This window comes from Burkholderia sp. AU4i, assembly GCF_000466765.1.
Lineage (GTDB): Bacteria > Pseudomonadota > Gammaproteobacteria > Burkholderiales > Burkholderiaceae > Burkholderia > Burkholderia cepacia.
The window spans coordinates 1-57,671 of record NZ_ASSI01000152.1; the positions used below are offsets into that span (position 1 = coordinate 1).

Consider the following 57,671-nt stretch of genomic DNA (forward strand, 5'->3'; position numbering starts at 1 on the left):
GGCATCGGTGAAGGCGCCGGTGCTGCCGGCGGCGGTGTGCGGATTGCGCCGTTCCAGCCGCCGCGTGCAGCCGACGGCCGCGCGTCGTGCACGGGCGGCGGGCCGCCCGGCGCAACCTGCATCGGCCCGCCCGGTTGCGGACGGCCTTGTCCCGGCGGCATGCCTCCGGGGCCGAGCCGCGGTTCCGGACGATGCGCCCAGCGATCGCGGTCGTGATACCACGGACGGTGCCGGTAATAACGATCCCAGTACGCGGCGATCGCGAACCCCGTCACCGGAACCCCGATGATCGCGCCGTATTCGAGCAACGGCACGTAGCTGCCCTGGTACGGATACTCGAGCAACTGCGCATCGATCCAGCCGCGCACGCCCGGCAGCGCGACGTCGCACCACGAGTAGTCGCTCAGGCAGCCGAAGACGTCCAGCGCCGTGTCGGGCGGAATCTGCGCCACCACCGGATAGTCGGGCGCCGGCCCCGCAAACAGTTCGGCCGGCGAGTTCGTGTAGGCGCTGCTCTGCGCATCGGCGACGCCCGGCGCGGCCGCGAGGCCGAGCAGGACGGCGTACAGACTTCGGACAATCGAATTCGTCATGATGCTCTCCCGCGCGGTGCCGCCGCGCGCCGGTCAGTGCCGATGCCCGCCCCAGCCGCCACCCCAGTGGCCGCCGCCCCACGGACGATGCCAGTCCCCGCCGCGTCCGCGCCAGTGGCCACCACCCCAGCCGCCCCAGAAGCCGACCGAGATCGCCGGCGCTCCCCAGCCGTACCAGCCCGGGTAATACGCGGGGGCATAGTACGGATACGGATAGGGATACGGCGGCGGATAGGCCGGCGCGACGTAGACGGGAGCCGGGTCGGCCACGGGTGGCGCGACCGCCGTCGAGCCCTGGCTCGGTGCGGCGGTACCCGGTGCAGCCGGCGTGACGGGTATCTCGCGCTGCGTCAGCGTGGCCGGCGCCGGCGCGTAATACGGCGCATAACCGTACGGACTCGTGTAATAACAGCCGCCGAGGGCCAGCGTGGTCAACGCGAGTACCGCACACCTCGCGGCAGGAATCGGGGTCATTTCTTGCTCCGGCGGAATCTGCGCTGCGCAGCCAGGCTGCGCGCCTGACTCTAGCTTACGTCCCCTGCAGATTTCCGCCCGGTATGATCGGTTACTTTTTGTTTCCGGCACCCTATGCGCGCGCAGGCACGCCGCGTGCTGGCAGGTCTGCCGCGCCCGCGTTGAAGTTCGCGCAAATGCCCTCAACTTGAACGATGTCAGGCTGGCCGGCGCGGACGGGGTTCGCGAGCAACCGGCGGCCCGAAACCGGCGGACTTCGGCCCGCCCAGACAGGAGCGCGGCTCACGCCGCCATCGACATGACTACGCCACGCCCCACTCCCCGGGCGGACACGCCGCTCGATCCGATCATCCAGTTGCTGGCGCTCGCCGGCGAACAGGGTTATCTGACCCACGCCGACCTCGTCGACGCGCTGCCGCCCGAAAGCGACAGCCCCGACGCGCTCGACGTCGTGCGCGCCGCACTCGCCGACATCGGCATCGCCGTGCTCGACGAGCCGGCCGCGCCAGCGCCGTTCGCCGGTTCGTCGCCGGTCGACGTCGATCGCGATGCGCTCGACGAAGGCCGCGCGATGCTCGGCGACCTCGCACGCGGCACGAGCGCGTCGACCGACCCGCTCGCGCTCTACATGCGGCGCATGCAGGCGGTGCCGCTGCTCACGCGCGAAGGCGAGATCGTGCTTGCCCGCGAACTCGAGACGGGCCGTCACCAGATCCTGCATGCGATCGCCGGCTATCCGGCGGCGGTCGACTCGCTGCTTGCGCGTCACCGCGCGACGGCGACGACCGGCGCCGCCGGGTCTTCCGACGGCGACGGCGACGCCCCCGACACGCCCGCCCCGGCCAGCTACGACGCACTGCAGGCGGCCGTCGCGGCCCTGCGCGGCGCGTTGCACGCGCATGGCGTCCGTTCGGACGAATACCGCGACGCGCGTAACCGCATGGCGGCCCTGCTCGGCTCGATCGCGTGGCTCGCACCGGCGGTCGACGACGCGAGCCGCGTCGTGGGCACGCTCGCGTCCGCGCCGCACGGCACCGAAGCAGGCGAAGCCGCCTGCTTCGACGCGGTCGCGCGGCGGGCACTCGCCGCAGCGCTCGCCGACGGCCAGCAGAAAGTGCGCGACGCCACGCGTGCGATGCTCGAGGCGAACCTGCGGCTCGTGCTGTCGATCGCGCGCAAGTACATGAACCGCGGCGTCGACCTGCCCGATCTCGTGCAGGACGGCAGCCTCGGCCTGATGCGCGCGATCGAGAAATTCGAATACCGCCGCGGGTTCAAGTTCTCGACCTATGCGACCTGGTGGATCCGCCAGGCGATCGCGCGCGCGGTCGCGGATCGCGCTCGCACGATCCGCGTGCCCGTGCACGTGGGCGACCAGTACCAGCGTGTGCGACGGCATGCACTGCGTTTTCACCAGCGCACGGGCCGCCGGGCGACACCGGCCGAACTCGCGGCCGAAACCGGCCTCGACGAGGACAAGCTGCGCGCGGTGCTCGCGCTGCCTGCCGAGCCCGTGTCGCTCGATGCGCCGCTGCCCGACGCGGACACCGGCCTCGTGGAGCTGATCGAGGACCAGGCTTCGGCCAGCCCGTTCGAGCAACTGGCCGACACGCGCATGCGCGAGTGTGTGCGGTCGCTGCTCCGGTCGGTCACGCCGGCCGAGGCCGACGTGCTGCGCCGGCGGTTCGGCCTCGGCGGCGCCGAGCCCGATACCTACGATGCGATCGCGCACGATGCCGGCATGTCGCGCGAACGCGTGCGCCAGATCGAGAAACGGGCGCTCGCCGCGTTGCGCACGGCTGCCGAGGCCGAGAACGCGCAGTCGTTTCTCGACGCGTGACCGCATCACGCGACGCACGGTCGTGCCCCGATCGGCACGACCGTGCGCCTCGCACCTGTGCTACGTTTGCTATTGACGTGCGTCAAGTTTTCTTCAACGCGTGTCGCGACAATGATGAAACGCCGACCGGCGCATCGTTCGCCGTGTCCATTCCGTTTGTGCTTCCCCGGGTCCCTCGCGATGCAGACGAGCGCCAGCCAAACGTACGAGGAAAACCGGCATATCGCGGCCTGCCTGCGCGAGGCGGCGCAGCGGCTGGCTGACCAGGGTGCGAATCCTTACCGGGTCGCCGCGTACCGCGCGTCGGCCGGGACGGTCGAAGCGCTCGACCTCGACATCCGCACGCTGTTCGAGTCCGGCGGCGTCGATGCGCTCGGTACGTTGCCCGAGATCGGCACGGGCGTCGCCCAGGCGATTGCCGAGCTGCTGGTGACCGGGCGCTGGCGGCAGCTCGACCGGCTGTGCGGCGACGCCGTACGCACTTCCGCATTCGAAGCGGTACCGGGTATCGGCCACGCGCTCGCGTTACGCATTCACGACCTGCTTCACATCGATACGCTCGAGGAGCTCGAACGCGCGGCCCGCAACGGCCAGCTCGAAACGATCTCGGGCGTCGGCCCGCGGCGCGCAGCCGGCATCCGCACCGCGCTCGACGATGTGCTGAGCCGCCGCCGGCGCTGGCAGGGCCACGTGCAGGACGCCGGCCCCGGCACCGAGCCCCCCGTCGAACTGCTGCTCTACATCGACCGCCTGTACCGCAACAAGGCCGCCGCCGGCGTGTTGCCGACGCTCGCGCACCGGCGCCTGAACGTGGACGGTTACGTGCCGTCGCCCGTGATGCACATGACCAAGGGCGGCTGGCATTTCACGGCGCTGTGCCTGCTTGCCGCGATGCGCACGCCGGAGGCCTCCCGCCCGACCGACTGGGTCTCGCTCTATTTCTACGACGCCGGGCAGCGCGAACACCAGCGCACCGTCTTCACCGAAACGGTCGGCTCGCTCGTCGGCAAGCGCATCGTGCGCGGGCGCGAGCAGGAATGCCGCGTGTACTACGCGGGCTGAGTCAGTCAGTCGTCGGAGGTCTCGTCGACGTCGAACGCCACGCCGAGCACGGACGCGATCTCGCGACAGGCATGAGTGAGCGCGCGTGTGCGGCGACCGGAATATTCCACCTCGAGATCGAACCAGGTCGAATACGACACGTAATCGGCACCGCTTTTCCGGTTCGGCACGTCGAACCACAACGTCACCGTGTAGCCGCCCTTCCAGCGTATCGGTATCACCCGCGTGAGCCGCAATCTCGTGATCGCGCCGTGACGGAAGCGGAAGCTGTCGTCGCCCACGCGGAACCCCGACCATGCGCCGTCGTTCGACACGAACACGGTCAGCGTTTGGTCAGGTGGCGCGGCCGGCACGCGATCCTCGACGGCAAGTTCGGCCATCGACACCATCGACGCGCCCGAATCGCCGTGCCCCGTCTCGACGTCCACATACGATTCGATCGTCCGCTTCGCGTTGTCGTAGAAATAGCGCGCGACGTCGGGCCGCGTGTTGCCAGCCATCGGAACCACTTGCTTGAATCGTGCATGCTCGCCGTATCGAAGCGGTACGTCGGGCGCGTCGCCGGCATCGTCGGCGTCTTCGGCGCCGTCAGCCGGTTCCTCGTCCGGACTGTCGGCCGGAACGGCCTGCGCGACCGTCTCGGGCTGCCCGATGCCGCCGCGCCGTCGCTTCACCCAGGCAGTTCCCCAGGTCAGCAGGACAGTCTGCGCCGCCAGCACGGCCGCCATCGTCGCGCACCCCGCGAGAAATCCGTAGTGCGGCCCGACCTTCGATGCCGCATATGCGGCCGGAAGCACATAAAGCACCAGCAATGGCGCAAGCAATAACGACACGCGTCAACCCCGTTGTTCCTGCTTTCGTTTTCGAATTCCGGCCGGGCATGGCGGCGCCGCCACCCTGCCGCCGGACTGCTGATGCCACCCGCACATCGCGAGGGCGCGCTACACCTATGCGCCGTCCGCCTTCGCGCGACGCGCCGGATTGCGATGCGCGGCAATGCGCAGCAGCTTCTGGAACGACGGGCATTCGAGATGGTTCGCCGCCGGGCACACGGCCGCGTGCCGCAGCGCATCGCGCACGGCGCCGAGACGGCGGATCGTGCGGTCGAGTTCGTCGGCCTTGCTGTCGAGCTTCGCGCGATCGATCGCAGGCAGGCCGTCCGTGTCCACCATCGCGAGGATGTCGTCGAGCGAAAAACCGGCCTCGCGGCCCAGCGCGATCAGGGCCAGCCGCTCCAGCACCGACTCGTCGTATTGCCGCCGCAGCCCGTGGCGGCCGATCGGGACGATCAGCCCCTTTTCCTCGTAGTAGCGCAGCGTCGACGCGGGCAATCCCGAGCGCCGCGCCACATCCGCAATGTCCAGCCGACTCATGCTTGACCTCAAGTGAACTTGAAGTTGCAAGATAGGTGCTCGACTCCACAAAGACAAGCCCTGACTGCCATGAAACAGCCGAAACCACGCTGTATCCCGCTGCGCCGCGCGGCCGTCACCCTCCGCGCCGGTGGTCCGCGATGAGCCTGCCCGACGTCCTGCTCAACCTGTTGCCGATCGGCACGGGCGCCACGCTCGTGATGGATCTGTGGGCGCTGTTTCGCCGGCGTGCATTCGGCATTCCGTCGCTCGACCATGCGCTGGTCGGCCGCTGGATCGGTCACATGACGCAAGGCCGGTTCCGGCACGCGTCGATCGCCGCCGCGCCGCCCGTGCCGGGTGAACGCACGCTCGGCTGGATCGCGCATTACGCGATCGGCATCGCGTTCGCGGCGCTGCCCGTCGCGATCGCGGGCACCGCATGGATCGGCACTCCGACACCGCTCCCCGCGCTCGTCGCCGGCCTCGCCAGCGTGGTCGCGCCGTTCTTCGTGATGCAGCCCGCGTTCGGCCTCGGCATCGCGGCGTCGCGCACGCCGCACCCGGGCGTCGCGCGCCGGCGCAGTGTCATCGCGCATCTGTCGTACGGCGTGGGACTTTATCTGGCGGCGTTCACGCTGGCAGCACTGCCCCGTTGAGCACGCCGTCTTGCCGAAGCCGTGACGGGTAGCGTCGGCTCCACGGAGCCGACGTCGACGCCCGCACAAGCGCTTCGTCGAAGTTTGCCGGGCGCTTTGTCCCGCGCGAGCCGAGCGATGGCCGCGTCGGGCCGCCGTACGGGCGCAACGGCGAGGCAATGTCCACGCCCATGCCGTCATACGGGCCAACGTGGCACGCCTGCGCGCGGCCACCCGGTCTTCCCGTTGCGGTCAACGCGTGCATCCGGCCGGCCCGGATGACGCCACCCATCACTCCCCGCCGCAGTCGATCAGGTTGTGGCGCACGCGCCCGAGCAGCCGCACCAGCGTATCTCGCTCGTCGGGCGTGAAGCCGCGCAAACCGTCGTCGACGACGGTGTCACCCACTTCGAGCATCTGCGGAAAGATCTCGCGCGACTTGTCGGTCAGCCGGATCACGAATGCACGGCGATCGTCGTCGTTCGCGACGCGCTCGATCCAGCCATAACTTTCCATCCGGTCGAGCAACCGGGTCAGCGAGATCGGCGCGATCTCGAGCCATTCGGCGAGCCGCGCCTGATTCATCTCGCCCTTCCACGTCAGGTATGCGATCACGCGGCTTTGCGCGCGCGTCAGCCCGATGCGCTTCGCGCGCCGGTCGAACAGGCGCCCGTTCAGGCGGGCCACGTCGGAAATCAGGTAGCCGATCCGGTTCTCGTAGGTCTTGTCCATGCGGAGATTATAGGGTCAAGCCGACAGCCGCCCATCGCTCGCGGCCCAGCGATAAGCGGATCTATAATAAGCGTGCTTATAATTCCAGCGATACCGGATCGCCGCCCACGGCGACCGCCCCACGGAGACACCCGCTTGAACCCCGCCGCCGACGCCCCCGCCTCGCCCGCCCTGAACCGGCCGATGCTGACCCTGTCGATCATGCTCGCCACGCTGATCCAGACCCTCGACAGCACGATCGCGAACGTCGCGCTGCCGCACATGCAAGGCACGCTGTCCGCGTCGCAGGACGAGATCACGTGGGTGCTGACCTCCTACATCGTCGCGGCGGCGATCGCGACACCGCTCACCGGCTGGTTGTCCGACCGGCTCAGCGTGAAGCGGCTGCTGATCGTGTCGATCGCGGGCTTCACGGTCGCATCCGCGCTGTGCGGGCTGTCCGAGACACTCGTGCAGATCGTCGGCGCCCGCCTGCTGCAGGGTGTGTTCGGCGCCGCGCTGGTGCCGCTGTCGCAGTCGATCCTGCTCGACATCAACCCGCGCGAGAAGCAAGGCCAGGCGATGGCGATCTGGGGGATGGGCGTGATGGTCGGCCCGATCCTCGGCCCGACGCTCGGCGGCTGGCTCACCGACAGCTACAACTGGCGCTGGGTGTTCTTCATCAACGTGCCGATCGGCGCATTTGCGCTGGCCGGCGTGATGACCTTCCTGCCCGCCCGCGCGCCGCGCCCGCACGTGAAATTCGACGCGTTCGGCTTCGCGACGCTGGCGCTCGCGATCGGCGCGTTCCAGGCGATGCTCGACCGCGGCGAACAGCTCGACTGGTTCGGCTCGTACGAGATCCGCATCGAGGCGATCGTCGCGGCGCTCAGCTTCGCGTTCTTCCTCGTGCATACCGCGACCGTCGGCAAGGCGTCGTTCTTCAAGTCGGAACTGCTGCGCGACCCGAACTTCGCGACGGGCACGCTGTTCATCTTCGTGGTCGGCGCGGTGCTGTACGCGACGCGCGCGCTGCTGCCGCCGATGCTGCAGAACCTGATGGGCTACCCGGTCGCGACGACGGGCCTCGTCACCGCGCCGAGCGGCGCCGGCACGATGATCGCGATGCTGTTCGTCGGCAGGCTGCTGAAATACGTGGATGCGCGGATGCTGCTGCTCGCGGGGCTGTCGATTTCCGCGCTCGCGCTATGGCAGATGATGCAGTACACGGTTGTGCTGTCCGAAGCGGACATCGTGTGGCCGGGCGTGGTGCAGGGCTTCGGGCTGGGGCTCGTGTTCGTGCCGCTCAGCGCGCTGTCGTTCTCGACGTTGCCGCCCGACCTGCGTGCGGACGGCACGGCCACCTACAGCCTGATGCGCAACATCGGCAGCAGTATCGGCATCTCGATCGTGCAGACGCTGATGACGCGCAACACGCAGGTGTCGCACGCCGATCTCGCCGCGCAGATCACGCCGTTCAACCCGGCCGTGCAGGCGATGGCCGGCAGCCGTCTCGACATCGCGCTGCTCGACCGCACGATCAACCAGCAGGCATCGATGATCGCCTACCTGAACGACTTCAAGCTGATGTTCGTCGCGACGCTGCTGATGATTCCGCTGTTGCTGCTGATCCGCCCGCCGCAGAAAACGGCGAGCGTGGAGATCGCGCACGCGGCGATGGATTGACGATGCGACAGGCGCGCGCCCGTCGCAGGCCGAACCGTCAGGCCTTCATCGTCCCGGTACGCACGTAACGCTCGTGCCAAGACAGCGCCTCGGCGAGCAGGTGCGGCGTGTGCTTGCCGAAGCTCTCGCGCGACGCACGCTCGAAGTAATCCTCGAGCATCGGCCGGTAGTCGGGATGCGCGCAGGTCGCGATGACCTTGCGTGCACGCTGCTTCGGCGACAGGCCGCGCAGGTCGGCGAGGCCCTGCTCGGTGACGACCACCGCGACGTCGTGCTCGGTATGGTCGACGTGGCTCGCCATCGGCACGATCCGCGAGATCGCGCCGCCCTTCGCGGTACTCGCCGACATGAAGCACGACAGGTAGCCGTTGCGCGCGAAGTCGCCCGAGCCGCCGATGCCGTTCTGGATCTTCGTGCCCATCACGTGCGTCGAGTTCACGTTGCCGTAGATGTCGGCCTCGATCATCCCGTTCATCGCGATGCAGCCGAGACGGCGCACGAGTTCCGGATGGTTGCTGATCTCCTGCGGGCGCAGCACGATCTTCTCGCGGAACGTCGCGATTTCGTCGGCGAAGCGCTGCACGGCGGCCGGGCTCAGCGACAGCGCGGTGGCCGACGCGAAGCTCAGCGTGCCGTCCTGGAGCAGGTCGAGCATGCCGTCCTGGATCACCTCGGTGTACGCGGTCAGGTTCGAGAAGCCGGCCGAGCTGAGCTCCGCGAGCACCGCGTTCGTGATGTTGCCGACGCCCGACTGCAGCGGCAGCAGGTTTTCCGGCAGGCGGCCGCGCTTCACTTCGTGGCGCAGGAAATCGATCAGCTGGTGCGCGATCTGCTTCGACGTCGCGTCCGGCGCGGAGAACGCGTTGCTGCGATCCGGTGCGTCGGTCTCGACGATCGCGACGATCTTCTCGGCCGGGCAGCGCAGATACGGCTCGCCGATCCGGTCGTCGCTCTTCGTCAGCGGAATCGGCTTGCGGTGCGGCGGCAGCGCGGTGCCGTAATAGACGTCGTGCATCCCGTCGAGGCCGAGCGGCTGGCGCGAGTTGACTTCGAGGATCACGTGCTTCGCGCGTTCGAGCCACGTCTTGTTGTTGCCGATCGAGGCGGACGGAATCAGCAGGCCGTCCTCGCGGATGCCCGCGACTTCGACGATCGCGACATCGAGATCGCCGTACAGCCCGAACCATGCGTATTGCGCGACGTGGCTCAGGTGGACGTCCTGGTAGTCGACTTCGCCGCCGTTGATCTTGTCGCGCAGCGTCGGGTCGGACTGGTACGGCAGGCGCATCGAGATGCCGTTGGTGCGGGCAAGCGCGCCGTCGAGTTCCGGTGCGGTCGACGCGCCCGTCAGCACGTTGATCCGGAAGTCCTCGCCGCGCGCGTGGGCCGCGTCGATGTGGGCGGCGAGCGCGGCCGGAACGGCCTTCGGATAGCCCGACCCCGTGAAGCCGCTCATGGCGACGGTCATGCCGGGACGGATCAGCGCGGCGGCTTCGTCGGCGGTGCGGACGAGCGAACGCAGGGCGGGAGCGAGGATGCGTGATGAAGACATGGCTGGATTTCTGATGCTCTGGTCTGTCGTTGACGTCGCTGGGGGTGTCTCCTGAGCGACATGAAGCCCTTGTGGCCGCGACGGGCGGCCGGCACCACAGGCATGGTCGGAGTATCTCAGAGGCGGTCGCCGCGAAATGTCCACCGTATGAAAAAGATCGTTGCCGGATTTGCCGCGTATCGAACGGCCGTTCTGTGACAGGCGCCCCGTTCAATTCGAATGCACATGAAAGGTGCACGAAAGCATCGGACATAACGACCGGTCGACGATCAACAATCCGCACACGTCAATCGACGGATTTCCGTTGCGATTCATCGCCTGTCGATCGGCAATGGTCGATGCCGTATCCGGCGCGGCCAATTGTCACCCGATGCCGGTTGTGCCGGACTGACGCACGTCAAGCCCGCACGCGCCGCGCATCCCCCGCCGGGATGTGCGAAAAACACCGCCGCACCGGCCTCCGAGGCCCGTCCGTCCTTGACAGGCACGCCATGCGAACCACACTGGAATACGGATCCCGCAGCCCCGTTCGGCCGCCCTTTCGCGCACGCGTTTTTCGGTCGGCCGATCGTCGCAAGACGCGGTAACACTCCCTCATGTCAGGACATTGATCGAATAAAAAGCAACAAATTACAATTCCGTATATATTTCGCCGATGGACCAAAGAAAAACCGCCACACGTTCCGAACCGCCCCTGCCACGCACCTGGGATGCGCGGCTCGCGCGCTCGCTTGTCCGACCGCTCGTCGACACGCCCGTCACCCCGAATCACCTCACCACCGTTCGTCTGCTGATCGGCCTCGCCGGCGCCTGGTGCCTCGCGCACGGCGGCTTCGGCTGGAGCAACGCAGGCGCGTTCCTGATCGTGTTGTCGAACTTCGTCGACCACACCGACGGCGAGCTCGCCCGCATCAGCGGGAAATCCAGCAAGATCGGTCATTTTTACGACCTCGCGGCGGACGCGCTCGTCACGATCGCGCTGTTCGTCAGCATGGGCCTCGGCATCGTCGCCCAGGGCGGCCAGATGGCCGCGTCGCCGGTGCTGCTCGGCGCGGTGGCCGGCGCCGCCGTCGCACTGATCTTCTTCCTGCGCATGCGGATCGAATCGATCGCCGGCAAGGCCGGCACCAAGCAGGCGTTCGCCGGCGGCTTCGAAACCGAAGACGTGCTGTACCTGCTGCCGCTCGTGACGCTCTTCGACGGCGTCGAGCCGTTCCTGCTCGCGGCGTCGATCGGCGCCCCGCTCTTCGCCGCATGGGTCGTGATCGACTGGTGGCGCATCGTCCGGCGCGGCAACGTCGCGCAGAATCCAACTGAAATCCAGGCTTCCAAATGACTCCTAGCACGCGCGACGACTCCGTGCTGAGCCCGGCACGCCCCGCGCCTGCGCGCGCGGCCGCCGCCGATCCCGATCGCACCGTGGCCGACTGCGTCGGTTCGCTCGACCTCGACCGCCTGCGCGGCGACTACACGCGCCAGGGCTCGTTCCTGTACCTCGACACCTTCCTGCCGGCCGACGCGCACGCGAAGCTGGCGCACGCCGCCCGCGCGATGCAGGCCGGCCTGAACCGCAATTACCTGCCCGGCCACAAGCAGGGCGGCAGCGTGAGCCGCCATACGATCGACGAGCAGGCACCGTACATCGCCGAGCTGTATCGCTCGAAGGCACTCATCTCCTTCCTGGAGAAGGTCACGGGCGACAAGCTGATGCTGTCGCCGGACGACGATCCGCACGCGTATGCGCTGTATTACTACACGAAGCCCGGCGACCACATCGGCTGGCACTACGACACGTCGTACTACGACGGCCGCCGCTATACGCTGCTGATCGGCGTGATCGACGAATCGTCGTGCCGGCTCGACTACGAACTGCACACGCGCAATCCGGACGTGGCCGACGAACCGGGCTCCGTCCAGATCGCCGACGGCGGCATCGTGCTGTTCGACGGCGACAAGCTGCGCCACCGCATCACGCCGCTGGGCCAGAACGAGATGCGTGTGTCGCTCACCTTCGAATACGTCACGAACCCCGGCATGCGCCCGTGGAAGCGCTTCATCTCGAACATGAAGGACGCGATCGCGTATTTCGGCTTCCGCCAGGTGTTCAAGCAACTGGCGACGCGACGCCCGACCGGGTCATGACACGCGCCGGCCTGATCCTGCTGTCCCTCGGGACCGCACTCTTCGTCGCGCTCCTGGCCTGGCAGGGCGTCGGCGCGGTCGCGTCCACGTTCCTCGCGGCCGGCTGGGGGCTCGCGCTCGTCGCGGCGTTCCACGTCGTGCCGCTCGTGATCGACGCGATGGCGATCTCCGTGATGTTCCGCCACGGCCAGCCCGGCGCCGAACTCGGCAATGCGCTGCGCGCGCGCTGGGTCGGCGAATCGGTGAACAGCCTGCTGCCCGCCGGGCAGATCGGCGGCCCCGTGCTGATGGTGCGCCACCTCGCGCAGCGCGGCACGCGGATGGCCGACGCGGCGGCCGCCGTCACCGTCAGCACGACGATGCAGGCGCTCTCGCAAATGGCGTTCGCGCTGATCGGCATCGCCGCGTTCAGCCTGTACGCCACGCACGAATCGGTCGCGCACCTGCGCACACCCGCGCTGATCGCCACCGGCGTGCTCGGCGCCCTCGCCGCGCTGTTCTACGTCGCGCAGCGGCGCGGGCTGTTCGGCCGCGGCCTGCGCCTCGCGTCGAAGCTGCTCGGCCCGCGCGACTGGTCGTCGCTGGCGACCCGCGCCGATGCGATCGACGACGCGGTCGGCGCGCTGTACCGCGATCGTGCGAAGGTCGCGAAGACGTTCGCATTGAGTCTCGTCGGCTGGATCGTCGGCACCGCGGAAGTGTGGCTCGCGCTGCACTTCCTCGGGCATCCGGTGAGCTGGCTCGACGCGCTGCTGCTCGAGAGCGTCGGCCAGGCCATTCGTGGCGCGGCCTTCGCGATCCCGGGCTCGCTCGGCGCGCAGGAAGGCGGCTACCTGCTGCTCGCGCCGCTGGTCGGACTGCCGCCCGACGCGGCGCTCGCGCTGTCGCTCGCGAAGCGCGCGCGCGAACTCGCGCTCGGCCTGCCCGGCCTGCTCTATCTGCATTTCAGTGAAAGAAACTGGCAGCGGCGCCGTGCGCCGCAGCCGCTCGCCGACTGATCGTTCAGATCCGCCGGCTTTTTGGTTGGAGAACCCATGCGAGCCATCATTCTTGCGGCAGGCCTCGGCTTGCGCCTGCAACAACCGCCCGAGGCACAGTTCCCGAAGTGCCTGCTGCGCTTCGACGACGTGTCGCTGCTCGAGCGCCATCTGCGCGTGCTCGATGCCGCGGGCGTCGACGAAATCGTGCTCGGGCTCGGCTTCCAGGCCGAGAAGGTCGAGCAGGAATTGAAGCGCCTCGGCCGCCAGGCCGAGATCGTGGTCAACGAACGCTACGACCTCGGCAGCGTGCTGACCGTGCATACCGTCGCCGACGCGATGACGCGCGGCGGCGACGTGCTGCTGATGGACGCCGACGTGCTGTATGACGAGAACATCCTGCACGCGCTGGTGGCCGATGCCGACAAGGCGGTCGATCGCCTGCTGATCGACCGCGACTTCGAGGCCGGCGACGAACCCGTCAAGCTGTGCCTGAAGAACGGCGTGCCGGTCGAGCTGCGCAAGCAGCTCGCAGTCGACCTCGAATACGACACGATCGGCGAATCGGTCGGCTTCTTCCGCTTCACCGAAGGCACCGCGCGCCGCCTCGCGACGATCGTCGCGGGCTACGTCGACAGCGGCCGCGCGAACATGCCGCACGAGGAAGCCGTGCGCGACCTGCTGCTCGAAGGCGGTCATTCGTTCGACGTCGCCGACGTCACCGGCTCGCCGTGGATCGAGATCGACTTCCCGAACGACGTCGCCCGCGCCACCCAAGAAATCCTCCCCCTGATTCAACGCACCACCGCAGGAGTCGCACGATGAACGCACGCGAACCCAACTTCACCGAATCGCGCAGCGCCCGCCTGCGCCGAATGCTCGTCAGCAGCGATCTCGAGTTCCTGATGGAAGCGCACAACGGCCTGTCCGCGCGGATCGTCCGCGAGGCCGGCTTCAAGGGCATCTGGGCATCGGGCCTCGCGATCTCCGCCCAGTTCGGCGTGCGCGACAACAACGAAGCGAGCTGGACGCAGGTCGTCGACGTGCTCGAATTCATGGCCGATGCAAGCGACCTGCCGATCCTGCTCGACGGCGACACCGGCTACGGCAACTTCAACAACGTGCGCCGCCTCGTGAAGAAGCTCGAGCAGCGCGGCATCGCCGGCGTCTGTATCGAGGACAAGCAGTTCCCGAAGACCAACAGCTTCATCGGCGGCGAGCGCCAGCCGCTCGCGGAAATCGACGAATTCTGCGGCAAGATCAAGGCCGGCAAGGATTCGCAGACCGATCCCGACTTCTCGATCGTCGCGCGTGTCGAAGCGCTGATCGCAGGCTGGGGGATGGACGAGGCACTGCGTCGCGCGAACGCGTACGCGGAAGCCGGCGCCGACGCGATCCTGATCCACAGCAAGCTGTCGCGCCCGGACGAGATCCTGCAGTTCGCGCGCGAATGGAGCGGCAAGGCGCCGCTCGTGATCGTGCCGACCAAGTACTACAGCACGCCGACCGACGTGTTCCGCCAGGCCGGCATCAGCACCGTGATCTGGGCGAACCACCTGATCCGCGCGTCGGCATCCGCGATGCAGGCGACCGCGCGCGAGATCCACGAGAGCGAAACGCTGATCAACGTCGAGGACCGCGTGGCATCGGTCAACGAGATCTTCCGCCTGCAGGATGCCGACGAATACTCGGCGGCCGAGCGCATCTACCTGTCGTCGTCGTCGCGCGCGTCGAACGCGGCGATCGTGCTCGCCGCGAGCCGCGGCAAGGGCCTCGAAGCGGTGACCGAAGACAAGCCGAAGGTCATGCTGCCGGTCGCCGGCAAGCCGCTGCTGCGCTGGCTCGTCGACGGCTTCAAGACGCACGGCGTGAACGACATCACCGTGGTCGGCGGTTATCGCGCCGACGCGATCGACACGTCGGGCATCAAGCTCGTCGTCAACGAGCGCCATGCGCAGACGGGCGAACTCGCGTCGCTCGCATGTGCGGCCGAACGCCTGACCGGCGACACCGTGATCTCGTACGGCGACCTGCTGTTCCGCAGCTACATCGTGCGCGACCTCGCGGAGAGCGAGGCCGAGTTCAGCGTGGTGGTCGATTCGTCGCTGACGGAAACCAACCAGAGCGTGCGCGATTTCGCGCTGTGCTCGGCGGCCGACGATCGCGGCCTGTTCGGCCAGAAGACCTACCTGCAACGCGTATCGAGCGACGTCGCCACGGGCACGCCGCACGGCCGCTGGATCGGCCTGCTGAACGTGCGCGGTGCCGGTGTCGAGCGCCTGAAGGCGATGCTCGCGACGCTGCAGGCGCGCGACGATTTCGACACGCTCGACATCCCGTCGCTGCTCAACGAACTGATCGCCGCCGGCGAGAAGATCGAAGTGCAGTACGTGCACGGCCACTGGCGCGGTGTGAACGACCTCGAAGACTTCCGCCGCGCGGGTGACTTCGCGCACGGCCAGACGCCGCTGTCCGAACCGGGCACCGGCAACGGGGGCGCGCAATGATCGAAGCGGCACAGTTCGTCGAGGCCGCGCGCGAGCGCGGTTTCGACTGGTACGCGGGTGTGCCCTGCTCGTACCTGACGCCGTTCATCAATTACGTGCTGCAGGACCCGACGCTGAATTACGTGTCGGCCGCGAACGAAGGCGACGCGGTCGCGCTGATCGCGGGCGCGACGCTCGGCGGCAAGCGCGGCATCGCGATGATGCAGAACTCGGGGCTCGGCAACGCGGTGAGCCCGCTCACGTCGCTGACCTGGACGTTCCGCCTGCCGCAGTTGCTGATCGTCACGTGGCGCGGCCAGCCGGGCGTATCCGACGAGCCGCAGCACGCGCTGATGGGCCCGATCACGCCCGCGATGCTCGACACGATGGAGATCCCGTGGGAGACGTTCCCGACCGACCCCGAACAGGTCGGCCCGGCACTCGACCGCGCGATCGCGCACATGGACGCGACAGGCCGCCCGTACGCGCTCGTGATGCAGAAAGGCAGCGTCGCGCCGTATGAGCTGAAGGCAAACCCGGCGGCCAGGCCGCGCGCGCATGTCGCCGCGCAAGCGTCGTCGCGCGCCGCGTCGGCCGAAGCGTGGCCGACCCGCCAGGACGCGCTGCAGCGCGTGATCGCGCACACGCCGGTCGATTCGACCGTCGTGCTCGCATCGACCGGCTTCTGCGGCCGCGAACTCTACGCAATCGACGATCGCCCGAACCAGTTGTACATGGTCGGTTCGATGGGCTGCGTGACGCCGCTCGCGCTCGGCCTCGCGCTCGCACGCCCCGACCTGAAGGTCGTTGCGGTCGACGGCGACGGTGCCGCGCTGATGCGCATGGGCGCGTTCGCGACGCTCGGCACCTACGGCCCGGCGAACCTCACGCACGTGCTGCTCGACAACGGCGCGCACGAATCGACGGGCGGCCAGGCAACGGTGTCGCAGCACGTGTCGTTCGCGAGTGTCGCGGCGGCATGCGGCTACGCGTCGGCGGTCGAAGGCGACACGCTCGACGTGCTCGATACGGCGCTGGCCGGGTCGAGCGACGGTGCGCAGTTCGTGCGCCTGGCGATCCGCACCGGCGTGCCCGACGGCCTGCCCCGCCCGACCGTCACGCCGGTCGAGGTCAAGACCCGTCTGATGCGGCACATCGGCGCCGCGCAGACCGAAGCCCACGTTGAAGGAGCCCATTGATGCTGCTGCTGAACCCCGGCCCGGTCACGCTCACCGAACGCGTGCGCCGCAGCCTGCTGCAACCTGACCTGTGCCATCGCGAAAGCGAATTCTTCGATCTGCAGGACGAAGCACGTGCGCGCCTCGTTGCCGCGTACGAGCTCGATCCGGCCGAATGGGCCGCCGTGCTGATGACGGGTTCGGGCACGGCCGCCGTGGAAAGCATGATCGCGGCACTCGTGCCGCAGGACGGCAAGCTGCTGGTGATCGAGAACGGCGTGTACGGCGAGCGGATCACGCAGATCGCGACGCAGTACGGGATCGCGCACGAGGTGCTGAAGCATGAGTGGATGCAGGCGCCCGATCTCGCGCAGATCGCCGCACGGCTCGATGCGGGTGGGTACTCGCATGTCGCCGTGATTCATCACGAGACGACGACGGGCCGGCTGAACGATCTCGGCGCGATTGCCGAGGTGTGCCGTTCGCGCGGCGTGAAGATGCTCGTCGATGGCGTCAGCAGCTTCGGCGCGGAAGCGATCGACTTCGCCGGCGGCGACATCGACGCGGTGGCCGCGACCGCGAACAAGTGCCTGCACGGCGTGCCGGGCGCGGCGTTCGTGATCGTGCGCCGCAGCGCGCTCGCGAAGGCTGCAAGCCGCACTTACTACCTCGATCTCGGTCGCCTGGCAAAGCTGCAGGATCAGCGCAATACGCCGTTCACGCCTTCCGTGCACGCGTATTACGCGCTCGTCGAGGCGCTGCGCGAGTTCGATGAGGCTGGCGGCTGGCGTGCGCGTCATGCGCATTACAAGGCGCTCGCCGATCAGGCTCAGGCCGGGCTGGCGGCGCGCGGGATGCCGCTCGTGCTGCCGGAAGGTGAATCGTCGGTCGTGCTGCGCGCGTATCGGTTGCCGCAGGGTGTGACGTACGAGACGTTGCATGACGGCTTGAAGGCGCGTGGTTTCGTGATCTACGCGGGGCAAGGCGGGCTGTCGAAGGAACTGTTCCGGATTTCGACGATGGGCGCGATTCAGGCGGCTGATGTCGAGCGGTTGCTGGAAGGGTTTACGGCGCTGACGCGGTAAGCGTTGCTTCTAGCTTCGTCTATGAAAGGCCCGCAAGGGCCTTTTTTATTTTCTGTGGATTTCTCGGGAGCTTTGGGCGAAGTGTAAGTATTCGGCCATGAGGGGACGGTCGACGGCACGGCTAACATTGTCCACAATTTCTTATCCCATATAAGACAGAGTCGCCTTTCTAAGGATCAGTCATCGTGACCGAAGATATAGGTAGAGTATTTCGACTTCAAATGGCCTCAGACGTCCTGCGTGATGGACTTGGACTCGAGCTCGTCAACGACCACGAAGAGGTTGTTGCCGAAGTATTTCGCAGCGATGTCAATAATTCGGTGGAGGTCTCCCTTTTTGAGAGGGATTTACCTTTCGTCGAAATCGAGCGCCTATTAAAAAAAGCGCGCACGCTTCTTGGAACATTCGAGGACGGAAGTCCGCTACCGCCCCCGGTGACGTAGTCCGGGGAGCACTCGGTCAATGCGGCCTGCGACATACCGTGCGATGTCAGTTTGATGTGCTCTGAACGACTGTTCTCGAGAACACTGAAGGTCCGCTACGGGTCGGAAGCGGACCTCCACGTGAGTCTGCTACCGTCGCGAAGCGCTGTTCGCCGAAGGGCAGGAGTAGGCCAAAACTGGCTATTCGACATCAATAGCTAAATCGTCGATGATCACGCGTATTACACCGAGCGGAACTGCAACAGCATGGGAATCCTTTGGACTGTTTGGCCACTTGATTCTGAAATGAAGACCTGGCTACAGGAACTCGGGGTTCCACACCCTGACGTCTCGTCTCGCTTTCCGACCGGATGCGAGATCAAGGCTGTCCTTCTCCAACTTCATGGTTTCAACGTGGAAATTCAAGACAATGGAATCGGCTGCAACTGGCAAGCGTCGATTGTCTCCACACTCGGTGGTGACAAGGGCGGATGGACGCTACTCAACATCAGCGAATATTCTGGAGATCAGGAGCGGCAGCAACTCTGGTTTGAGAAGGGCTGGGAGTCGCTGATAAAGACCATTCTCGGTCACCTCGTACAGGTTACAGGTCCCCTTGTGTTAATCGATGACTCCAGTAGCCAGCCTCAGGTCATAGTTTGATTCGGTGCAGCGCACTGCCGGAACCTTGGAGATAAGTGTCCGCTTTTGGCAGGAGCGACGGTCCGCAGCGGGTCGGTAAGCGACATCGGCAGCATCAATGAAGAACCTATTTCCATCGGGACTATGAGAATCCTTCGTTTCACCCCATTTCTGGCGCTCGTCACCGCCCCCGCCGTTCAGGCTGCCGACACTCAGGCTTGCGATGACGCGACCGTCGTTTCGATCGCCCGCTGGGCCGGCATCGCAAACGCGCGCCTCGCCGCGCGCGACACCAACCGGCTGGTCGTCGCATCCGCATGCAAGGTCATGCCGAATGCGCCCGGAACGACGATCGCGGCCGTCGCGTTCGACTCGCTGCCGAAGAGCAGGAACCCGGACGAAAGCAGGAAGTTGCAGGTCGTCGCGCTCGTTGAGGGCGGCAAGGTTGCGGCGGCCGAGCGGTCGGTGGTCGAAGAGGATGCAGTCACCACGGTCGACCCAAACAGCTATCGCATCGACACTGCACCATACCGGCTGTCGCCCGATGTCCGCGCATTCGGCGTCGTGTTCACGAGCGGCGCAAATGTACCGCACTGCGCCGAGGCTTATGCGGAAAACGAGCTGACGCTGTGGGTTCGAGAAGGCAATCGTATTCGTCCCGTGTTCGGAACGAACCTGAACGGCTGGACCATCGTCAAAGGCAGTCCCTGCGGCCCCGAAATCGGCGACACGCTCACGGAATCGGCGCACATGACGATCGCCGTCGAAAAGACCTCGAGCCACGGATTCGCCGACCTGTCGATCACCGCACGTGTCGATCCGCCGCGGAACAAGGACAAGCGCCAGATCCGCACGACCGTCCGCTACGACGGCAAGTCGTACGGCATCGACATGTTCCGGACCTTCTGGTATCCACCTTCCGTAATGAAATAACGTGGCACGTCAGCGCGCGTCCGACAGGTCGTTGTATGCATCCATCACGCGCCAGGAAAACGCCAGCGCCGCACCGGCGTTCATCGCCACGGCTACGCCCAGTGCTTCCGTCAGCTCCGCTTTCGATACGCCGAGTTCGATCGCCGGCGTCGCCTTGCAGGCGGCGGCATCCGGCGATGCCAGAAATTGGCATCCGGATCATGGCCGATCCACGCGGCGACGTTGGTTCGATCGAGCGGCCGGGCACTGCCTTATTTGACGACCGCATTCGTCTCGATGCACTCCGGCGACGCCGGCCTGAGCAGCACATCCTCCTGCCCCCGCCCCATCTCACGCGCCGTATACCGATCCTTCAACCGCAGGAACGGCTTCTCGACGAGAAAGTAACTAGCCGTCGCCGCCATCAGCGCCCACACGATCCCAAGCGGAAACGCGTGCGCAACCGGCAAATCCGGATTCGCGAACGGCTGCTGCCACAGATAGAGGCTGAACGAGATCGTGCCGACGAACACGACAGGCTGCGTACGCAACCATCGCGCACACCAGAATTCGCTGCGGAAATTCAGCACGACGATCACGATCGCGATCAGCGCGGCCTCGAGCGTCACGCCGTACGTCGCATTCCAGAAGCCACCGAACCGATGTTCGGCGAGCGGGCCGCCGATCAGCACGACCACGATGATCGCCGTCACGATACGCGTCTCGCCGCGCCACGAGCGGATCCACGCTTCGAGCCGTTCGCGGTTGAGCGACGCATAACAACCGATCAGGATCGGATCGACGCCCGTGTGAAGCATCATCCCGAGTTGCCCGCGCAGCGCGGGCGCCACGAAGTACGTGACGGCGCGCACCAGCGGCACGACCAGGATCAGCGCAGCCAGCCAGCGCGTGCCGGCGCGCCGCATGCCGTACACGAACAGCAGCGGCCAGAACCAGTAGAACTGTTCCTCGAGCGCGAGCGACCAGAAATGGCCGAGATACCACGCACCGTCCGGATGCAACGCGTTGTCGCCGGTCAGCCCGAACCACGCCGAGTAGTTCCACAGGTGCAGCGCCGCATACAGCCACTGCCGGCGATCGACGTCGAACCAGCCGGCGAAGGCCACGATCGCGACCGCCGCGAGATAGACATAGCAGGCCGGCCAGATCCGCAGCGCGCGACGCACGTAGAACGACGTCAGCGCGATGCCGCCCGTGCGCGCGAACTCGGCGCGCAGCACGTTGGTGATCAGGAAGCCGCTGAGGACGAAGAAGATCAGCACGCCGAGCCGGCCGTCGGCGATCAGCCGCAACGGCGCGTACCAGCCCGTGTAGCCGCCGGGCAGCACGTGCTCGGCGTGTCCGACCACGACCATCGCCACCGCGACGGCGCGCAATCCGGTCAACTGCGTGACGCGATGGTTCATCGGCTGGTTTCCGTCGGCACGGTGGATGGGCAGCAGACCAGCGCCGCCCTCGCTTCGGCACGCCGATATGCCGCCGGGATTTTGTATGAAAAATATCGGAATGAAATTGCTTCAAAAATCCGGGGGCACCACGCTGCCTGAACGCCGTTCCATCACCCGGCCGCCCACCGCCCGAAAACCGGGCGGTTGAACGTTCTGCTCCAGCAATGGCTGCGCAACCTCGAAATGCCGCTTCTCTCCCCAAAGCACACGATCACCGACGACATAAAGGTATTTCTTCGCGCGCGTAACGGCGACGTTCAACAAGTTCGCCTCCGCCGATGCCCAGTTCATCGCACCTTCGTGCCGCGAATCGCAACCGAGCACGAAAAAGACCACTTCGCTTTCCTTCCCCTGAAACGTGTGTACCGTTCCCACACACTTCCTGATCCATTCCGCCAGGTCGGTCGGCACGGGTTTTCTGGTGCCTGCCAGCGCACGCTCCCAACGTTCGCGGTCGCTCAATAGATCAACGAGCCCGTGCTTGACCTGCCTGAACGGGGTGATGATGAACACGTCGGGCATCGTAATTGCACCCGCTTCATCCATCGCTTGCCGGTAAAGTCGCGTCAGCGCGTCGAATACCCGCTCGCCCTGTTCCGCGACGTACTTCGATCCCGCCTCCGCCGCGCCACGCACGTCCCACCAGGCGCTGGCGCCCAGTATGGGATGCGGCGCAGGCAGATACGCATCGGTCGACCACGTCTTCTGCTCATGCAACATGCGCCCGCCATATGCGATCGCATTCGCGATGTTGAACATAGGATCGTGGCAGCGCCGATGGATAATCAACGGCACACCGATGAACTGTTCGGGTATCGTCGGATTTCTCACGCCGAATGCACACACACGGTCCGCCAGTGTCTGAACGGAATGATGGTCAACCGCGTAGCGCGCGCGGCGCGTGCCGAGCCAGTGGTCGCCGAGGTTCGCGAGTAATTGCGTCGACTGCGTGACGACCGGCGGAATTTGCTGCGGATCGCCAACGACCACGACCCGTTGCGCGCGCATCAACGCCCCTACGGCAGCCTGTGGCACCGCTTGCCCGGCCTCGTCGATCACCAGCCAGCCCAGCCCTTCAGGCCCGACACCGGCAAATTGCTTGCGAATCGACGCGAACGTGCTTGACACGACTGGCGTCAGCATGAAAAACCACTGCCATAGTGTGCTCGCACCGCTTATTGGCGGACGCGACAGCAGGTTCGACAATGCGTAAACGAGTTCATTGAAGCGTGGCTGTTCCGCGTGAACGGTCAGGAAAAACGCCTCGTGCAATGCCATCGCCGAAGCAAATAGTTCGTTTCTCAGTGCATTGAGGGCTTCCGTTTGCCAGAACGCACGTTTCTGACTACGGGCCCGCTCGATTTCCGCGCCGAATGCGAGGTCTTCACCGCTCCAGAGCGGAACATCGTATTTCGCTTGTATCTGCTCGGCTTCCCTGAAATCGTCGCTGACCCTGCGCAATACGGTCGCGGCTTGAGTCGCCGCGATCCAGCCGCGATACGCATCGCGCCGGAGCCATTTTGACGCCCAGCGCAGCCACGACGGGCCAAGTCGACGCTCGAACTGCCGCGCATCCTCGTGGAACCGATCGATGTGCGCGTCGAGCATCCGGCGCTGCCGCTCCAGCCCGCACCGGCTAAACGGCGCGATGGCCGGGCAGCATTCAACGACCTGCGGCCACGCCTCTTCAATCGCGTTCAGATACGCATCAAGCTGATCGAGCTCATGCTGTGCGAACTCGAATTGTTTCAGCGCAGCGTCGAAATTGCGCTGGGCAGTCTGGAACGGAACGCGTTCGACGCCCCCCTTGCGCCAGTGATGCAAGTAGCGCCAGTAAGTCGTCGCACCGACCGCATCCCAACTCGAAAAATCGACGTCGCTGTTGGAAAGGAACAAGTCGCCAGGCTTGTCGTCGGGCGTTGCCGCATAGTTGTTGAAGATGTTGCTGAACAACCAGCGATTGGCGCGCTTGCCGAGCGCAGCCGCAACCAGCCCCCACACCGGCTCCTTGAGCTTCCACGGCTTCAACGTGTGACTGCCCGCGTATTTCGTCGCAACCGGGCCGAAGTAGGACAGCCGGCTTCGCAAGCCCGCATCGACGTGACGGCTCTGTGGCAATTCGAGCGACAGATTCTCGACCGCCCCGTTGTTGGTAGATGCAACGACGATTTCAAAGCCCGTCAACGCGGGCAAAAGCGCAGGAACCTGATAGCCTTTCCCGCCGAAATCGACTGTGACGCTTTCCCCCGACAGGCCGGCCCGCCAATCCGGCAATGCGGCCAGCGCGGACGCGCGCTCAACGACCAGATGCGCGATCAGATCGCGCAACAGCGTTGTCTTGCCGGTTCCAGGCGGACCGTTGACGGCAAGGATGTCGCCGACGCGCAGCATCTTCATCTTGTTCAGCGAATATTGCTGCATCAGCGACTGCACGTGTGCGGGCACCGACGGCCAGCGCCCGGCGATACCATGCATTGGACGCAGCGAATCGGCGATTTCCCGCTGGCCGGCCGGATACGCATCGAGGTCCGTCTTCGATGAATCTCGAGCGGCCAAATAAGCAAGCAATGCGCGCGGCGGCGATTCGGAATCGAGCGTTCGCCGCGCGTCTGCCAGATCCCGCACGTAAAAACTGTTCAGGATAGGCAGGACGTCGCCCGGGTCGTCCTCTTGCGCATCGCCCTCTGCCGCATCCGGCTCGTCGGGCACGGCTTGCGGTACCGCGCAGTCAGTGCGAGGCACCGCAAGCCGCTCTCGCACCGGCCTGCCGTGGTTGCCAGCCTTGATCGCGATCCATGCGACCAGCCCGTCGCCCGGCTCCAAGCCGGCCCATCTTTGCAGACGCCGCGCCATCTCGATCAGCATGTCGCAGTCGATCTCGGTCATACCGCCACCGAGCAGCATGTCGAACTCCCGCTTGAGCATTGCGGCGTCCGCGTCGAATGCGACCGCGGTGAGATCCGTCAATTCGCCCTCACGCAGCCGTCCGAGGGCCCACGGCAACGCGGAAACGCTCAACGCGTCGCCGCTCGATCGCCCGCCTGCTCCGATCGATAATTTGGCGAAGCATGTCAGCCCCTCGGGCGCCATCTCTTCGTCGCGGATCCGTTCGATGACAGTCCGCGCCGTCGCGCGCTCGGCCACATGCGCTTCGATCAGACGTGTCGCGAGCGATACGTCGAACGGCACGAGGTACAGTTCGCCTGGTTGTCCGATCGCGGCGTCCCAGCACTCGCGCGCGGTCTCGTCGGCATGTATGCAGATCGTATCCTGGCGACGCCTGCGTGCCTGTTCAAGTTGATCGTCGAGATCGTAGCTATTGAAAAATTCGACGCTATGCCAGTAGTCGAGCACCGCCTCCATTTCGCGAATCATTTCGGCCCTGTTATGTATTTTTTTGACAGAACCCGCAGATTAGCGCAAACGCTCGGATCCACGCACGGCGCCGGCCAGCATGCAATCCGGCGCCAGCGCATCGCCCCGCCTGTCGCCGCGGCACCGCATCAAAACGACAAAACGACCGGTATGCCGCATCACCCGCAGAATATTTCGCGCATAATTCCTGCCACCCTTCCTTACGGTCCCCTCCCATGTACCCACCGATCGAACCCTACGCCCACGGCCATCTCGACACCGGCGACGGCCACCGCATCTACTGGGAGCGCTGCGGCAACCCCGCCGGCAAGCCCGCCGTGTTCCTGCACGGCGGCCCCGGCGCCGGCTGCAGCGCCGACCATCGCCGCCTGTTCGATCCGGAGCGCTACGACATCCTGCTGTTCGACCAGCGCGGCTGCGGGCGCTCGACGCCGCATGCGAGCCTCGAGAACAACACGACATGGCATCTGGTTGCCGACATCGAGCGCCTGCGCGAGATGGTCGGCGCGGAAAAATGGCTCGTGTTCGGCGGCTCGTGGGGCAGCGCGCTGTCGATCGCGTATGCGGAAACGCACCCGGAGCGCGTGAGTGCGCTGGTCGTGCGCGGCATCTTCACGATGCGTCGCGCGGAAGTGCTGTGGTACTACCAGGAAGGCGCGTCGTGGCTGTTCCCCGACCTGTGGGAAGCCTTCCTTGCACCGATTCCGGAAGCGGAGCGCGGCGACCTGATGGCCGCCTACCATCGCCGGCTGACCGGCAACGACGAGGCCGCGAAGCTCGAAGCCGCGCGCGCGTGGAGCATCTGGGAAGGCCGCACGATCACGCTGCTGCCCGACCCCGCACTCGCCGCGCACTTCGCGGACGGCCACTACGCACTCGCGTTCGCGCGCATCGAGAATCATTACTTCGTGAACCAGGGTTTCGTCGAGGAAGGCCAGTTGCTGCGTGACGCGCATCGCCTCGCCGGCATTCCGGGCGTGATCGTGCAGGGCCGCTATGACGTCGCGACGCCTGCCCGCACCGCATGGGAACTGTCGAAGGCGTGGCCGGATGCGACGTTCGAGATCGTGCCCGGTGCCGGGCATGCGTACAACGAACCTGGGATCCTGGAGGCGCTGATCGCGGCCACGGACCGGTTCGCGGCGTAACCGACACGACGGGATGCGATGCGGCGTGTGCGGCCATGCCTGCCGGCACACGCTGCGCTGCGCCGCATCGTGCGATCAAAGCGCGGTTTCGACGATCGCCCTGCCGCTGATCGCCCGCTCGACGAGCTGCTCGTCGCCGACCTTGCGGATCGCGTCGTCGAGCAGCCCCTCCGGCGCTTCGGTCGCCACCTTCAGCAAGCCCGACAGGCCGCGCGCGTCGAGCACCACCAGCGTCTCCATCGAATCCGCACGGCTCACGAGCACGCGGCGCCACGCCGGCCCCGCGCCGAAGCTCGCACAAAGCGCAATCGTCTCGCTGCCGAGCGTGTAGTCGAAAGTCTTGATCATGATCCGCCGCCGTTGCAAGGGAATGGCGCTGCGCGACGGTGCGGCGCCGTGACGCCGACGCACCCGCGCGTGCCGCCGGCGCCCGAATCAACCAAGATCCGTTCGCCGGCATGGCCATGCTAGGCGTGCAGTATTAACGAAGACTTAAACCGCCATGCGCGCGGGCACGCGGCATCGGGCGACATTACGGCGTGTCGAGCGGCTCCACCGTCACACCGACCTTCAGCTCCTGATCCGCACCGCCGCCGCGGATCACACCGCGCAGCGGCGTCACGTCCGCGTAGTCGCGGCCGATCGACAGCATCACGTAGTCGTCGCCCGGCGCGCGATCGTTGGTCGGATCGAGCTGCAGCCAGCCGTTGTCCTCGGGCCATGCCGGGTCGTACACCTCGACCCACGCATGCGACGCATCGGCGCCGATCAGCCGCGGCTGCCCGGGCGGCGGCTGCGTCAGCAGGTAGCCGCTCACGTAACGTGCGGCCAGCCCGAGCGAGCGCAGCGCGCCGATCATCACGTGCGCGAAATCCTGGCACACGCCCTTGCGCAAGCGCAGCGCATCGAGCGCCGATGTCGTGATGTCGGTGCTGTTCGGCGTATAGGCGAAATCGGCATGCACGCGCCGCATCAGGTCCCAGGCAGCCTGCACGAGCGGCCGTTGCGGCGTGAAGCTCGCGGCCGCATACGCGGCGAGTTCGGCGTCGCACGCGACATGCGGCGACGTGAACACGAATTCGCTCGCCGCATCGTAAGGCTGCCCTGCGCGAAACCGCAGGCGATCGCGCACGGCTTCCCACGCAGTCGCCTGTTTCGCGTCGGGATGCGCGATGGCGGGCGGCGGCGCGCCGCGCGCACCGCGCGACCACACGGGCGGCGTCACGCGTACCGTGCTGCGGCTGCGCACGAGCAGCGCGTCATGTGGCAGGTTCAACGCGAACGATGCGCGCGCGTTGCCGAATGCGTCGATCTCGGTACAGACCGATTCCGGCGCGGGATCGATGTCGAGCGCGAACGACAGCACTTGCTGGCGCGGCGTCGCGAGCGGTTGCAGCCGTGCCTGGTGCTGCGCCGATTCGACGCGCGCCGCGTAACGGTATTCGGTGTCGTGCGTGACGCGCAGCAACCGGCCCGGCGCGACCTCGGCGGTCGTTGCTTTCGCGGCCGATGCCGATGCCGATGCGTTCCGTGCATCGCCGGAACCCGGTGGGGCTTTCCCCGCGCCCTTCGTCGTCACCATAACGTCCTGCCCGCCTCGCGTACGTGGCTGAAATAGCGCTCGCCGATCCGGTTCGACAGTTCCCAGACCGCCTTCGCCGTCGTGTCGAGCGCTTCGAGCAGCTTGCCGTGCCGGCCCCCGTCGGTGGTTTCGCACAGCTCGTGCAGCGACCACGCGGGCACGTCCGGAACCGTCTCGGCCAGTTCGGACAACGCATAACCTTCGCTGCGCTCGACCTTCGTCAGCCGGCCCCGCAGCGCCTGCACGACCCAGCCGAGCGAGCGCGGATTGTCGGTATCGAGCACGACGAGCGACAGCAGCGGCGCGACATCGAAGCCGCGCTGGAAACGCGAACGGAACGTGATCGTGCTGTCGAACAACTCCAGCACGAGCTCGAAGCCGTCCTGCCGGTGCACGGCGCCTTCGTCGAACGCGCACTTCAGCACGCTGCACAGGAAGTCCAGCCGGTCGATCTGCCGGCCGATCGACAGCAGCCGCCAGCCGTCGTCGCGCGTCATGTTGTCGGTCTGCGCGCCCGTGATCGCGCCGAGCAGCAGGCCGAGGCGCTCCAGCAACTGCAGCGCGTCGTTGCCGATCTGTTCCTCGGCTTCCGGCTGGCCCGCGCTGTCCGCGAACAGCTGGGTCGCGTCGTCGATCAGGCGCCACTGGTCGCTCGACAGCCGTTCGCGGATCGCGGCAGCCGCGCCACGCATCCCGAACAGGCACGACGCGATGCCCGACGTGCGATCCGCGCCGCGCGTGAGCGACGTCGCGAGCGCGTGCTGGAACGCACGCGGCGCATCGACGGCATTCGGTGCATCGGCCGCGATCAGGCCGGTGTCGCGGCACAGCGTGTCGAGCAGCTCCAGGTGCGCGGGGCTGTCGACGTCGTCCTCGCCACGCAGCCGTTCGAGCGCCGCGCGCGCGAGCCGCATCAGGTTGGTCGCGCGCTCGGTGTAACGGCCCAGCCAGAACAGGTTCTCGGCCGCACGGCTCGCGATCGCGCGCGGCCGTTCGACGAGGTCGTCGGGGCCGAGATGCGTCTGCAGCAGCGTCGTCGAATCGACGATGCCTTCGGTCATCACCCATGTATCGACGGTGCTGCCGCCGCGCGGCATCGGCGCATTGAACAGCGTGTCGCGTGTACCGACCCGTGACAGCCCGCCCGGCAGGAGCCGCCAGCGCTGCGCACCGTCGGCGAGCGCGAAGACGCGCAACAGCACCGGCTTCGGCACGATACGCGCGCCGCCGTGGCCGTCGGGCGCGTCCTGACGCGGCCAGGTCGGCGCCTGCGACAGCGGCAGGTCGGCCTGCACCGTGTAGTGTTCGGGCCGCGCGAGGATCCGCGCGCGCCACTCGGCCAGCTGCGCCTGCGTGAGCCGCGCGCCGATCACCGGCTCGAACGCGCCGCCAGCCTGCACCTCGGGTGGATAGGATGCCTTCACGATGGCGCGCGCGAGTTGCGGCAGCGCGTCGTCGCAGGCCGCCGCCTCGCCGCACCACCACGAATGCACGGCCGGCAGCGTCAGCGTTTCGCCGAGCAGCCCTTCCGCGAGACGCGGCATGAAGCCGAGCATCGCTGGCGATTCGAGGAAGCCCGAGCCCGGCGCGTTCGCGAGCAGCACATTGCCCGCGCGCACGGCCTGCAGCAGCCCCGGCACGCCGAGCATCGAATCAGGCCGCAGTTCGAGCGGATCGAGCCACGCGTCGTCGACGCGCCGCAGGATGCCGTGCACGGGTTCGAGGCCGCTCAGCGTCTTCAGGAATACGCGGTTGTCGCGCGCGGTCAGGTCGCCGCCCTCGACGAGCGTGAGGCCGAGATAGCGCGCGAGATACGCGTGCTCGAAATACGTCGCGCTGTGCGGCCCCGGCGTCAGCAGCACGATCCGCGAGTTCTTGCGGGCCGGGCTGAGCGCCTGCATGCTCTGCAGCAGCGCGCGGTACGCGGACGCGAGCCGCTGCACGCGCAGCCCGCGAAACCCGCGCGGAAAGAGCCGCGACACGATCAGCCGGTTTTCGAGCAGGTAGCCGAGGCCGGCCGCGCCCTGCGTGTGCTGCGCGACGATCCGCCACTGCCCGTCCGGGCCACGCGCGAGATCGAACGCGACCACGTGCAGCCAGGTGTCGCCCGGCACGCTCGCGCCGCGCATCGCGCGCAGGTAGCCGGGGTGCCCGGTGACGAGCGCGGGCGGCAGCAGCCCGCGCTCGAGGATCGTCTGCGGCCCGTACAGGTCGGCCAGCGTCGCGTTGAGCAGCCGCACGCGCTGCAGCACGCCGCGCTCGATCGCGACCCAGTCCTCGGGCGTGACGATCAGCGGCAGCAGGTCGAGCGACCACGGGCCGGCCGCGCCGTCGCCGGCGCGCTGCTCGTGCAGCTGGTAGAACAGGCCGTTCTCGCGCATGCGCCGGTGCAGCGCATCGGCGCGGCGATCGAGGTCGGCCACGCCGTCGCTGCCGATCGATGTGAAGAAACTGCGCCACGCGGGCGCGAGCGCAGGCGCGTTCAGGCCGGCCGCGCTGCCACGCAGTTCGTCGTAGCGGCCGGCGGCCGCCGGCGCCGCGAGCGCGGCGGCCAGTTCCGCGGCATCCGGCTGCGCGCCGGTATCGAAAAGCGTGGGCATCGCGTCGAGGGCGGCGAGATGGTCGGTGTTTATGGGCGGCACGGTGTCGTTCCGTCTTCAGGGTGCAACCGTGCATGCGCACGGCCGCACCAGCGGCAGGCTGCTGCGGCGCGCGGCCGCGATCTGCCCGCATCCTAGCATTCCGGCGGGGCGGCCATCACCCCGTTCGCCGGGAGACCGCCCACCGCGCCTCGTCGTCCGCCTCGTCATCGTCCGGTCACGGCCGCCGCAAATCGAGCGTGAACGGGAACTCGCGGCTCGGCGCGGCGGGCGCGACCTCCATCCGCCCCGGCGTATGCCCCATCTCGACGAAGCGTGCGAGCCGGCGGCTCTCCGCTTCATAGGCATTGACCGGGAACGTCGCGTAGTTCCGTCCGCCCGGATGCGCGACGTGGTAGCGGCAGCCGCCGAGCGAGCGCTGCAGCCACGTGTCGACGATGTCGAACGTGAGCGGCGCGTGCACGCCGATGGTCGGATGCAGCGCGGACGGCGGCGACCACGCCTTGTAGCGCACCCCCGCGACGTATTCGCCGACGGTGCCGGTCGGCTGCAGCGGCAACGCGCGGCCGTTGACGGTCACGACGTGGCGGTTGTCGTTCAGCCCCGTCACGCGCACTTCGAGCCGTTCGACCGACGAATCGACGTAGCGCACCGTGCCGCCGGGCGCACCCTCCTCGCCCATCACGTGCCACGGTTCCAGCGCGCCGCGCAGCGACAGCTGCATGCCGTTCACCGCGATCTGGCCGAACAGCGGGAAGCGGAATTCGAAGTGCGGCGCGAACCACGCCGGATCGAACGCGAAACCGGCGTCGCGCAGTTCGGCCAGCACGTCGTCGAAATCCATCTGAAGAAACTCGGGCAGCATGAAGCGGTCGTGCAGCGCGGTGCCCCAGCGCGTGAGCGGCGTCGTGTACGGCGCGGCCCAGAAACGCGCGACCAGCGCGCGCAGCAGCAATTGCTGCACGATGCTCATCCGTGCATGGGGCGGCATCTCGAACGCGCGTAGTTCGAGCAGGCCGAGCCGGCCGGTCGACGAGTCGGGCGAATACAGCTTGTCGATACAGAATTCGCTGCGGTGCGTGTTACCCGTCACGTCGATCAGCAGGTTGCGCAGCACGCGGTCGACCAGCCACGGCGGCATGTCCTGCCCGAACAGCAGCTTGTTGCGCTGGATCTCGGCGAACGCGATGTCGAGCTCGTAGAGCTGGTCGTTGCGCGCCTCGTCGACGCGCGGCGCCTGACTGGTCGGCCCGATGAACAGCCCCGAGAACAGGTAGGACAGCGACGGATGGTTGTGCCAGTACGCGATCAGGCTCGCGAGCAGGTCCGGGCGACGCAGGAACGGGCTGTCGGCCGGCGTCGCGCCGCCGAGCACGAAGTGGTTGCCGCCGCCGGTGCCGACGTGGCGGCCGTCGACCATGAATTTCTCGCTGCACAGCCGCGACTGCCACGCGGCGTCGTACAGGAATTCGGTGTGGTCGACGAGCTCGTCGAAGTTGGCGGCCGGATGGATGTTCACCTCGATCACGCCGGGATCGGGCGTGACCTGCAGCAGCTTCAGCCGCGCGTCGCGCGGCGGCGGATAGCCTTCGAGCACGAGCTTCACGCCCAGCGCGTGCGCGGTCAGCTCGATCGCGCCGAGCAGGTCGAGATAATCCTCGAGCGCGGCAAGCGGCGGCATGAACAGGTACAGGATGCCGTTGCGCACTTCGACGCACAGCGCGGTGCGCGTGATCCATGCGGCCGATTCGAAGCGCTCGGGTACGCGACCCGGGTCGCGCGCGGCAGGCCGACCGTTCCCGGCCGTACCGTCGTCGCGCCACTGCATCACGGTCTGCGCGGACGCCTCGCGATGCACGCCGGACAGGTAGCGCGGCGCATCGGCGGGCCCCGCGTAGCGCGCGCGGATCGCGGCGGCTTCCGGCAGCGCGTCGCGCGGCGCGAACGGATCGCGCTCGACGAGATACGGATAGTCGGCGCGGCTGGCCCACGGCAGCGAATCGAGCGGCAGCCGATAACCCATCGGCGAATCGCCGGGCACGAGGTACATCCGCTCGTCGCGGAAGAACCACGGCCCCGTCTGCCAGCGCGGCCCGTCGAGGCCCGGCGCCGTGTCCACGCGCTTGACCGGCAGCACGTAGCCGACCACGCTGTCGAGCTGCTGCTCGAACACCTTGCGCAGCCGCGCGCGTTCGAGCTCGTCGTCGAGGCGCGAGTCGAACGGGTCGACGTTGACCGGCAGCCGGCGCTCGCGCCACAGGTAGTACCACACGTCCTCGTAGCCGGGCCGGATGAATTCGCCGGTCAGGTTCAGCCGCGCGGCGAGCGCATCGATGAAGCGCTTCGCGTCGTCGGTCGTATACGCGGACGGCTCGCGCTCGTCGGCGAACAGCGACGGGTCGTGCCACACGGGCTGGCCGTCGGCACGCCAGAAGATCGACAGCGCCCAGCGCGGCAGCTGCTCGCCCGGATACCACTTGCCCTGCCCGAAATGCAGGAAGCCGCCGTCGCCGTACTCGGCGCGCAGCCGCTGCACGAGTTCGGTCGCGTAACCACGCTTGGTCGGGCCGAGCGCGTCGGTGTTCCACTCGGCACCGTCGCGATCGTCGATCGACACGAAGGTCGGCTCGCCGCCCTGCGTGAGCCGCACGTCGCCGGCCGCAAGTGCGCCGTCGACCTGCGAGCCGAGCGCCAGTACGGCGTCCCATTGCGAATCCGTATACGGCTTCGTCACGCGCGGCGATTCGTACACGCGCGTCACGGTCATCTCGTGCTCGAACGACACCTCGCACTCGTCGATCAGCCCCTCGACCGGCGCGGCGCTCGTCGGCTGCGGCGTGCAGGCCAGCGGAATGTGGCCCTCGCCCGCGAGCAGGCCCGAGGTCGGGTCGAAGCCGATCCAGCCGGCGCCCGGCAGGTACACCTCGCACCATGCGTGGAGGTCGGTGAAGTCGACCGACGTGCCGCTCGGGCCGTCGAGCGACTTCACGTCGGGCGTGAGCTGGATCAGGTAGCCCGACACGAAACGCGCGGCGATGCCGAGATGGCGGCACAGCTGCACGAGCAGCCATGCGCTGTCGCGGCACGAGCCGGACGCCAGCTCGAGCGTCTGCTCGGGCGTCTGCACGCCCGGCTCCATCCGCACGAGATAGCCGATGTCGCGCTGCAGCTGCTGGTTCAGCGCGACGAGGAAGTTCACGGTGCCGGCCGGCGTGCGATCGACGCCTTCGACGTACGCGCGGAACAGCGGCGCCGCGCTCGTCTGCGGGTCGCATGCGAGATACGGCGCGAGTTCGGTCTTCAGCGCATCGTCATAGCTGAACGGGTATTGCTCCGCGCTCGCCTCCAGAAAGAAGTCGAACGGGTTGTACACCGACATCTCGGCGACGAGATCGATCGTGATCTCGAAGTGCTCGGTGCGCTCCGGAAACACGAGCCGCGCGAGATAGTTCGAGAACGGGTCCTGCTGCCAGTTGATGAAGTGCTGCGCGGGCTCGACCGTCATCGAATACGCGAGGATCGGCGTCCGGCAGTGCGGCGCGGGCCGCAGCCGCACGACCTGCGGGCCGAGGTTGACGAGCCGGTCGTAGCGATAGCGGGTGGTGTGATGCAGCGCGACGTGGATGGACATGGGAGCTCGGTTCGGGTTGGGCCGGCCGCGCGCCGCGTCGCGTTCAACGCGACGCGGCGGCCCGGCCTGGCGGATTCGGCGAAAGCGCGCGTCGGGTCAGACGAGCTCGGGTGTCTGCACGACGCTGATCTCGACGCCGACCGCCGTCGCGCCGAGCCCCGTCACCGGCTGCGCGTCGCGATAGTCGAGGCCGACCGCGATGCGCACGTAGCGCTCGTCCGGGCAGCGATTCATGAACGGATCGAACCCGACCCAGCCGAGCCCTTCGACATAGGCCTCGGCCCACGCATGGCCGGCCGGCTGCTGCATCAGCCCGGTCGCTTGCGGCTGCGCACCGAGCGACGGCTGCGGCAGCCCCTGCGATTGCGCGGCGTGCGACGCGCCGAGCACCTGCTGCATGCCCTCGCCGCTCTGCAGCGCGAGCGCTTCTTCCGCCTCGTCGTCACCCAGGTTCTGCTTCGCGTCGGCGATGCGCTGCATCGCGCTGTCCGCCAGCACGTAGCCCGAGATATAGCGGGCGGGAATCTTCAGCACGCGTGCGGCCGCGATGAACGCATGCGCGTGGTCGCGGCTCGTGCCCTCGCCGCTTTGCAGCGCGGTTTCCGCGTCGACGGGCGCGTCGGCGGCCAGGTTCGGCGCATACGCGATGCGGTCATGCACTTCCGTCATCAGCCAGTGCAATGCGTCGAGGCCGCGCGGGTCGATGGGCAGCGCTTCCGTGAGCTCGCGCACGGAGTCGCCGGCCTTCGTGAGCGCGGTCTCGCGTTCGAAGATCCACGGCGGCGCATAGCCTTCAGGATTGCCGAGAATGCCGGCGCGGTCCTGCGTCTCGACGACGCCGGCCGCGACGACGACGATCTCGGCCTTCGCGCCGCGCTCGTGCCGCACGAGGTCGATGCGGTTGCCGAGCCCGTCGGCGTACGACAGCGACGGCTCGACGCCGTCGATCGTGACCTGCCACGCGCGCACCGTCTGCCCGGGGCCCGATTGCGGGCGCAGCCGCAGCCGTTGCAGCGCATGGGTGGCTTGATCGTCGAACTGATAACGCGAGATGTGTCGAATGGCGAGTCGCATGGCAAGTCTCAGTCGAAGTTGTAAGCCTGGGCGATTTCGATCCCGAGGCTGTTGTTGCGGCCGATGAAGTCGGTCAGGAATTCGTGCAGGCCGCTCTTGAAGATCCGCTCGACCGACGTATCGGACAGCATCTGCAGGATCTTCGTGGCCGTGTCGTGACACGGGTGTGTCACGCCGTAATCCTTTGCGAGCAGGTTCAGGCTCGACACGACGCGCCCGTAGCAATAGCGCAGCGAACGCGGCATGCGGCCGTTCAGGATCAGGTAGTCGGCGATGTTCATCGGCTTGTACTGCACGTCGTACACCCAGCGGTACGAACGGTGCGCGGCGACGCAGCGCAGGATCGTCTCCCACTGGTAGTTGTCGAGGATCGTGCCGACGTGCGACACCGACGGCAGCAGCAGGTGGTATTTCACGTCGATGATGCGCGCGGTGTTGTCGGCGCGCTCGACGAACGCGCCGATCTGCGCGAAATCGAAGATCTCGTTGCGCAGCATCGTGCTGTAGAAGCTGCCGAGGATCAGCGCGGTTTCGCGCTTCACCTGGTCGAGCACGGCCGGCAGCTCGCTTTCCGGCACCGGCTGCGCGAGCGCGCGGCGCAGCGCGAGCCAAGCGCCGTTAACGCTCTCCCACGCCTCGCGCGTAAGCGCCGTGCGCACCATCCGCGCATTCGAGCGCGCCGCCTCGATGCACGACAGCACGCTCGACGGGTTGTCTCGGTCGCGCAACAGGTAGTCGGTCACGGTATCGGCCGCATACGCGTCGTATTTCTGCCGGTAACCTTCATCCGTGCCCGAGCTGACGAGCACCGACGACCATTCGGCCGGCGCGTCGGACGTGCGCGTGAGCGCCATCCGCAGCCCGGCATCGACGATGCGCGCGATGTTCTCCGCGCGCTCGATATAGCGGTACATCCAGTAGAGACCGCTTGCAGTACGTCCCAGAAGCATCTCGTGTCCACTCCGTCTTCGTTCGGTTCGCGCGCCGGCTCCGGCGCGCGCGGTAGCATCCGGCTCAGTCGGCCAGCACCCAGGTGTCCTTGGTGCCGCCGCCCTGGCTCGAGTTGACGACGAGCGATCCCTCCTTCAGCGCGACCCGCGTGAGCCCGCCCGGGGTGATGCGGATCCGGTCCGACACCAGCACGAACGGCCGCAGGTCGACGTGGCGCGGCGCAAGGCCGGCGTCGGTCAGGATCGGCGTCGTGGACAGCGCGAGCGTCGGCTGCGCGATGTAGTTCGCGGGGCGCGCGCGCAGCTTCGCGGCGAAGGCCTCGATCTCCGCTTTCGACGCGGCCGGCCCGACCAGCATCCCGTAGCCGCCCGAGCCGTGCACTTCCTTCACGACCAGTTCGTCGAGATGGTCGAGCACGTACTTCAGGCTGTCGGCCTCGCCGCAGCGCCAGGTCGGCACGTTCTCCAGCAGCGCCTTGCGGCCCGTGTAGAACTCGACGATCTCCGGCATGTACGAGTAGATCGCCTTGTCGTCGGCGATGCCCGTGCCGGGCGCGTTCGCGATCGTGATGTTGCCCGCGCGGTAGACGTCCATGATCCCCGCGACGCCGAGCACCGAATCGGGGCGGAACGTGAGCGGATCGAGGAACGCGTCGTCGACGCGGCGGTACAGCACGTCGATCGGCTGGAAACCTTCGGTCGTGCGCATCGCGACGCGGCCGTCGATCACCTGCAGGTCGCTGCCTTCGACGAGATGCACGCCCATCTGGTCGGCGAGGAACGAATGTTCGTAGTACGCGGAGTTGTGGATGCCCGGCGTGAGCACGGCGACGGTCGGGTTGTCGGCGTTGCCGCCCGGCGGGCATACGGCCGCGAGCGACTGGCGCAGCATCTGCGGATAGGTTTCGACCGGGCGCACCTTCACCTGCTGGAACAGCTCCGGGAAGAGCTGCATCATCGTTTCGCGGTTTTCCAGCATGTACGACACGCCGGACGGCGTGCGCGCGTTGTCTTCCAGCACGTAGAACTCGTTTTCGCCGGTGCGCACGATGTCGACGCCGATGATGTGCGTGTAAACGTTGCCGGGCGGCCGGAAGTCGATCATCTCCGGGATGAACGCTTCGTTGTGCGCGATCAGGTGCTTCGGCACGATGCCGGCGCGCACGATTTCCTGACGATGGTAGATGTCGTCGAGGAAGGCGTTGAGCGCCATCACGCGCTGCTCGATGCCGAGCGACAGCCGGCTCCATTCCGTGCCCGAGATGATGCGCGGGACGATGTCGAACGGAATCAGCCGCTCGGCGGCCTCCGCGTCGCCGTAGACGGCGAACGTGATGCCCGTCTTGCGGAACACGCCTTCCGCGTCGTGGGCTTTCTGGGCGAGGCTCGCGGGATTCTGCGTGTCGAGCCACTGCTTCAGGCGCGCGTAAGGCGCCCTTACCATGTCGCCGGATTGCAGCATTTCATCGAATGGCTTCATCGATCTTTTTCTCCATCGATCGTTTCCCCGGCATTGCGCATGCCGGACCGGCGTAACGACTGCGTTGCAAGGAACGTGCCTTGCGGGCTCCCTCGATAATCCCCCCTTTTTGCGCCGTGCCAGGCACGCCCGGCCGACATTGCGCACCACGGTGGTGCAGCGCCCGGCGCGACGTGCAACGACGGTGCGTCGCAGGCGCGCACGGCCGATGCTGCGCCGCGACTTCCGAACATAGTTCCCCCGCGTGTCACGAATGTGCAATCTGCACTGCACAAAAAACGGCGCGACCCGGCACCGGGCCGCCACAATGGAGGCGGGCCGGCACGCACACGGCGCAACCGGCCCTGGGGGAAGTACCGTCTGCGGCGCGCCGGCAGTTCGATGCTGTGAACTGTCCGGTTAGCCGGATCCGGCACCTCAACGCTATGCAGCCGTAATCCCGCCGACAACGCCCATGCATATTTCGACTGACACCGATCGAAAAAAAACATCGGGCCGACCCACGCGAGGCGCGGTACGCTAGAAAATTGGTGCAGCACGGGGTGCCGCCCTTCAGGCGCCCGACTATAAAAAGCGAAGATCGAAATGGAAGCAAAGTGGCTGGAAGATTTCCTGAGCCTTGCGGATACCAAGAGTTTTTCCCGGGCCGCACGTCACCGGCACCTCACGCAGTCGGCATTCAGCAGACGAATTGCCGCACTCGAAACCTGGATGGACGCGAAGCTGGTCGACCGGAGCATCAACCCGATCACGCTGACGCCGGCCGGCCAGATGTTCCGCGGGCTCGCCGCGGACATCCTGCGCAGCATGTATGCGGCGCGCAATCTCGTGAACGGCTACGACCAGTTCGCGGCCAGCGATCAGGTCGTGCGTTTCGCGGTCGCCCATACGCTCGTCTTCACGCTGTTCCCCGAATGGCTCAAGCAGCTCAACGGCGAGGTCGGCCACGTGACCGCGCGCGTGAACGCGGTGAACGTACCGGAGGGCGTGCAGCAGCTCGTCGAAGGTGAATGCGACCTGCTGCTCGGCTATCACCATCCGCAGTTGCCGATCGTGCTCGACCCGAACCACTTCCCGTTCGTCAGCCTCGGCGTCGAACGGATCCTGCCCGTATCGACGCCCGATGCACGCGGCAAGCCCGTGTTCCAGCTGCCGGGCACACCCGACGCACCGCTGCCGCTGCTCGCGTATTCGTCGGGCGCGTTCCTCGGCAACATCGTCGAGATGCTGCTGCTGAACGCAACCGAGCCGTACGTGGTGCACCGGTGCTTCGAGACGCACATGTCCGAGGCGTTGAAGGGCATGGTCGTGGCCGGGCACGGGATCGGCTGGCTGCCGGAAAGCTGCGTTGCGAAGGAGCTCGCGGAAGGCACGCTCGTATGCGCGGGTTCCGGCGACTGGATCACCGAACTCGAGATCCGCCTGTATCGGTCGGCCCGCAAGCGCGGGCTCGCGGCCGAGCAACTGTGGACGTACATCATGAACCGGCCGCGCGCGGCGGTCGAAGGTGCACTCGGCGCGGACGAACAGGCATCCGCGCCGGCGATGCGCATCGCGCGGCGCAGCGCGGGCGCCAACCGCTGATCTTCGCGATTGTGATCTTGATTGCGTTCGCGTTCGCGTCGTGTCCGGCAACGACGCGAACGCAACCGCGAATTTCAGCCATGCGGTATGCGCATGCATCCGCGCCGCTTCCCGGCGAACGCGACCCGCTTTTCCGCCAGCAAATAGCGATCCCGTCGCAACCCGAAAAATAACGCGACAGACCGGTAATCGTTATCAGTGGAATCGCAAACGTTTGCATTTCGTGACTCGATTCTTTTACATCCGGCACGATGCACCGGAATATTCCATCTGATTATCAGAACAGAAACACCCTGTTACAGAACAAATTAAAAGTTTCGATTCACCCGCAACACTCTAAAATACTAACAACGTCACGCCGCCCTTTTCATTTCGCTCGACCTGTACCCGAACCGACATCGATCCGCCGCACACACAGCCGCAAACATTTCTTTTATCAGTCGTTATTTTTCGGCACGAATGTCGATACGACAGACGTGATTCAATGCGTGCGGGATCATCGCTACCGAATAGCAATATTCATATTCGGCAATATCGACTTTCTTCAGTATTAAGAGAGTCAAACAAATCCGTCCTTATCCTGTGTAAATAGGATATTTCACCGCCGTCCCATTCGGGCCACACGCGATTGTTGGTTCGCAATCCATCGTGTATCAATAGCGTGTCGCAAAAAGAACGCTGGCAGATTTGACTCGGAATAAATACTCGTCATTGATTCCGGAACGGAGGTTGCAATGCCTTCCTCGATTCGACAGCACGCTCGCCCTTTCCTGAGCGCCGCCCTCTCCGCGCTCTGCATGAATGCAACGGCCCAGACGCCTGCGTCGGGGCCGGGCGACGGGCGCTACGTGATCTCGTATATCTGCGGCGACGCGCGGATCGACGGCACGGCGCCGCTGCCTCCCGACGGCCGGCCGTACAACCTGGGCGTGTCGTTTGCTTCGGCCAGCACCGGGCAGCCGCTTGCCAATGTGCAGGTGCGGCTGCGCCGCCATGGACGCGTGCTCGTCGAGTTCAACGCGTCCGGGTCGCGCTGCCTGTTCAGCGTGCCCGACGCAAGTTACCGGGTGGAGGGAACGTACCAGGGAGCCACCCAGTTCGCGATCGTGGAAACCGGCGCACTCACCACGCAGTTGCGATGGTAAGTCCCGCCTGACCCCGCCCCGATCACGCCATTCACCGCCGCGCATCGAATCGAGGAGCATTGCATGCCTCCTGCCGAACGACCGGACCGCTCGCCCGCCCCCCAGCCGAAACCCTCCTGGGGCCCGGGAAAGAATGCAGCACTCAGCTTCGTCGCGTTTGCCACGATCTTCGGCCTCTTCGCGTATGCCGAGCGAGACACGACAGTCGGCCACCCGAGCGTGGCGCACGACATTTCCGGCGCAATCGGCACTGCGGTCGGAAAGTATCGCAACGCGATCGTGACCCTGGCCTCCCGCGCGAGCGCGTCGTCCGGCACATCCGTCGCGCCCGTGCCGGCGTCGACACGCGCGCAGGCCACACCGCCCGCGCCGCCATGGCAGGCCGCGTCGGCGTCGGCAGCACCCGAGGTATCGACCGTGCCGCCCGTCACGCTCACGGTCGCACCGGAACCCGCGCCGCACCCCGCTTCCCGCGCCGTCGCGACGCACCGGCGGCCGCCGCATGCGCCACCGGTGGCACTCGCGGCCGGTACGCAGCAGGCAACCGCCTCCGGTCGCGCCGCCACGCGGCACGGCGCCACGCATCGGCCGCCGCATGCGGACACGCTGGCAGGCACGGACAAGCGGATGGACTTCGCGCCCAAACCCCGGACATACCGCACAGACGCCACGCGCATGCAGACGGCGAGTGTCACGCACGCGGAACTGGAAAGCGCGCGTGCGCTGGCGAAGGCGCGCTCGTGTGCGGTGATCGACGAATGGAACTGTGTCGAGCAAAACGCGAGCCGCGCGCTCGCGATCGACCCGACGAACAGCGAATCGCGTGCGTTGCTCGGCCAGGCGATCCGTAACCGGCTGTGAGCCGGCGCCGCATTGCCGGGCACTCGCAGCCCGGCCGCGCGACACGCGACGACGTGCGTCGTCACGCGTGTCACCGATGTGATCGTTTCGAAAGGAGGACACCTCGTGGCCAACAATCATCAACAATCCTGCACGGCCGTCGCTCCGTCCAACCGGCGGATCCTCCTGCATGCGCCACTGGTATTGCTGCTCGTCGCGTCCGGCCCCTGCTTCTCCGCCGAAGGCGATACGGAGTCGGGCGGCCGCATCAGTGAAATCGCCGGGTCTGCCGGCGCACCGGATCGGGGGCCGCCCGACGCGTCGGCACAAGGTTCGCCCGCGCCGGATGCACAACCGCCGAATGCGCGGACGCTGATCGCGCAGGCATCGAGTGCGCAGATGCCCGACGCGTCAACGCCCGCCGCTTCACAGTCCGCTCCACAGTCCGGTCAGCCGCCCGGTCCGCAAACGCCGGGAGCGCCGACGTCGAGTTCGTCGACACCCGGCATGCCGGCGCCGAATGCACAGACCCCCGGCGCGCAGCCGCCTGCCTCCCAGGTACCCGAAGCCCAGGCGCCGAACGCGCAGATACCCGACCTCCGCACCGCCGATCCGGCCACGGTCCGCAACGACGTGTTCGGTCTCGCGTCGAGCGGCGGCGCGATCAAGGCGCTGGAGGAAGCGAAAGCGCGCCCCGACGTGTTCTCCGCGGTCGATCTCGCGCGGCTCGAGGAACTGTCGATCCGCCAGCAGGTGCGCGGCGGACGCGACAAGTCGCGCTCGATGACGAGCCCCGACCGCTTCGACGGGATCGACAGCGCGCTCGCCGCCGCGAACGACCTCGACAAGCGGATGCCGTCCACGCCCGAGTATTCGCCGGTCAGGACGGCGCTCGCCGGCGACCGGACGGTAGCGCTGGCGGCACGCGGCGAGATGAAGCAGGCCGTCGCGACATTCGAGACGATTCCGCCGGACGCGGAGATCTCGATCGACGCACTGGCGGCCGTCGGCGATGCGTACCTGTACCTGAGCGAACCGGGCAAGGCAAACGCGGTATACCAGCGCGCGCTGAAGCAGGCGACCGCGCCGCAGGCCGACATCGCGACGCGCGGCTTCCAGTACGGCGCACGCACGCGCCCGATCGAATTGCGCGAGGGGCTGTTCTGGTCGTACGTCGACCAGGGACGCGCGGCCGATGCGAACCAGGTGCTCGAGGACATGGGCAAATCGCTGCCGCCGGCCAAGGACGTGCGCACCTGGGGGCCGGAAAACGACGACTACCTGCGCTACTACCGGCTGCGCGCGCAATACCTGATCTATACGGGCCGGGTGGACGAAGGGATCGCCTCGCTGGAAAAGCTCGAGAAGGAAGTGCCGTTCAACGCTGAAGTCCGCGCCGCGCATGCCGACGCCGTCTCGGGCCAGTCGCATCCGCGCCAGGCGATCGCGATGTATCGTGCGTCGCTGACCGACCACCCGGACAGCGTCGAGATGCTCGCGGGGCTCGGCCGCGCATCGCTTACGGCGGACGATTACGCGAGCGCGAGGAACGTCGACCAGACCCTGGGCAACACGTTCCCGGACAGCGGCGCCGTGCGCGGGTTCAAGCGCGACTACAAGGCGTACCGCAGCCCCGTGTTCACGACCGACCTGAGCTTCGAGCACGGCAACAGCGCACTGGCCGACAACAGCTTCACGTCGGACAGCTATGTGTATTCCCAACCGTTCGGCGACAACTGGCGTGTCTTCTCGCATACGTTCTTCGGCCATGCCCAGACCGACGGCGGCAGCGTCAGCCGCACGCGCACGGGCGTCGGCAGCGACTACCGGCACGGGCCGCTCACCGTGCTGGGCGAAGTCACGCGCTCGTTCGGCTCGGACGGCCGAACCGGCGGCCGCGGGTCGATCGCGTACGCGCTGAACGACTACTGGACGGTCGGCGCCGGGCTCGACACCAACGACAACTCGCTGCCGTGGAAGGCGTATGCCGCGCACATCTGGGGCCGCTCCGCGAACGTCTCGATCGTGTATCGGCAGAGCGACCGCCGCGAAGTCAAGCTGAGCTACGGCGTGAGCCGCTACAGCGATTCGAACCTGCACCAGGAGATTTCCGCGACGGGCACGCAGCGCGTGTACACGTCCGCGAACCAGCTCGTCAACGTGTCGCTGGACCTCGGCACCGACAGCAACACGCGCCAGGACGCCCCCTACTTCAACCCGGGCCGCGACTATGCGGCCGCGGCGACCGTCATGCACCAGCTGACGCTGTGGAAGAAGGGCGACATGTCGCTGCAGCAGCGCCTGTCGGCGTCAGGCGGTGTGTACAACGAGCGCGGCTTCGGCACGAGCCCGCTGTGGACCGCGCGCCTCGAGCACGCGTGGACGTTCAAGCACGACATCACGCTGACCTACGGCGTCGAAATCAGCAGTCATGCGTACGACGGCCAGCGCGAGCGCTCCGAAACCGGCTTCCTGTCGGTCAACCTGCCGTTCTAGCAAGGAGATCGCACAATGCAATCCAGACGGACCTTCATGTGCGGATGCCTCGGTACGTTTGCGGCCTGTTCGTTGTTCCCCGGCGTGGCGAACGCCAGGATGATCGACCTGCTGCCGCCGTCCGATCCGGTCGACGGCAAGACGTTCCGCGTGATCTGCCTGCATGACGTGCGCGACAACCTGCTCGCGACGTTCTCGTCGTCGACGATGGTCGATCCGTACGCGGTCGACACCGGCACGCTGACGGCCATCTTCTCGTGGCTGCAGACCAACAACTATCACACCATCACGGTCAAGCAGATCGAAGCGTCGCGGCACGGCGGCAAGCCGCTGCCGCCGCGCGCGGTGTTGCTCACGTTCGACGACGGCTACAGCAGCCACTACACGAAAGTCCTGCCGCTGCTCGAGCGCTTCAAGTATCCGGCCGTGATGGGCATCGTCACCGCCTGGATCGACGCGCCGCTGGATACGCCGATCAAGATCAGCGACAAGATCCAGATGCCGCGCGACTACTTCATGACGTGGGACCAGGTGAAGAAGGTCGGCCAGTCGGAATTCGTCGAGCTCGGCTGCCACACCCACAACCTTCATCACGGCGCGGTCGCGAATCCGCAGGGCAACGAACTGCCGGCGACCACGTCGCACCTTTACCTGCAGGACCAGAAACGCTATGAAACCGACGCCGAATTCGAAGCGCGCGTGCACGACGACCTGCAGACGTGCGTGCGGCAGATCCGTGAACGCACCGGCATCGTCGCACGCTCGATGGTCTGGCCATACGGCGCGGAAAACCAGCCCGTGCGCAAGATCTCGACGTCGCTCGGCATGGATATCCAGTTCAGCCTCGACGCCGGCCCGAATACGCCGGACGTGCCGCTCGACCGGTTGCGGCGGATCCTGATGATGTACGACGTCGACATCGGCGGGTTCGAGCGGTCGATGCGCGAGCCGGCCTCCAACCGCGGCGACGTCGACATTCCCGAGCGCGTCGTGCAGGTCGATCTCGACCAGGTCTACGATCCCGATCCGGCGCGCCAGGAAGCGAATCTCGGCAAGCTGATCGAGCGCATCTACCGGATGCAGCCGAAATCGGTGTACCTGCAGGCATTCGCCGACCCGAAGGGCACGGGTGTCGCGGAATCGCTGTATTTCCCGAACCGGCACCTGCCGATGCGCGGCGACCTGTTCTCGCGCGCCGCCTGGCAGCTCAGCACGCGCTCGAACGTGCAGGTGTACGCGTGGATGCCGGTGCTCGCGTTCCGGCCGCGGGCGGACCAGCATCGCGGCCTCGAGGCCGTCAGCGCATACGGCGGCGCGCCGGCGCGCGAGAACGGCTCGCGCGTGTACCGCCTGAGCCCGTTCGACCCCGAAGCGCGGCTGTTCATCGAGCAGATCTACGAGGATCTCGGCAAGTACGCGTCGTTCAGCGGCATCCTGTTCAGCGACGACGCCGTGCTCGACGATTACGAAGACGCCGGCCGGCACGCGCTGAGCACGTATGCGCAATGGGGCCTGCCGGCCGACATCGGCAAGATCCGCGCGACACCCGACCTGATGAAGCGCTGGACGCGGCAGAAGAGCCGCTACCTGATCGACCTGACGCGCCAGCTAGAACAGATCGTGCTCGCGAACCAGAACGCGGGCGACGTGCTGACGGCGCGCAACATCTTCGCGCTGCCGGTGCTGAAGCCGGAATCGGAAGCGTGGTTCGCGCAGAACTACGACGATTTCCTCGCCACCTACGACTTCGTCGCGCTGATGGCGATGCCGTACATGGAACAGGCGCAGGACCCCGAACGCTGGATGGACCAGCTCGTCGACGCCGTCCGCGCGAAACAGCTCGGCACCAGGCGCACCGTGTTCGAGCTGCAGTCGTACGACTGGCACGCGCGCAAGGACATCGGCGGCACCGCGCTGCTCGCGCAGATGCGGCGCCTGCGCAGCAAGGGCGCGGTGAACTTCGGCTACTACCCGGACAACTTCCTGAACAACCAGCCGGATCTCGACACGATGCGCGACGTGATGTCGCTGAAGTCGCGCCTCGATCCGACCTCGATCAACGCGCTGATGCAGATGCAGAAGACACAGGGGACGAAGACGCCATGACCAGCCACAGCATCATCCAGCGCCTGCAGGATTTCGTCTTCTACTACCCGTTCTTCATGTCGTATCTGTGGATGATCGGCGGTGTCGTCCATTACTTCCTGCTCGAGGAAGGGCGCGTGCTGTCGACGCGCACGATCGCGGCGAGCGGCATCCCGAAGATCTCGATCGTCGTGCCCTGCTTCAACGAAGCCGCGAACGCGCGCAGCGTGATCCAACACCTGGACGGGATGCAGTATCCGAACTACGACATCATCGCGGTCAACGACGGCAGCCGGGATCGCACCGGCGAGATTCTCAACGAACTGGCCGTCGAGATCCCGCGGCTGCTCGTGATCCATCACGCGCGCAACGAAGGCAAGGCGGTCGGGCTCACGACCGCGGCCGCGGTATCGAACGCGGAATACCTGCTGTGCATCGACGGCGATTCGCTGCTCGCGCACGATGCGATCGGCTGGATGCTCGAGCACTTCCTGACCGACCCGGGCGTCGGCGCCGTGACCGGCAACCCGCGCATCCGCACGCGCACGTCGCTGCTCGGCCGCATGCAGGTCGGCGAATTCTCGTCGATCGTCGGGCTGATCAAGCGCACGCAGCAGGTGTACGGCCGCATCTTCACGGTGTCGGGCGTCGTCACGATGTTCCGCAAGACCGCGCTCGCCGACGTCGGCTACTGGAGCTCGGACATGCTGACCGAGGACATCGACATCAGCTGGAAGCTGCAATGCCGCGACTGGCGCGTCGTATACGAGCCGCACGCGCTCAGCTGGATCCTGATGCCCGAGACGCTGATGGGGCTCTACCGGCAGCGGCTGCGCTGGTCGAAAGGCGGCATCCAGGTGCTGCTGAAATATGCGGGCACGCTCGCCCGGCCGACGCAGATGATGATGTGGCCGCTGTTCGCCGAGTACCTGATCGGCATCGCGTGGGCCTATTCGATGTCGTTCATCCTGCTGCTCGCGCTGGTGAACGTCGTCCATCCGCTGCCGCTGAGCTGGCACGTATCGGTCGTGCCGCACTGGCACGGGATGTTGCTGGTTGCGACCTGCATCCTGCAACTGATCATCGGCAGCATGATCGATCGTCAGTATGACGAAAAACTCCTGATGTACTTCCTGGACACCATCTGGTACCCCGTTGCTTTCTGGCTGATCAGCATGATCACTACCGTCGTCGCCCTGCCGGCCGTCGTGCTGCGGGGCCGCGGCAAGCGGGCCGTGTGGGTCAGCCCCGACCGAGGCATTCAACATGAAGAACGCGCCGATTATTGACCTCTCCCTGCGCACGCCGCGCGAAATGCTCGCCGAACGCGGCCGCGTCGCCGGGCCCGCGCTGGTCGTCTGGTTCCGGCTCCTGCGGCCCGCGCTGGTGGGCGCCGTATGGGCGTCGATCTGCATCTATACGTATCGCTACCTGCTGCCGTTCAACCCGGCCGAGATGCCGATCGAACAGATGGTGTTCTACGCGACCAGCATCGCGATCATCGCGGGCACCATCGTCATGTGGCTGATCGCCGGGCGCGTCGTGCATCCGCTGGCGTTCCGGCTGCGCGTGTCGAAGATGCTGCGGCGTTCGGCCAGCGCGAAGGTGCGCTCGGTGCCGCCGACCGTGCTGGCGAGCGCCCGGCGGCGCGGCGCGCGCCGCACGACGCGCATTCTCGTCGCGTCGCACGACGCGAACGGCTCGATTTCAGGCATCGAATGGGTCGCCCACGCGGGGCCGCCGCCCCGCGAGTAGGTCAGCGGAGCCGCGCCGCCGCGCACGGGGCCGCGTCGGTGCCGCGCGGCGCCACTCCTGAAGCCGCACTGCCGCGCTGTGCCGGCAGGCCGGCAACCTTTTGCAGTTTTTGCGGACGAGGTGAATCATGTGCGGAATCGTCGGAGCAAGCGGCCTGAACAATCAGGTGCCGCAACTGGTCAATGCGCTGAGCCGGCTCGAGTATCGCGGCTACGATTCGTGCGGCATCGCCGTGCAGGACGACGGCCGCCTGCGCAGCGAGCGCACGCTGCGGCGCGTGACCGACCTGCAGGCGCGCGTGCTGACGCTGGGCCTCGAGGCGCGGACCTGCATCGCGCATACGCGCTGGGCGACACACGGCGCACCGTCGGAAATGAACGCGCATCCGATCATGTCCGGCGACACGATCGCGGTCGTGCACAACGGCATCATCGAGAACCACGACGCGCTGCGCGCGGAGCTGCGCGAGCGCGGCTACACGTTTCGCGGCCAGACCGACACCGAGGTGATCGCGCACCTGATCCACAGCCTCTATCGCGACGACCTGTTCGACGCGGTCGTGCGCGCGGTGAAGCGCCTACACGGCGCATACGCGATCGCCGTGCTCAGCGCGCGCGAGCCGCAACGCCTCGTCGCCGCGCGCGCGGGCTCGCCGCTCGTGATCGGCATCGGGGCCGAACAGAACTACCTCGCGTCGGATTGCGCGGCGCTCGGCGACCTGACCGACCGCTTCGTTTACCTGGAGGACGGCGACGTCGCGCTGATCACGCCGGAGCGCATCGCCGTGGTCGACTCGGGCGGACACGACGCCCAGCGCCCGCTGTGCCAGGTGAAGGCGCGCGAAGGCGACGCCGCGCTCGGCCCGTACCAGCACTTCATGCAGAAGGAGATCTTCGAGCAGCCGAAGGCGATCGACAACACGCTCGACGGCATCGACACGATCTCGCCGGCGCTGTTCGACACGACCGACGACGCGCGCGCGCGACTGTCGAGAGTCAGGAGCGTGCTGCTGCTCGGCTGCGGCACCAGCTACTACGCGGGCCTGACCGCGAAATACTGGCTCGAGTCGATCGCGGGCGTGCCTGCCCAGGTCGAGATCGCCAGCGAGTTCCGCTACCGCGACACGGTGGCCGATCCGCGCACGCTCGTCGTCGGCATTTCGCAATCGGGCGAAACCGCCGACACGATTGGCGCGATCGAACGTGCGCGCGACATGGGCCAGGAACTGTCGATGGCGATCTGCAACGTGGCGACCAGCACGATCGCGCGCAACGCGCCGCTGCGGTTCCTGACACGGGCCGGCATCGAGCTCGGCGTCGCGTCGACCAAGGCGTTCACGACGCAGCTCGTCGCGCTGTTCGTGCTCGCCGCGACGCTCGGCAAGCTGCGCGGTCACGTCGATGCCGCGCAGGAAGCCGAATTCCTGAAGCAGTTGCGCCACCTGCCGGCCGCGCTGAACAGCGTGCTCGCGCTGGAGCCGCAGATCATCGCGTGGTCGGAGGAATTCGCGCGCAAGGAAAACGCGCTGTTCCTCGGCCGCGGGCTGCACTACCCGATCGCGCTCGAAGGCGCGCTGAAGCTGAAGGAAATCTCGTACATCCACGCCGAGGCCTATCCGGCCGGCGAACTGAAGCACGGGCCGCTCGCGCTCGTCACGGAAGCGATGCCGGTCGTCACGGTCGCGCCGAACGACACGCTGCTCGAGAAGCTGAAGTCGAACATGCAGGAAGTGCGCGCGCGCGGCGGCGAGCTGTATGTGTTCGCCGATGCCGACACGCAGATCGTCAACGACGACGGCCTGCACGTGATCCGGATGCCGGAGCATTACGGGCAACTGTCGCCGATCCTGCACGTCGTGCCGTTGCAGCTGCTCGCGTATCACACCGCGTGCGCGCGCGGCACCGACGTCGACAAGCCGCGGAACCTCGCGAAATCGGTGACGGTGGAGTAAGGCGGGACGACCGGGACGGCCCCGCGAAGCCGTCCCGACCCCGTATCGGCTCGAAGCCGGCCATTCGCGCAGGCCATTCGGCCAGGTCGAAATATGTACCACGTAGTGGTATATAATCCTGTGCTGACCTGATCGGCCCGACATGCCGGTAATCGGCGGCGCGGGATCGTGCCGGGCAAGGTCGGGCAGGTGCGGGTTTGCGTATTCCTGTTCGCCAAACCCGACCAGGACGACATCGACGCACGCGAACGGCGTGCCGTCAGCAAGCTCGCCGCGGATGTCGGGCGCCGCACCGGCGCCGATATCGCGACGCTGGTCACACTGAAAGAGCGGGTGGAGATTTGCAATGGCCAGGAGTCGATTCAAGAGCGACGCAACGGAGGCGATCCACGGCGCCGCATCGGGCCTCTGTCGTGCCGCGTTGATCGACAAGAAGACGATGCGCGAATACGACGATCTCCGCATCGAAGCCGCCCCGCGGTTCGATCCGGAAGCCATCGCCCGCATCCGCAAATCCGTCAATGTCAGCCAGAGCGTGTTCGCGCTCTACCTGAACACGACGGCGTCGACGATCCGCCAATGGGAACAGGGCGACAAGCGGCCGGGCGGCATTGCCGCACGGATGCTCCAGATCGTCGAGAAACACGGGCTCGAGGTGTTCTCCTGAACCGGCCCCCCGAATCCCCCTGCACGGCCGCCCCCGCACCGGATACCGCGACGCGCCCCGCAACGAATATGACGGAGACACAATGGCAGTAAGACTCTTTGGATGCGGATTGCTGGCACTGACGTTCGCGTCGACAGGCTGGGCCGCCGAGCACTACGTCGAAGTCTGGAACCCGCCCGAGGCGCGGCAGCCGGCCGCCCGCACGCCGGCCGCCCACACCGGCGCCGATGCACGCGCCGGCAAGAGCGTGGAGAAGCACGCGAATGCCACACCGAAAGCCGCGGTGAAACCGCACAAGCGCCGTGTCGCGCAGGCGGTGAAAGCCGGCTCGCATCGTCCGCCCGCCACCGCGGCCGAGACGCCGGCCGCACCGCGCCCCGTCGCGCAGCCCTCACCGGGACGCCTGACGGTCATGCAGCCGGCTGCGCCCGATGCACAGCACGCTTTGAATTACTCCGACATCCCGCGGCAATACACACCGGACGGCAACGTGCTGCGTGTCGGCACGCACAACCGCTCCGCGGAGGTGACTCGATAATGGAAGCGCAAACCTACCACGGCTACCAGATCTGGGGCCACGCGATCCTGCAGCAGGACGAGATCCTGCAGCCCGAGCGCTTCGCGGCGAGCGGCACGATCACGCAGAACAACAAGCTGGTGGAGGCGTCCGGCGTGCTCGGCGTGTTCGACACCGAGGACGACGCGCGCGAAGCGGGGCTCGAATGGGCCCGCGCCTGGATCGACAGCCACCGTTGAGCGTGCGCAACCTGCGCGCCGTGGTCGACGCCGGGCACGAGTCGGCCGCGAGCCGGCAATGAAAAAAGGGGCGTTATCGACGCCCCTTTGCCATTCGAACCAAGACAACTCAAGCCGCGGCCCGTGGCGGTCGCACCGCCGCCTGCGGCCGGCCGACGAACCGCGCCAGCCCGACAATCGCGGCCAGCGTCGCGAGGTACGCGACGATCTGGATGCCCGCCGGGCGCGCGGTATAGCCGATCAGCGTATGCAGCGCCTTGCCGACGATGCTCGATTCCTTGAGCAGCCACGACGTATCCCAGACCGCATCGCCCCACGACGGCACGAGGCCTGCCGCGAGCAGGAAGCCGACGCACTGGCTGGCCATCCCCGCCGCGAGCAGCACGATCAGCGAGTTGGTGACGGAGAACAGGCGCTTCAGCGGAATCTGCAGCAGGCCCGCATACATCCCGTAGCCGAGCCCGGCGCCGCCGAGCACGCCGAGCAGCCCGCCGACGATCATCTGCGGCGTCTGTCCCGGATCGCCCGCCGCGATGCCGTACAGGAACAGCACGGCCTCGGAGCCTTCACGCAGCACCGCGACGCCGACCACGATCGCGAGCCCCGTCAGCGGCTTGCTGCCGGCCGCGACGGCACGCCCGACCGCCGTCATCTGCATCGCCATCTCGCGACCGTGCCGGCTCATCCAGATGCTGTGCCATGCGAGCATCAGCGTCGCGACGAACATCACGCCCGCGTTGAAGACCTCCTGCCCCATGCCGGACGCCCATTGCGAGATCACGTCGGCGAACGCCGCGATCAGGCCGGCGCCGATCACGCCGCCCGCCAGGCCGCCGCCGACCCACCAGCCGCGCCGCGGCACGCCTTTTGTCGCGGCCATCACGATCGACACCACCAGCGCGGCCTCGAGCACTTCACGAAAGACGATCAGGGCAGTCGACAGCATGTCCGTATCCGCTTACTTGACGGTCAGGTGCGTCTTCGACTGCGCTTCGTGATACTCGTCGTGGAACTCGTAGGTCCCGGCCTTCAGCGGCCCGACCAGGATCTCCACCGACTTGCCGGCAGGCACGACCTTCTCCGCCTTGAAATCGTCGCTCTCGAATTCGGCGGGCGTCGCGTCGAGGTTCTTCACGACGAACTTCACCTTCTTGCCGGCCGGGATCGTCACGCCGTCCGGCGAAAACTTGTGATCCTTCAAGGTCAGGTTGACGACATCGTCGGCCGCGAATGCGGACGTGGCCGATGCGCCCAGCAGCGCCAGCGAAAAGCCGAAAGCAAAACGGTTCATGCGGGGTAACGAATTGAAATATCGAAGGGAGTTGATACTAAGATCGATTCGCATTTCCAACTCGCGTACCCTTACTGGCGACATGGTGATCGCGCTTCATCGAGTGCCGCTACGCCTTGCCCGGCAAGGCATCCACCCCGCTTCGCCCCGAACGCTTCGCCGTCAATCGGGACAAGTGCCGAATGACGGCAAAAGCCCGCAAGCGATTCATCAGACATCATCTTTACAACAGGCTGTCGCCGCACTACTGTCGTCGCACCGGAGCCGCGACACGGATATTCGTCGACACGCGTACGCTTGACCTTCCCACCGTGGCAAGCTTCATGCTGTCGATGCTTGTCAATCGTCAACTCAGGAGAACACGATGGAATTCGAAGTCCAGGACATGACCTGCGGCGGCTGTGCCAATGCAATCACGCGCGCGGTGACGGCCGCCGATCCCGCCGCGAAGCTCGACATCGACGTCGCGGCGAAGATCGTCAAGGTCGAGTCGGCGCAAGGCGCCGAGCGCGTGCAGTCGATCATCGAAGCCGCCGGCTTCCACCCCGCGCTGCGCACCGCTTGACGCCACGCTTAGCGCAACACTGAACGCAACGCGGGCGCAACGCACACGGGCGCGGGCACACCGCCATGCGGCGCTGCGCCCGCGCCCCGCAGTACATCAGCGCAGCCGGATCAGCGTCGACTTCAGTTCGGTGTACTTCTCGAGCGCGTGCAGCGACTTGTCGCGGCCGTTGCCCGACTGCTTGTAGCCGCCGAACGGGAAGTTCATGTCGCCGCCCTCGTCGTAGCAGTTCACCCAGACGGTGCCCGCACGCAGCCGGCGCGACACGTCGTGCGCGGTCGTCAGGTTCGACGTCCACACGGCCGCGGCCAGCCCGTACTCGGTATCGTTCGCGATCCGCACGGCCTCGTCGACGTCGTCGAACACGATCACCGACAGCACGGGCCCGAAGATCTCCTCGCGTGCGATCCTCGCATCCGGCTTCACCTCGAATACCGTCGGCTCCACGTAGAAGCCGCCCGTTTCCGCCTTCACGCGCGCACCGCCGGTGACGAGGCGGCCCTCGCTGCGCCCGGCCTCGATATAGCCGAGCACGCGTTCGAGCTGGATGCCGTCGACGATCGCGCCCATCGACACCGACGGATCGAGCGGATTGCCGGGCACGTACGCACGCGCGGCCGCGACGAGCTTCTCGATGAACGCATCCTTGATGTCGCGATGCACGAGCAGCCGCGAGCCGGCCGTGCACATCTCGCCCATGTTGTAGAAGATCGCGCCGGCGGCCGCCTGCGCCGCGCGGTCGAGATCGGGACAATCGGGCAGCACGATGTTCGGCGACTTGCCGCCGAGTTCGAGCCACGCGCGCTTCAGGTTCGACTGCGCGGCGTACTGCATGATCAGCTTGCCCACCGCCGTCGAGCCGGTGAATGCGATGCAGTCGACGTCGCGATGCAGCGCGAGCAGCTTGCCGGGCTCGCCGGCCCCCGGTACGACGTTGAACACGCCCGCCGGAATGCCGGCCTCGTATGCGAGCTGTGCGACGCGGATCGCGGTCAGCGGCGATTTCTCCGACGGCTTCAGCACGACGCTGTTGCCGGCCGCGAGCGCGGGGCCGAATTTCCATGCGGCCATCAGGATCGGGAAGTTCCACGGCACGACGGCGGCCACCACGCCGACCGGCTCGCGCGTGACGAGGCCGACGAGATGATGATCGGCCGGCGCGACCTCGCCGCCCACCTTGTCGATCGCTTCCGCGAACCATTCGACGCAATACGCGGCGCCCGGCACGTCGACCGTCGTCGTGTCGCCGATCGGCTTGCCCGCGTCGAGCGTCTCGAGCAGCGACAGCTCGTCGAGGTGCTCGCGCATCAGCGCGGCCCAGCGCAGCAGCACGGCCTTGCGCGCACGCGGGTTCAGCCCGGCCCACACGCCCGCGTCGAACGCGCGACGCGCCGCCGCGACGGCCGCGTTCACGTCGGCTTCGCCGCAATCGGCGACCTTCGCGAGCACGCGGCCGTCGATCGGGCTCACGCAGTCGAACGTCTTGCCGCCGTGCGCGTCGCGCGACGCGCCGTCGATGAATGCGCGCCCTTCGATCTCGAGCGACGCCGCCTTGTCCTGCCAGTCAGCCAAAGTCAACTTGTTCATCAGGATGCCTCAGTTTTTTGGCATTCGCGATGCGACGCGCCGTTGCGCGTGACGCGCAGCCGGCCGGCAGCGAATGCGGTGATGCGCGGTCGGGAAGTCAGAAGGTCGCCGGCGAATTGGCCGAGACGACCTCGCAGATCAGGTCCGCGCTGGGATTGCGAAAACGGTGCGGCAAACGGCTTTCGAAGTAATAGCCGTCTCCGGGGTCGAGCAGCCACGTCGCGCCGTCGACGGTCAGCTCGAGCCGACCCGACACGACGACACCGCCCTCGTGCCCCGCGTGCACGAGCATCTCGGGCCCCGTATCGGCGTGCGGCTGGTAGATCTCGCGCAGGATGCACATGTTGCGGTCCTTCACGCTCGCGCCGACCAGATGAAACGCGAGCGTGTCGTTGCCGAGGTTCGGCATCTCGTCGCGGCGCGACACGACCGAACGCGATTCGACGAGTTCGAACGTGAAGAACTCCGCGAGACTCATCGGGATGCATTCCAGCAGCTTCTTCAGCGAGCCGACCGACGGGCTCACGCGGCCCTGTTCGATCAGCGAGATCGTGCCGTTGGTCACGCCGGCCCGCTTCGCGAGTTCGCGCTGCGACAGGCCATGCTTGTTGCGCACGAAACGCAGGCGCTCGGCGACTTCGGTGGACATCGATTCGGTTTCGGACACGATAGGTGCGATGACAAAGTGAAACGACGCAGTGGACAGCCGTTGAATATTCTAATCACTTTATGCCGCACATCAGCGGGGAAAACCCTGAAAGGCGTTCGAAATAATGAACACCCCGTCGATTATTCCATTTGCGAATCTTTTGTTTGCACTGCTCGGGAAAGCCCTGATGCAACACCGTTAAAAAACATTTGACGCCGTTTTTGGCTCGTATATGCTGGCTCTCAGGTTCGCGTCATCAAGCGTTCATCGGCAGCAAAAAGCGTTATTGCAACGCAAAAATTGATGCCCTTCGATGTAAATGACGCGTAACCGGCGCCTTGATTATTTTAAACGCCCAGTGCGTAGAAACGGTCGGGTGTTCAATACTTTCAACAACCCAGTCGAGTGTAATCGTGAGAGTCCGTGGCCCTCTGGTGAGGTGGGATCGAAGCGTGGCGCGAAGTTCGCGCAGCGCGGCATCCCCTTCCGATGGCAGTTGCGGCTGGCATAGTCCTCGCCTGCAGCATCTGTCGATCTACACCATCCTGTCCCGTCGTTCCGTTCGGCGCCACAACGCCGTTTCCGCACGCGCATTCGTCGCCGTCGATACCGACGAAGTGGCGTCGCTGCTGCCGTAGCGCCTCTCCTTTCTTTACGTCGTTCGTTTCGTCTGCTGATTCGCCAACCGCATGGTCCGTGCGGTGACGGAACGCGTTCGCGCATTCGTTGCCGCGTCGCGTATCGCAATGAAACGAACGACGGCCTGATCGTCGCGCGCAGCGCGGATCGCCACGCCATCCCGTTGCGCCCATTCACCAGCGGCCTTGCGCTTTGCGCCAGGCTGCGGGGCTGTTGCACGCCGGCGTTTCGCCACATCCGGCAAGACGTACGCAACAACCCTCCGGATAACTGATTGACGTCATGGAAAGAAGGAAACCACTCGTCGGCATCACCGCCGACCACACGCAGATCGGCGCACACGCGTCGCATACGGTGGGCGACAAATACGTCGCCGCGATCGTCGACGGCGCGCAGGCGCTCGCGATGGTGCTGCCCGCGCTCGGCGAGCGCCAGTCGACCGACGACATCCTCGACACGGTCGACGGCCTGCTGTTTACCGGCAGCTACTCGAACGTCGAGCCGCACCTGTACGGCGGCGAACCGAGCGCACCCGGCACGAAGCACGACCCGGCCCGCGATGCGACGACGCTGCCGCTGCTGCGCGCGGCGATCGCCGCGGGCGTGCCGGTGCTCGCAGTCTGCCGCGGCTTCCAGGAGCTGAACGTCGTCTGCGGCGGCACGCTGCACCAGCGCGTGCATGAAGTGCCGGGCTTCGCCGATCACCGCGAGGACGACGACGCGCCGATGGACACGCAATACGGCCCCGCGCACGTCGTGCGACTGACGCCCGGCGGCAAGCTGCACGCGCTCGCCGGCGGCCGCGACGAAGTGCACGTGAACTCGCTGCACAAGCAGGGCATCGCGCAGCTCGGCTCCGGCCTCGCCGTCGAAGCCGTCGCGCCGGACGGCCTGATCGAAGCCGTGAGCGTCGTCGATGCACCGGCTTTCGCCCTCGCCGTGCAGTGGCACCCGGAATGGCGGCATGCGCAGGACCCGCTGTCGAGCGCGATCTTCCGCGCCTTCGGCGATGCCTGCCGCGCGCGCCGTGCCGCCCGCACGCGCGCCACGGCCGCCGCCGCGCTCGCCTGAGCGCGCCGACCCAACCAACGAGAACAGACATGCAAGACATCGAAGATTTCCTGAAGCAGCACCGGATCACCGAGATCGAAGCGATCATTCCCGACATGGCCGGCATCGCGCGCGGCAAGATCATTCCGCGCAACAAGTTCGAATCCGGCGAATCGATGCGCTTGCCGCAGGCCGTGATGGTGCAGACCGTCACCGGCGACTATCCGGAGGACGGCACGCTGACCGGCGTGACCGATCCCGACATGGTGTGCGTGCCCGACACGTCGACGATCCGCCTGATCCCGTGGGCCGTCGACCCGACCGCGCAGGTAATCCACGACTGCGTGCACTTCGACGGCTCGCCGGTCGAGATCTCGCCGCGCTACGTGCTGCGCCGCGTGCTTGATCTGTACAAGGCGAAGGGCTGGAAGCCGGTCGTCGCGCCCGAGCTCGAGTTCTACCTGGTCGACATGAACAAGGACCCCGACCTGCCGCTGCGTCCGCCGGTCGGCCGCACGGGCCGCCCGGAAACGGGCCGCCAGTCGTATTCGATCGAGGCCGTCAACGAGTTCGACCCGCTGTTCGAGGACATCTATGAATACTGCGAATCGCAGAACCTCGACATCGACACGCTGATCCACGAAGTCGGCGCCGCGCAGATGGAGATCAACTTCATGCACGGCGACGCGCTATCGCTGGCCGACCAGGTGTTCCTGTTCAAGCGCACGGTGCGCGAGGCCGCGCTGCGTCACAACATGTACGCGACGTTCATGGCCAAGCCGATGGAAGACGAACCGGGTTCGGCGATGCACGTGCACCAGAGCATCGTCGACGAGGAAACGGGCCAGAACCTGTTCACGTCGCCCGAAACCGGCGGCGCGACGTCGATGTTCTACAACTACCTCGCGGGGCTGCAGAAATACACGCCCGCACTGATGCCGATCTTCGCGCCGTACATCAACTCGTATCGCCGCCTGTCGCGCTTCATGGCCGCGCCGATCAACGTGCAGTGGGGCTACGACAACCGCACGGTCGGCTTCCGCATCCCGCACTCGGGCCCGTCTGCGCGCCGCATCGAGAACCGCATCCCGGGCGTCGACTGCAACCCGTACCTCGCGCTCGCCGCGACGCTCGCGGCCGGCTATCTCGGCATGACGCAGCGCCTGGAACCGACCGAGCCGCTCGTCAGCGACGGCTACGAACTGCCGTACCAGCTGCCGCGCAACCTCGAGGAAGGGCTGACGCTGATGGCCGCGTGCGAGCCGCTCGGCGAGATCCTCGGCCACAAGTTCCTGAAGGCGTATTTCGCGCTGAAGGAAACCGAATACGAAGCGTTCTTCCGCGTGATCAGCTCGTGGGAACGCCGCCATCTGCTGCTGCACGTCTGAGCGTGCACACAACCGAATACGGAAACACGGAGGAAACATGACGTACCGCAACGAATCTGCCTGGATCCAGCCCGCCGCGCCGGCCGCCGCACCGCGCACGACGCAGGCGCGCTCGACCGCCGAATACCGCGCGCTCGACGCCGCGCACCACATCCACCCGTT

49 protein-coding genes and 2 pseudogenes (1 of these 51 running past the window's edge) are annotated in these 57,671 nt (G+C 66.8%); 31 read left to right on the forward strand and 20 right to left on the reverse strand.

Translation table 11 applies throughout. The features are described from left to right. Together L810_RS30425 and L810_RS30430 are read right to left on the reverse strand one after the other, a co-directional pair. Nucleotides 1-593: pseudogene (locus L810_RS30425) on the reverse strand (SH3 domain-containing protein); the annotation flags it as partial. A 33-nt stretch (nt 594-626) separates the two neighbouring features. After that, nucleotides 627-1,067, reverse strand: a complete 441-nt coding sequence (locus L810_RS30430; RefSeq protein ID WP_021162069.1) for a hypothetical protein — start codon at nt 1,065-1,067, stop codon at nt 627-629. A gap of 298 nt (nt 1,068-1,365) precedes the next feature. Here L810_RS30430 and L810_RS30435 point away from each other — a divergent pair, with 298 nt between their 5' ends. Beyond that, entirely contained in the window at nt 1,366-2,907 is a 1,542-nt protein-coding gene (locus L810_RS30435) for a sigma-70 family RNA polymerase sigma factor (RefSeq protein WP_021162071.1), read from the forward strand. Between the two features lie 180 nt (nt 2,908-3,087). Then, entirely contained in the window at nt 3,088-3,969 is an 882-nt protein-coding gene (locus L810_RS30440; RefSeq protein WP_021162072.1) for a helix-hairpin-helix domain-containing protein, read from the forward strand. 5 nt (nt 3,970-3,974) lie between these two features. Here the strand turns inward: L810_RS30440 and L810_RS30445 are convergent, their stop codons facing one another. Together L810_RS30445 and L810_RS30450 are read right to left on the reverse strand one after the other, a co-directional pair. Then, a complete protein-coding gene (locus L810_RS30445; RefSeq protein WP_155836404.1) occupies nt 3,975-4,802 on the reverse strand; it encodes a hypothetical protein in 828 nt (275 codons plus the stop codon). A 114-nt stretch (nt 4,803-4,916) separates the two neighbouring features. After that, entirely contained in the window at nt 4,917-5,342 is a 426-nt protein-coding gene (locus L810_RS30450) for a helix-turn-helix domain-containing protein (protein WP_021162074.1), read from the reverse strand. 140 nt (nt 5,343-5,482) lie between these two features. On the opposite strand from L810_RS30450, the gene L810_RS30455 reads away from it, so the two are divergent. Next, nucleotides 5,483-5,980: a DUF2938 domain-containing protein gene (locus L810_RS30455; RefSeq protein ID WP_021162075.1), complete on the forward strand. Its 498-nt coding sequence runs from the start codon at nt 5,483-5,485 to the stop codon at nt 5,978-5,980. A gap of 270 nt (nt 5,981-6,250) precedes the next feature. Here the strand turns inward: L810_RS30455 and L810_RS30460 are convergent, their stop codons facing one another. Continuing rightward, nucleotides 6,251-6,691: a MarR family winged helix-turn-helix transcriptional regulator gene (locus L810_RS30460; protein WP_021162076.1), complete on the reverse strand. Its 441-nt coding sequence runs from the start codon at nt 6,689-6,691 to the stop codon at nt 6,251-6,253. A 135-nt stretch (nt 6,692-6,826) separates the two neighbouring features. On the opposite strand from L810_RS30460, the gene L810_RS30465 reads away from it, so the two are divergent. After that, nucleotides 6,827-8,356: a DHA2 family efflux MFS transporter permease subunit gene (locus L810_RS30465; protein WP_021162077.1), complete on the forward strand. Its 1,530-nt coding sequence runs from the start codon at nt 6,827-6,829 to the stop codon at nt 8,354-8,356. A gap of 37 nt (nt 8,357-8,393) precedes the next feature. On the opposite strand, the gene L810_RS30470 is transcribed toward L810_RS30465, so the two are convergent. Beyond that, nucleotides 8,394-9,908, reverse strand: a complete 1,515-nt coding sequence (locus L810_RS30470; RefSeq protein ID WP_021162078.1) for an acetyl-CoA hydrolase/transferase family protein — start codon at nt 9,906-9,908, stop codon at nt 8,394-8,396. A gap of 655 nt (nt 9,909-10,563) precedes the next feature. Here L810_RS30470 and L810_RS30475 point away from each other — a divergent pair. The 10 genes from L810_RS30475 to L810_RS30520 all read left to right on the forward strand — a co-directional run bounded on the left by L810_RS30475 (nt 10,564) and on the right by L810_RS30520 (nt 19,773). After that, on the forward strand, nt 10,564-11,244 hold the full coding sequence (locus L810_RS30475) for a CDP-alcohol phosphatidyltransferase family protein (protein WP_021162080.1): 681 nt from the start codon (nt 10,564-10,566) through the stop codon (nt 11,242-11,244). Further along, complete coding sequence (locus L810_RS30480) at nt 11,241-12,050, forward strand: HalD/BesD family halogenase (protein WP_042976766.1); 810 nt, start codon at nt 11,241-11,243, stop codon at nt 12,048-12,050. The genes L810_RS30475 and L810_RS30480 overlap by 4 nt, the downstream gene beginning before the upstream one ends. Further along, nucleotides 12,047-13,048 (forward strand): HpnL family protein, encoded by a 1,002-nt coding sequence (locus tag L810_RS30485; protein ID WP_021162082.1) that lies wholly within the window; start codon nt 12,047-12,049, stop codon nt 13,046-13,048. The genes L810_RS30480 and L810_RS30485 overlap by 4 nt, the downstream gene beginning before the upstream one ends. 36 nt (nt 13,049-13,084) lie before the next feature. Then, nucleotides 13,085-13,852 (forward strand): phosphocholine cytidylyltransferase family protein, encoded by a 768-nt coding sequence (locus tag L810_RS30490; RefSeq protein WP_021162083.1) that lies wholly within the window; start codon nt 13,085-13,087, stop codon nt 13,850-13,852. Then, nucleotides 13,849-15,534: a phosphoenolpyruvate mutase gene (gene aepX, locus L810_RS30495; protein ID WP_021162084.1), complete on the forward strand. Its 1,686-nt coding sequence runs from the start codon at nt 13,849-13,851 to the stop codon at nt 15,532-15,534. Before L810_RS30490 ends, aepX begins: the two co-directional genes overlap by 4 nt. Next, nucleotides 15,531-16,712, forward strand: a complete 1,182-nt coding sequence (gene aepY / locus L810_RS30500) for a phosphonopyruvate decarboxylase (protein ID WP_021162085.1) — start codon at nt 15,531-15,533, stop codon at nt 16,710-16,712. Before aepX ends, aepY begins: the two co-directional genes overlap by 4 nt. Continuing rightward, on the forward strand, nt 16,712-17,776 hold the full coding sequence (locus L810_RS30505) for a 2-aminoethylphosphonate aminotransferase (RefSeq protein WP_021162086.1): 1,065 nt from the start codon (nt 16,712-16,714) through the stop codon (nt 17,774-17,776). Before aepY ends, L810_RS30505 begins: the two co-directional genes overlap by 1 nt. A gap of 185 nt (nt 17,777-17,961) precedes the next feature. Beyond that, entirely contained in the window at nt 17,962-18,219 is a 258-nt protein-coding gene (locus L810_RS30510; protein ID WP_080938725.1) for a hypothetical protein, read from the forward strand. A gap of 285 nt (nt 18,220-18,504) precedes the next feature. Continuing rightward, nucleotides 18,505-18,861, forward strand: a complete 357-nt coding sequence (locus tag L810_RS30515) for a hypothetical protein (protein WP_042976771.1) — start codon at nt 18,505-18,507, stop codon at nt 18,859-18,861. A 123-nt stretch (nt 18,862-18,984) separates the two neighbouring features. Continuing rightward, nucleotides 18,985-19,773 (forward strand): hypothetical protein, encoded by a 789-nt coding sequence (locus tag L810_RS30520; RefSeq protein ID WP_021162087.1) that lies wholly within the window; start codon nt 18,985-18,987, stop codon nt 19,771-19,773. A 9-nt stretch (nt 19,774-19,782) separates the two neighbouring features. Here L810_RS30520 and L810_RS49340 read toward each other — a convergent pair. From L810_RS49340 to L810_RS30535, 3 genes and pseudogenes are all read right to left on the reverse strand, one after another. Further along, nucleotides 19,783-19,890, reverse strand: a pseudogene (locus L810_RS49340) (carboxymuconolactone decarboxylase family protein); the annotation flags it as partial. A gap of 134 nt (nt 19,891-20,024) precedes the next feature. Then, nucleotides 20,025-21,179, reverse strand: a complete 1,155-nt coding sequence (locus L810_RS30530; protein WP_021162088.1) for an acyltransferase family protein — start codon at nt 21,177-21,179, stop codon at nt 20,025-20,027. Between the two features lie 111 nt (nt 21,180-21,290). Further along, nucleotides 21,291-24,584 carry a DEAD/DEAH box helicase gene (locus L810_RS30535; protein WP_021162090.1) on the reverse strand — a complete coding sequence of 1,098 codons (3,294 nt, stop codon included), beginning with the start codon at nt 24,582-24,584 and terminating at the stop codon, nt 21,291-21,293. Between the two features lie 227 nt (nt 24,585-24,811). Here L810_RS30535 and pip point away from each other — a divergent pair, with 227 nt between their 5' ends. Beyond that, on the forward strand, nt 24,812-25,744 hold the full coding sequence (gene pip, locus L810_RS30540) for a prolyl aminopeptidase (RefSeq protein WP_021162091.1): 933 nt from the start codon (nt 24,812-24,814) through the stop codon (nt 25,742-25,744). Nucleotides 25,745-25,819: 75 nt separating this feature from the next. Here pip and L810_RS30545 read toward each other — a convergent pair whose 3' ends face one another. The 7 genes from L810_RS30545 to L810_RS30575 form a co-directional block, all read right to left on the reverse strand. Further along, nucleotides 25,820-26,092 carry a hypothetical protein gene (locus L810_RS30545; protein WP_027791308.1) on the reverse strand — a complete coding sequence of 91 codons (273 nt, stop codon included), beginning with the start codon at nt 26,090-26,092 and terminating at the stop codon, nt 25,820-25,822. A gap of 184 nt (nt 26,093-26,276) precedes the next feature. Continuing rightward, nucleotides 26,277-27,326, reverse strand: coding sequence for a transglutaminase family protein (locus L810_RS30550; protein WP_021162093.1), 1,050 nt, complete (start codon nt 27,324-27,326; stop codon nt 26,277-26,279). After that, nucleotides 27,320-29,926, reverse strand: coding sequence for a circularly permuted type 2 ATP-grasp protein (locus L810_RS30555; RefSeq protein WP_042976774.1), 2,607 nt, complete (start codon nt 29,924-29,926; stop codon nt 27,320-27,322). Before L810_RS30555 ends, L810_RS30550 begins: the two co-directional genes overlap by 7 nt. Nucleotides 29,927-30,143: 217 nt before the next feature. Beyond that, on the reverse strand, nt 30,144-33,557 hold the full coding sequence (locus L810_RS30560; RefSeq protein WP_021162094.1) for a transglutaminase family protein: 3,414 nt from the start codon (nt 33,555-33,557) through the stop codon (nt 30,144-30,146). Nucleotides 33,558-33,653: 96 nt separating this feature from the next. Beyond that, nucleotides 33,654-34,631: a transglutaminase family protein gene (locus L810_RS30565; protein WP_021162095.1), complete on the reverse strand. Its 978-nt coding sequence runs from the start codon at nt 34,629-34,631 to the stop codon at nt 33,654-33,656. Nucleotides 34,632-34,639: 8 nt separating this feature from the next. After that, complete coding sequence (locus tag L810_RS30570; protein WP_021162096.1) at nt 34,640-35,581, reverse strand: alpha-E domain-containing protein; 942 nt, start codon at nt 35,579-35,581, stop codon at nt 34,640-34,642. 64 nt (nt 35,582-35,645) lie between these two features. Further along, nucleotides 35,646-37,061: a circularly permuted type 2 ATP-grasp protein gene (locus L810_RS30575; protein ID WP_021162097.1), complete on the reverse strand. Its 1,416-nt coding sequence runs from the start codon at nt 37,059-37,061 to the stop codon at nt 35,646-35,648. Between the two features lie 585 nt (nt 37,062-37,646). Between L810_RS30575 and L810_RS30580 the strand changes: the two genes are divergently transcribed. The 11 genes from L810_RS30580 to L810_RS30630 all read left to right on the forward strand — a co-directional run bounded on the left by L810_RS30580 (nt 37,647) and on the right by L810_RS30630 (nt 50,340). Further along, on the forward strand, nt 37,647-38,645 hold the full coding sequence (locus L810_RS30580; RefSeq protein ID WP_021162098.1) for a LysR substrate-binding domain-containing protein: 999 nt from the start codon (nt 37,647-37,649) through the stop codon (nt 38,643-38,645). Between the two features lie 734 nt (nt 38,646-39,379). Beyond that, entirely contained in the window at nt 39,380-39,790 is a 411-nt protein-coding gene (locus tag L810_RS30585; protein ID WP_021162100.1) for a hypothetical protein, read from the forward strand. A gap of 63 nt (nt 39,791-39,853) precedes the next feature. Beyond that, nucleotides 39,854-40,651, forward strand: a complete 798-nt coding sequence (locus tag L810_RS30590; protein WP_021162101.1) for a hypothetical protein — start codon at nt 39,854-39,856, stop codon at nt 40,649-40,651. A 105-nt stretch (nt 40,652-40,756) separates the two neighbouring features. Next, the gene (gene pgaA / locus L810_RS30595; RefSeq protein ID WP_021162102.1) at nt 40,757-43,126 is read left to right on the forward strand and encodes a poly-beta-1,6 N-acetyl-D-glucosamine export porin PgaA; all 2,370 of its coding nucleotides are present in this window, start codon (nt 40,757-40,759) and stop codon (nt 43,124-43,126) included. 15 nt (nt 43,127-43,141) lie between these two features. Beyond that, nucleotides 43,142-45,232: a poly-beta-1,6-N-acetyl-D-glucosamine N-deacetylase PgaB gene (pgaB, locus tag L810_RS30600; protein WP_021162103.1), complete on the forward strand. Its 2,091-nt coding sequence runs from the start codon at nt 43,142-43,144 to the stop codon at nt 45,230-45,232. Then, nucleotides 45,229-46,500: a poly-beta-1,6-N-acetyl-D-glucosamine synthase gene (gene pgaC, locus L810_RS30605; RefSeq protein WP_021162104.1), complete on the forward strand. Its 1,272-nt coding sequence runs from the start codon at nt 45,229-45,231 to the stop codon at nt 46,498-46,500. The genes pgaB and pgaC overlap by 4 nt, the downstream gene beginning before the upstream one ends. Further along, nucleotides 46,478-46,966, forward strand: a complete 489-nt coding sequence (locus tag L810_RS30610; RefSeq protein ID WP_021162105.1) for a hypothetical protein — start codon at nt 46,478-46,480, stop codon at nt 46,964-46,966. The genes pgaC and L810_RS30610 overlap by 23 nt, the downstream gene beginning before the upstream one ends. A gap of 127 nt (nt 46,967-47,093) precedes the next feature. Then, on the forward strand, nt 47,094-48,917 hold the full coding sequence (gene glmS, locus L810_RS30615; protein ID WP_021162106.1) for a glutamine--fructose-6-phosphate transaminase (isomerizing): 1,824 nt from the start codon (nt 47,094-47,096) through the stop codon (nt 48,915-48,917). Nucleotides 48,918-49,263: 346 nt separating this feature from the next. Further along, a complete protein-coding gene (locus tag L810_RS30620; protein ID WP_021162107.1) occupies nt 49,264-49,584 on the forward strand; it encodes a helix-turn-helix domain-containing protein in 321 nt (106 codons plus the stop codon). A gap of 82 nt (nt 49,585-49,666) precedes the next feature. After that, nucleotides 49,667-50,122, forward strand: coding sequence for a hypothetical protein (locus L810_RS30625; protein WP_021162108.1), 456 nt, complete (start codon nt 49,667-49,669; stop codon nt 50,120-50,122). Then, on the forward strand, nt 50,122-50,340 hold the full coding sequence (locus tag L810_RS30630) for a hypothetical protein (protein WP_021162109.1): 219 nt from the start codon (nt 50,122-50,124) through the stop codon (nt 50,338-50,340). The genes L810_RS30625 and L810_RS30630 overlap by 1 nt, the downstream gene beginning before the upstream one ends. A 109-nt stretch (nt 50,341-50,449) precedes the next feature. Here the strand turns inward: L810_RS30630 and L810_RS30635 are convergent, their stop codons facing one another. Together L810_RS30635 and L810_RS30640 are read right to left on the reverse strand one after the other, a co-directional pair. Then, nucleotides 50,450-51,286: an FTR1 family iron permease gene (locus L810_RS30635; protein WP_021162110.1), complete on the reverse strand. Its 837-nt coding sequence runs from the start codon at nt 51,284-51,286 to the stop codon at nt 50,450-50,452. A gap of 12 nt (nt 51,287-51,298) precedes the next feature. After that, nucleotides 51,299-51,631, reverse strand: a complete 333-nt coding sequence (locus L810_RS30640; protein WP_021162111.1) for a cupredoxin domain-containing protein — start codon at nt 51,629-51,631, stop codon at nt 51,299-51,301. Nucleotides 51,632-51,995: 364 nt separating this feature from the next. Between L810_RS30640 and L810_RS30645 the strand changes: the two genes are divergently transcribed. Further along, on the forward strand, nt 51,996-52,196 hold the full coding sequence (locus L810_RS30645) for a heavy-metal-associated domain-containing protein (RefSeq protein WP_021162112.1): 201 nt from the start codon (nt 51,996-51,998) through the stop codon (nt 52,194-52,196). A gap of 96 nt (nt 52,197-52,292) precedes the next feature. Here the strand turns inward: L810_RS30645 and L810_RS30650 are convergent, their stop codons facing one another. Both L810_RS30650 and L810_RS30655 read right to left on the reverse strand, forming a co-directional pair. Beyond that, on the reverse strand, nt 52,293-53,783 hold the full coding sequence (locus L810_RS30650; RefSeq protein ID WP_021162114.1) for an aldehyde dehydrogenase: 1,491 nt from the start codon (nt 53,781-53,783) through the stop codon (nt 52,293-52,295). A gap of 97 nt (nt 53,784-53,880) precedes the next feature. Continuing rightward, nucleotides 53,881-54,432 (reverse strand): cupin domain-containing protein, encoded by a 552-nt coding sequence (locus tag L810_RS30655; protein WP_042976781.1) that lies wholly within the window; start codon nt 54,430-54,432, stop codon nt 53,881-53,883. Nucleotides 54,433-54,845: 413 nt separating this feature from the next. Here L810_RS30655 and L810_RS45955 point away from each other — a divergent pair, with 413 nt between their 5' ends. The 4 genes from L810_RS45955 to L810_RS30670 all read left to right on the forward strand — a co-directional run. Continuing rightward, a complete protein-coding gene (locus L810_RS45955; protein WP_072437498.1) occupies nt 54,846-55,070 on the forward strand; it encodes a hypothetical protein in 225 nt (74 codons plus the stop codon). A gap of 283 nt (nt 55,071-55,353) precedes the next feature. Then, nucleotides 55,354-56,142 carry a gamma-glutamyl-gamma-aminobutyrate hydrolase family protein gene (locus tag L810_RS30660; protein WP_021162117.1) on the forward strand — a complete coding sequence of 263 codons (789 nt, stop codon included), beginning with the start codon at nt 55,354-55,356 and terminating at the stop codon, nt 56,140-56,142. Between the two features lie 29 nt (nt 56,143-56,171). Continuing rightward, the gene (locus L810_RS30665) at nt 56,172-57,509 is read left to right on the forward strand and encodes a glutamine synthetase family protein (protein WP_021162118.1); all 1,338 of its coding nucleotides are present in this window, start codon (nt 56,172-56,174) and stop codon (nt 57,507-57,509) included. Nucleotides 57,510-57,546: 37 nt separating this feature from the next. Then, nucleotides 57,547-57,671: part of an aminotransferase class III-fold pyridoxal phosphate-dependent enzyme coding region (locus L810_RS30670; RefSeq protein WP_042976776.1), annotated on the forward strand (this coding region is incomplete at its 3' end). The annotated region continues 259 nt past the right edge of the window; the window shows 125 of its 384 annotated nt.

What these genes read in the sequence shown, in the direction of transcription:
- L810_RS30575 (WP_021162097.1), bottom strand. Translation starts at nt 37,061, where the DNA reads ATGAAGCCATTCGATGAAATGCTGCAATCCGGCGACATGGTAAGGGCG.
- L810_RS30620 (WP_021162107.1), top strand. Translation starts at nt 49,264, where the DNA reads ATGGCCAGGAGTCGATTCAAGAGCGACGCAACGGAGGCGATCCACGGC.
- L810_RS30520 (WP_021162087.1), top strand. Translation starts at nt 18,985, where the DNA reads ATGAGAATCCTTCGTTTCACCCCATTTCTGGCGCTCGTCACCGCCCCC.
- L810_RS30610 (WP_021162105.1), top strand. Translation starts at nt 46,478, where the DNA reads ATGAAGAACGCGCCGATTATTGACCTCTCCCTGCGCACGCCGCGCGAA.
- L810_RS30475 (WP_021162080.1), top strand. Translation starts at nt 10,564, where the DNA reads ATGGACCAAAGAAAAACCGCCACACGTTCCGAACCGCCCCTGCCACGC.
- L810_RS30460 (WP_021162076.1), bottom strand. Translation starts at nt 6,691, where the DNA reads ATGGACAAGACCTACGAGAACCGGATCGGCTACCTGATTTCCGACGTG.
- L810_RS30485 (WP_021162082.1), top strand. Translation starts at nt 12,047, where the DNA reads ATGACACGCGCCGGCCTGATCCTGCTGTCCCTCGGGACCGCACTCTTC.
- L810_RS30565 (WP_021162095.1), bottom strand. Translation starts at nt 34,631, where the DNA reads ATGCGACTCGCCATTCGACACATCTCGCGTTATCAGTTCGACGATCAA.
- glmS (WP_021162106.1), top strand. Translation starts at nt 47,094, where the DNA reads ATGTGCGGAATCGTCGGAGCAAGCGGCCTGAACAATCAGGTGCCGCAA.
- L810_RS30515 (WP_042976771.1), top strand. Translation starts at nt 18,505, where the DNA reads ATGAAGACCTGGCTACAGGAACTCGGGGTTCCACACCCTGACGTCTCG.
- L810_RS30490 (WP_021162083.1), top strand. Translation starts at nt 13,085, where the DNA reads ATGCGAGCCATCATTCTTGCGGCAGGCCTCGGCTTGCGCCTGCAACAA.
- L810_RS30655 (WP_042976781.1), bottom strand. Translation starts at nt 54,432, where the DNA reads ATGTCCACCGAAGTCGCCGAGCGCCTGCGTTTCGTGCGCAACAAGCAT.
- L810_RS30530 (WP_021162088.1), bottom strand. Translation starts at nt 21,179, where the DNA reads ATGAACCATCGCGTCACGCAGTTGACCGGATTGCGCGCCGTCGCGGTG.
- L810_RS30585 (WP_021162100.1), top strand. Translation starts at nt 39,380, where the DNA reads ATGCCTTCCTCGATTCGACAGCACGCTCGCCCTTTCCTGAGCGCCGCC.
- L810_RS30630 (WP_021162109.1), top strand. Translation starts at nt 50,122, where the DNA reads ATGGAAGCGCAAACCTACCACGGCTACCAGATCTGGGGCCACGCGATC.
- L810_RS30450 (WP_021162074.1), bottom strand. Translation starts at nt 5,342, where the DNA reads ATGAGTCGGCTGGACATTGCGGATGTGGCGCGGCGCTCGGGATTGCCC.
- L810_RS30645 (WP_021162112.1), top strand. Translation starts at nt 51,996, where the DNA reads ATGGAATTCGAAGTCCAGGACATGACCTGCGGCGGCTGTGCCAATGCA.
- L810_RS30590 (WP_021162101.1), top strand. Translation starts at nt 39,854, where the DNA reads ATGCCTCCTGCCGAACGACCGGACCGCTCGCCCGCCCCCCAGCCGAAA.
- L810_RS30570 (WP_021162096.1), bottom strand. Translation starts at nt 35,581, where the DNA reads ATGCTTCTGGGACGTACTGCAAGCGGTCTCTACTGGATGTACCGCTAT.
- L810_RS30430 (WP_021162069.1), bottom strand. Translation starts at nt 1,067, where the DNA reads ATGACCCCGATTCCTGCCGCGAGGTGTGCGGTACTCGCGTTGACCACG.
- pgaC (WP_021162104.1), top strand. Translation starts at nt 45,229, where the DNA reads ATGACCAGCCACAGCATCATCCAGCGCCTGCAGGATTTCGTCTTCTAC.
- pip (WP_021162091.1), top strand. Translation starts at nt 24,812, where the DNA reads ATGTACCCACCGATCGAACCCTACGCCCACGGCCATCTCGACACCGGC.
- L810_RS30470 (WP_021162078.1), bottom strand. Translation starts at nt 9,908, where the DNA reads ATGTCTTCATCACGCATCCTCGCTCCCGCCCTGCGTTCGCTCGTCCGC.
- L810_RS30650 (WP_021162114.1), bottom strand. Translation starts at nt 53,783, where the DNA reads ATGAACAAGTTGACTTTGGCTGACTGGCAGGACAAGGCGGCGTCGCTC.
- L810_RS30640 (WP_021162111.1), bottom strand. Translation starts at nt 51,631, where the DNA reads ATGAACCGTTTTGCTTTCGGCTTTTCGCTGGCGCTGCTGGGCGCATCG.
- L810_RS30665 (WP_021162118.1), top strand. Translation starts at nt 56,172, where the DNA reads ATGCAAGACATCGAAGATTTCCTGAAGCAGCACCGGATCACCGAGATC.
- L810_RS30545 (WP_027791308.1), bottom strand. Translation starts at nt 26,092, where the DNA reads ATGATCAAGACTTTCGACTACACGCTCGGCAGCGAGACGATTGCGCTT.
- L810_RS30480 (WP_042976766.1), top strand. Translation starts at nt 11,241, where the DNA reads ATGACTCCTAGCACGCGCGACGACTCCGTGCTGAGCCCGGCACGCCCC.
- L810_RS30550 (WP_021162093.1), bottom strand. Translation starts at nt 27,326, where the DNA reads ATGGTGACGACGAAGGGCGCGGGGAAAGCCCCACCGGGTTCCGGCGAT.
- L810_RS30505 (WP_021162086.1), top strand. Translation starts at nt 16,712, where the DNA reads ATGCTGCTGCTGAACCCCGGCCCGGTCACGCTCACCGAACGCGTGCGC.
- L810_RS30560 (WP_021162094.1), bottom strand. Translation starts at nt 33,557, where the DNA reads ATGTCCATCCACGTCGCGCTGCATCACACCACCCGCTATCGCTACGAC.
- L810_RS30580 (WP_021162098.1), top strand. Translation starts at nt 37,647, where the DNA reads ATGGAAGCAAAGTGGCTGGAAGATTTCCTGAGCCTTGCGGATACCAAG.
- L810_RS30635 (WP_021162110.1), bottom strand. Translation starts at nt 51,286, where the DNA reads ATGCTGTCGACTGCCCTGATCGTCTTTCGTGAAGTGCTCGAGGCCGCG.
- L810_RS30555 (WP_042976774.1), bottom strand. Translation starts at nt 29,926, where the DNA reads ATGCCCACGCTTTTCGATACCGGCGCGCAGCCGGATGCCGCGGAACTG.
- L810_RS30660 (WP_021162117.1), top strand. Translation starts at nt 55,354, where the DNA reads ATGGAAAGAAGGAAACCACTCGTCGGCATCACCGCCGACCACACGCAG.
- L810_RS30440 (WP_021162072.1), top strand. Translation starts at nt 3,088, where the DNA reads ATGCAGACGAGCGCCAGCCAAACGTACGAGGAAAACCGGCATATCGCG.
- pgaB (WP_021162103.1), top strand. Translation starts at nt 43,142, where the DNA reads ATGCAATCCAGACGGACCTTCATGTGCGGATGCCTCGGTACGTTTGCG.
- L810_RS30435 (WP_021162071.1), top strand. Translation starts at nt 1,366, where the DNA reads ATGACTACGCCACGCCCCACTCCCCGGGCGGACACGCCGCTCGATCCG.
- L810_RS30455 (WP_021162075.1), top strand. Translation starts at nt 5,483, where the DNA reads ATGAGCCTGCCCGACGTCCTGCTCAACCTGTTGCCGATCGGCACGGGC.
- L810_RS30625 (WP_021162108.1), top strand. Translation starts at nt 49,667, where the DNA reads ATGGCAGTAAGACTCTTTGGATGCGGATTGCTGGCACTGACGTTCGCG.
- L810_RS30535 (WP_021162090.1), bottom strand. Translation starts at nt 24,584, where the DNA reads ATGGAGGCGGTGCTCGACTACTGGCATAGCGTCGAATTTTTCAATAGC.
- aepY (WP_021162085.1), top strand. Translation starts at nt 15,531, where the DNA reads ATGATCGAAGCGGCACAGTTCGTCGAGGCCGCGCGCGAGCGCGGTTTC.
- aepX (WP_021162084.1), top strand. Translation starts at nt 13,849, where the DNA reads ATGAACGCACGCGAACCCAACTTCACCGAATCGCGCAGCGCCCGCCTG.